This window comes from Nonomuraea sp. NPDC049378, from assembly GCF_055586745.1.
In genome coordinates, this window is record NZ_JBVJHP010000014.1 from 228,538 (window position 1) to 284,427 (window position 55,890).

At 71.1% G+C, this 55,890-nt stretch carries 49 protein-coding genes (1 of these 49 only partly in view); 22 read left to right on the plus strand and 27 right to left on the minus strand.

The window, feature by feature from the left end; translation table 11 throughout:
• Nucleotides 1-76: 76 nt before the first annotated feature.
• From ACZ6SA_RS29760 to ACZ6SA_RS29780, 5 genes are all read left to right on the plus strand, one after another.
• Nucleotides 77-931 carry a hypothetical protein gene (locus ACZ6SA_RS29760; protein WP_347645355.1) on the plus strand — a complete coding sequence of 285 codons (855 nt, stop codon included), beginning with the start codon at nt 77-79 and terminating at the stop codon, nt 929-931.
• Between the two features lie 90 nt (nt 932-1,021).
• Entirely contained in the window at nt 1,022-2,383 is a 1,362-nt protein-coding gene (locus ACZ6SA_RS29765) for an MFS transporter (protein ID WP_347645357.1), read from the plus strand.
• A gap of 130 nt (nt 2,384-2,513) precedes the next feature.
• On the plus strand, nt 2,514-3,062 hold the full coding sequence (locus ACZ6SA_RS29770; protein WP_347645359.1) for a DUF1707 and FHA domain-containing protein: 549 nt from the start codon (nt 2,514-2,516) through the stop codon (nt 3,060-3,062).
• A 114-nt stretch (nt 3,063-3,176) separates the two neighbouring features.
• Nucleotides 3,177-4,721, plus strand: a complete 1,545-nt coding sequence (gene dacB / locus ACZ6SA_RS29775) for a D-alanyl-D-alanine carboxypeptidase/D-alanyl-D-alanine endopeptidase (protein WP_465831789.1) — start codon at nt 3,177-3,179, stop codon at nt 4,719-4,721.
• A 183-nt stretch (nt 4,722-4,904) separates the two neighbouring features.
• Nucleotides 4,905-5,657 carry a CAP domain-containing protein gene (locus ACZ6SA_RS29780; RefSeq protein ID WP_347645363.1) on the plus strand — a complete coding sequence of 251 codons (753 nt, stop codon included), beginning with the start codon at nt 4,905-4,907 and terminating at the stop codon, nt 5,655-5,657.
• Nucleotides 5,658-5,816: 159 nt separating this feature from the next.
• Here the strand turns inward: ACZ6SA_RS29780 and ACZ6SA_RS29785 are convergent, their stop codons facing one another.
• The 4 genes from ACZ6SA_RS29785 to ACZ6SA_RS29800 are packed head-to-tail and all read right to left on the minus strand — an operon-like array spanning nt 5,817 to nt 9,134.
• Nucleotides 5,817-6,590, minus strand: coding sequence for an ABC transporter permease (locus ACZ6SA_RS29785; RefSeq protein WP_347645364.1), 774 nt, complete (start codon nt 6,588-6,590; stop codon nt 5,817-5,819).
• Complete coding sequence (locus ACZ6SA_RS29790; RefSeq protein ID WP_465831792.1) at nt 6,587-7,336, minus strand: ABC transporter permease; 750 nt, start codon at nt 7,334-7,336, stop codon at nt 6,587-6,589. The genes ACZ6SA_RS29785 and ACZ6SA_RS29790 overlap by 4 nt, the downstream gene beginning before the upstream one ends.
• The gene (locus ACZ6SA_RS29795; RefSeq protein WP_347645368.1) at nt 7,333-8,088 is read right to left on the minus strand and encodes an ABC transporter ATP-binding protein; all 756 of its coding nucleotides are present in this window, start codon (nt 8,086-8,088) and stop codon (nt 7,333-7,335) included. Before ACZ6SA_RS29795 ends, ACZ6SA_RS29790 begins: the two co-directional genes overlap by 4 nt.
• Entirely contained in the window at nt 8,085-9,134 is a 1,050-nt protein-coding gene (locus ACZ6SA_RS29800; protein WP_347645370.1) for an ABC transporter substrate-binding protein, read from the minus strand. The genes ACZ6SA_RS29795 and ACZ6SA_RS29800 overlap by 4 nt, the downstream gene beginning before the upstream one ends.
• Nucleotides 9,135-9,351: 217 nt before the next feature.
• Between ACZ6SA_RS29800 and ACZ6SA_RS29805 the strand changes: the two genes are divergently transcribed.
• On the plus strand, nt 9,352-10,533 hold the full coding sequence (locus ACZ6SA_RS29805; protein WP_465831795.1) for a metal-dependent hydrolase family protein: 1,182 nt from the start codon (nt 9,352-9,354) through the stop codon (nt 10,531-10,533).
• Here ACZ6SA_RS29805 and ACZ6SA_RS29810 read toward each other — a convergent pair.
• Nucleotides 10,498-11,664, minus strand: coding sequence for a PucR family transcriptional regulator (locus tag ACZ6SA_RS29810; protein WP_465831797.1), 1,167 nt, complete (start codon nt 11,662-11,664; stop codon nt 10,498-10,500). The two genes, ACZ6SA_RS29805 and ACZ6SA_RS29810, sit on opposite strands and share 36 nt — an antisense overlap.
• Before the next feature lie 165 nt (nt 11,665-11,829).
• Between ACZ6SA_RS29810 and ACZ6SA_RS29815 the strand changes: the two genes are divergently transcribed.
• Nucleotides 11,830-12,819 carry an adenosine deaminase gene (locus tag ACZ6SA_RS29815; RefSeq protein WP_465831799.1) on the plus strand — a complete coding sequence of 330 codons (990 nt, stop codon included), beginning with the start codon at nt 11,830-11,832 and terminating at the stop codon, nt 12,817-12,819.
• 1 nt (nt 12,820) lies between these two features.
• Here the strand turns inward: ACZ6SA_RS29815 and ACZ6SA_RS29820 are convergent, their stop codons facing one another.
• A complete protein-coding gene (locus ACZ6SA_RS29820; RefSeq protein WP_443154809.1) occupies nt 12,821-13,078 on the minus strand; it encodes a hypothetical protein in 258 nt (85 codons plus the stop codon).
• A gap of 313 nt (nt 13,079-13,391) precedes the next feature.
• Nucleotides 13,392-13,643 (minus strand): hypothetical protein, encoded by a 252-nt coding sequence (locus tag ACZ6SA_RS29825; protein WP_465831801.1) that lies wholly within the window; start codon nt 13,641-13,643, stop codon nt 13,392-13,394.
• A gap of 259 nt (nt 13,644-13,902) precedes the next feature.
• Here ACZ6SA_RS29825 and ACZ6SA_RS29830 point away from each other — a divergent pair, with 259 nt between their 5' ends.
• Nucleotides 13,903-15,126 carry an acyltransferase family protein gene (locus tag ACZ6SA_RS29830; RefSeq protein ID WP_465831803.1) on the plus strand — a complete coding sequence of 408 codons (1,224 nt, stop codon included), beginning with the start codon at nt 13,903-13,905 and terminating at the stop codon, nt 15,124-15,126.
• Here ACZ6SA_RS29830 and map read toward each other — a convergent pair.
• Both map and ACZ6SA_RS29840 read right to left on the minus strand, forming a co-directional pair.
• A complete protein-coding gene (gene map / locus ACZ6SA_RS29835) occupies nt 15,113-15,880 on the minus strand; it encodes a type I methionyl aminopeptidase (RefSeq protein WP_443154812.1) in 768 nt (255 codons plus the stop codon). The genes ACZ6SA_RS29830 and map overlap by 14 nt on opposite strands.
• A gap of 271 nt (nt 15,881-16,151) precedes the next feature.
• Nucleotides 16,152-16,817 carry a TetR/AcrR family transcriptional regulator gene (locus ACZ6SA_RS29840; RefSeq protein ID WP_465831806.1) on the minus strand — a complete coding sequence of 222 codons (666 nt, stop codon included), beginning with the start codon at nt 16,815-16,817 and terminating at the stop codon, nt 16,152-16,154.
• 77 nt (nt 16,818-16,894) lie between these two features.
• Between ACZ6SA_RS29840 and ACZ6SA_RS29845 the strand changes: the two genes are divergently transcribed.
• A complete protein-coding gene (locus ACZ6SA_RS29845) occupies nt 16,895-17,719 on the plus strand; it encodes an NAD(P)-dependent alcohol dehydrogenase (RefSeq protein WP_465831902.1) in 825 nt (274 codons plus the stop codon).
• An 87-nt stretch (nt 17,720-17,806) separates the two neighbouring features.
• Here the strand turns inward: ACZ6SA_RS29845 and ilvC are convergent, their stop codons facing one another.
• The 5 genes from ilvC to ACZ6SA_RS29870 form a co-directional block, all read right to left on the minus strand.
• Complete coding sequence (gene ilvC, locus ACZ6SA_RS29850; protein WP_347645544.1) at nt 17,807-18,790, minus strand: ketol-acid reductoisomerase; 984 nt, start codon at nt 18,788-18,790, stop codon at nt 17,807-17,809.
• A 23-nt stretch (nt 18,791-18,813) separates the two neighbouring features.
• Nucleotides 18,814-19,338, minus strand: a complete 525-nt coding sequence (ilvN, locus tag ACZ6SA_RS29855) for an acetolactate synthase small subunit (protein WP_347645385.1) — start codon at nt 19,336-19,338, stop codon at nt 18,814-18,816.
• Nucleotides 19,331-21,070, minus strand: a complete 1,740-nt coding sequence (locus ACZ6SA_RS29860) for an acetolactate synthase large subunit (RefSeq protein ID WP_347645386.1) — start codon at nt 21,068-21,070, stop codon at nt 19,331-19,333. The genes ilvN and ACZ6SA_RS29860 overlap by 8 nt, the downstream gene beginning before the upstream one ends.
• Nucleotides 21,071-21,275: 205 nt before the next feature.
• On the minus strand, nt 21,276-23,903 hold the full coding sequence (locus tag ACZ6SA_RS29865) for a putative bifunctional diguanylate cyclase/phosphodiesterase (protein ID WP_465831809.1): 2,628 nt from the start codon (nt 23,901-23,903) through the stop codon (nt 21,276-21,278).
• Nucleotides 23,904-24,140: 237 nt separating this feature from the next.
• Entirely contained in the window at nt 24,141-25,049 is a 909-nt protein-coding gene (locus tag ACZ6SA_RS29870) for a 2-hydroxyacid dehydrogenase (RefSeq protein ID WP_465831811.1), read from the minus strand.
• Nucleotides 25,050-25,099: 50 nt separating this feature from the next.
• On the opposite strand from ACZ6SA_RS29870, the gene ACZ6SA_RS29875 reads away from it, so the two are divergent.
• The gene (locus ACZ6SA_RS29875) at nt 25,100-26,176 is read left to right on the plus strand and encodes a PQQ-dependent sugar dehydrogenase (RefSeq protein ID WP_465831813.1); all 1,077 of its coding nucleotides are present in this window, start codon (nt 25,100-25,102) and stop codon (nt 26,174-26,176) included.
• Between the two features lie 16 nt (nt 26,177-26,192).
• On the opposite strand, the gene ACZ6SA_RS29880 is transcribed toward ACZ6SA_RS29875, so the two are convergent.
• The 3 genes from ACZ6SA_RS29880 to ACZ6SA_RS29890 form a co-directional block, all read right to left on the minus strand.
• Nucleotides 26,193-28,181: a VanW family protein gene (locus ACZ6SA_RS29880; RefSeq protein ID WP_465831815.1), complete on the minus strand. Its 1,989-nt coding sequence runs from the start codon at nt 28,179-28,181 to the stop codon at nt 26,193-26,195.
• Nucleotides 28,182-28,273: 92 nt separating this feature from the next.
• Nucleotides 28,274-28,936 (minus strand): response regulator, encoded by a 663-nt coding sequence (locus tag ACZ6SA_RS29885; protein ID WP_347645395.1) that lies wholly within the window; start codon nt 28,934-28,936, stop codon nt 28,274-28,276.
• Nucleotides 28,933-30,510, minus strand: a complete 1,578-nt coding sequence (locus ACZ6SA_RS29890; RefSeq protein WP_347645397.1) for a sensor histidine kinase — start codon at nt 30,508-30,510, stop codon at nt 28,933-28,935. The genes ACZ6SA_RS29885 and ACZ6SA_RS29890 overlap by 4 nt, the downstream gene beginning before the upstream one ends.
• 166 nt (nt 30,511-30,676) lie before the next feature.
• Between ACZ6SA_RS29890 and ACZ6SA_RS29895 the strand changes: the two genes are divergently transcribed.
• From ACZ6SA_RS29895 to ACZ6SA_RS29905, 3 genes are read left to right on the plus strand one after another with little or no spacing between them, the layout of a single operon-like run.
• On the plus strand, nt 30,677-31,645 hold the full coding sequence (locus ACZ6SA_RS29895; RefSeq protein WP_347645399.1) for a Bug family tripartite tricarboxylate transporter substrate binding protein: 969 nt from the start codon (nt 30,677-30,679) through the stop codon (nt 31,643-31,645).
• Nucleotides 31,645-32,130, plus strand: a complete 486-nt coding sequence (locus ACZ6SA_RS29900; protein WP_465831818.1) for a tripartite tricarboxylate transporter TctB family protein — start codon at nt 31,645-31,647, stop codon at nt 32,128-32,130. The genes ACZ6SA_RS29895 and ACZ6SA_RS29900 overlap by 1 nt, the downstream gene beginning before the upstream one ends.
• On the plus strand, nt 32,131-33,651 hold the full coding sequence (locus ACZ6SA_RS29905; protein ID WP_347645403.1) for a tripartite tricarboxylate transporter permease: 1,521 nt from the start codon (nt 32,131-32,133) through the stop codon (nt 33,649-33,651). It begins immediately after the preceding gene.
• Nucleotides 33,652-33,797: 146 nt separating this feature from the next.
• Here ACZ6SA_RS29905 and gatB read toward each other — a convergent pair whose 3' ends face one another.
• The 6 genes from gatB to ACZ6SA_RS29935 all read right to left on the minus strand — a co-directional run bounded on the left by gatB (nt 33,798) and on the right by ACZ6SA_RS29935 (nt 43,376).
• Complete coding sequence (gatB, locus tag ACZ6SA_RS29910) at nt 33,798-35,285, minus strand: Asp-tRNA(Asn)/Glu-tRNA(Gln) amidotransferase subunit GatB (RefSeq protein ID WP_347645545.1); 1,488 nt, start codon at nt 35,283-35,285, stop codon at nt 33,798-33,800.
• Nucleotides 35,286-35,287: 2 nt separating this feature from the next.
• Complete coding sequence (gene gatA / locus ACZ6SA_RS29915) at nt 35,288-36,778, minus strand: Asp-tRNA(Asn)/Glu-tRNA(Gln) amidotransferase subunit GatA (RefSeq protein ID WP_347774827.1); 1,491 nt, start codon at nt 36,776-36,778, stop codon at nt 35,288-35,290.
• Nucleotides 36,775-37,074: an Asp-tRNA(Asn)/Glu-tRNA(Gln) amidotransferase subunit GatC gene (gatC, locus tag ACZ6SA_RS29920; protein ID WP_132595391.1), complete on the minus strand. Its 300-nt coding sequence runs from the start codon at nt 37,072-37,074 to the stop codon at nt 36,775-36,777. Before gatC ends, gatA begins: the two co-directional genes overlap by 4 nt.
• A gap of 245 nt (nt 37,075-37,319) precedes the next feature.
• Entirely contained in the window at nt 37,320-39,392 is a 2,073-nt protein-coding gene (locus ACZ6SA_RS29925; protein ID WP_347645406.1) for a putative bifunctional diguanylate cyclase/phosphodiesterase, read from the minus strand.
• A 599-nt stretch (nt 39,393-39,991) separates the two neighbouring features.
• Nucleotides 39,992-42,181, minus strand: coding sequence for an NAD-dependent DNA ligase LigA (gene ligA, locus ACZ6SA_RS29930; RefSeq protein ID WP_465831822.1), 2,190 nt, complete (start codon nt 42,179-42,181; stop codon nt 39,992-39,994).
• A gap of 196 nt (nt 42,182-42,377) precedes the next feature.
• Entirely contained in the window at nt 42,378-43,376 is a 999-nt protein-coding gene (locus tag ACZ6SA_RS29935) for a methionine synthase (RefSeq protein WP_465831824.1), read from the minus strand.
• Nucleotides 43,377-43,400: 24 nt separating this feature from the next.
• On the opposite strand from ACZ6SA_RS29935, the gene ACZ6SA_RS29940 reads away from it, so the two are divergent.
• Nucleotides 43,401-44,033 (plus strand): MBL fold metallo-hydrolase, encoded by a 633-nt coding sequence (locus ACZ6SA_RS29940; RefSeq protein ID WP_465831826.1) that lies wholly within the window; start codon nt 43,401-43,403, stop codon nt 44,031-44,033.
• Here the strand turns inward: ACZ6SA_RS29940 and mnmA are convergent.
• The gene (mnmA, locus tag ACZ6SA_RS29945; protein WP_465831828.1) at nt 44,026-45,084 is read right to left on the minus strand and encodes a tRNA 2-thiouridine(34) synthase MnmA; all 1,059 of its coding nucleotides are present in this window, start codon (nt 45,082-45,084) and stop codon (nt 44,026-44,028) included. The two genes, ACZ6SA_RS29940 and mnmA, sit on opposite strands and share 8 nt — an antisense overlap.
• A 79-nt stretch (nt 45,085-45,163) precedes the next feature.
• Here mnmA and ACZ6SA_RS29950 point away from each other — a divergent pair, with 79 nt between their 5' ends.
• Nucleotides 45,164-46,216 carry a DUF695 domain-containing protein gene (locus tag ACZ6SA_RS29950; protein WP_465831830.1) on the plus strand — a complete coding sequence of 351 codons (1,053 nt, stop codon included), beginning with the start codon at nt 45,164-45,166 and terminating at the stop codon, nt 46,214-46,216.
• A 15-nt stretch (nt 46,217-46,231) separates the two neighbouring features.
• On the opposite strand, the gene ACZ6SA_RS29955 is transcribed toward ACZ6SA_RS29950, so the two are convergent.
• On the minus strand, nt 46,232-47,416 hold the full coding sequence (locus ACZ6SA_RS29955; RefSeq protein WP_465831905.1) for a cysteine desulfurase family protein: 1,185 nt from the start codon (nt 47,414-47,416) through the stop codon (nt 46,232-46,234).
• Nucleotides 47,417-47,515: 99 nt separating this feature from the next.
• Between ACZ6SA_RS29955 and ACZ6SA_RS29960 the strand changes: the two genes are divergently transcribed.
• The 7 genes from ACZ6SA_RS29960 to ACZ6SA_RS29990 all read left to right on the plus strand — a co-directional run bounded on the left by ACZ6SA_RS29960 (nt 47,516) and on the right by ACZ6SA_RS29990 (nt 54,112).
• Nucleotides 47,516-48,028, plus strand: coding sequence for a TetR/AcrR family transcriptional regulator (locus tag ACZ6SA_RS29960; RefSeq protein WP_347618462.1), 513 nt, complete (start codon nt 47,516-47,518; stop codon nt 48,026-48,028).
• Between the two features lie 363 nt (nt 48,029-48,391).
• On the plus strand, nt 48,392-49,579 hold the full coding sequence (locus tag ACZ6SA_RS29965) for an MFS transporter (protein WP_465831832.1): 1,188 nt from the start codon (nt 48,392-48,394) through the stop codon (nt 49,577-49,579).
• Nucleotides 49,580-49,595: 16 nt separating this feature from the next.
• Complete coding sequence (locus ACZ6SA_RS29970; protein ID WP_347645419.1) at nt 49,596-50,093, plus strand: HIT family protein; 498 nt, start codon at nt 49,596-49,598, stop codon at nt 50,091-50,093.
• A gap of 123 nt (nt 50,094-50,216) precedes the next feature.
• Nucleotides 50,217-51,116, plus strand: a complete 900-nt coding sequence (locus ACZ6SA_RS29975; RefSeq protein ID WP_465831835.1) for an ATP-binding cassette domain-containing protein — start codon at nt 50,217-50,219, stop codon at nt 51,114-51,116.
• Nucleotides 51,113-51,877, plus strand: a complete 765-nt coding sequence (locus ACZ6SA_RS29980) for a hypothetical protein (RefSeq protein WP_465831837.1) — start codon at nt 51,113-51,115, stop codon at nt 51,875-51,877. The genes ACZ6SA_RS29975 and ACZ6SA_RS29980 overlap by 4 nt, the downstream gene beginning before the upstream one ends.
• 25 nt (nt 51,878-51,902) lie before the next feature.
• Complete coding sequence (locus tag ACZ6SA_RS29985; protein WP_347645422.1) at nt 51,903-52,604, plus strand: response regulator transcription factor; 702 nt, start codon at nt 51,903-51,905, stop codon at nt 52,602-52,604.
• Complete coding sequence (locus ACZ6SA_RS29990) at nt 52,601-54,112, plus strand: sensor histidine kinase (protein WP_465831839.1); 1,512 nt, start codon at nt 52,601-52,603, stop codon at nt 54,110-54,112. The genes ACZ6SA_RS29985 and ACZ6SA_RS29990 overlap by 4 nt, the downstream gene beginning before the upstream one ends.
• Before the next feature lie 50 nt (nt 54,113-54,162).
• On the opposite strand, the gene ACZ6SA_RS29995 is transcribed toward ACZ6SA_RS29990, so the two are convergent.
• Nucleotides 54,163-55,116: an electron transfer flavoprotein subunit alpha/FixB family protein gene (locus tag ACZ6SA_RS29995; protein WP_443154832.1), complete on the minus strand. Its 954-nt coding sequence runs from the start codon at nt 55,114-55,116 to the stop codon at nt 54,163-54,165.
• Nucleotides 55,117-55,137: 21 nt separating this feature from the next.
• Nucleotides 55,138-55,890 carry the 3' portion of an electron transfer flavoprotein subunit beta/FixA family protein gene (locus tag ACZ6SA_RS30000; protein WP_347645425.1) on the minus strand. 27 nt of this gene lie beyond the right edge of the window, so the window shows 753 of its 780 coding nt (coding positions 28-780); its start codon lies beyond the right edge, outside the window; the stop codon is at nt 55,138-55,140.

Here is a 55,890-nt window from a genome sequence, read left to right on the forward strand (position 1 = left end):
GCCGTCTTTGTCTTGATCGGGAGATTTCTTCGCCATTAGCCTGATAAGCCGTGGCCGACTACCTATGGTTCGTCATATGAGCATCGGGAATCCTGCGCTTGCCGACGTGCTCGCCCAGCATGGCACCCCCCATCGCCTGCTGGGCGCTCTCGCCGACGGTGGAATCCTGGTGGCAGTGCGGACAGACCGTTCAGTCGTCCTGGGGACGACACAAGCCGGTGACCGGGTCCTGCTCGGCTACACCGGCCCTGCCACCTATGCCAGGCACCGCGGCAGCCATTCCCTGTCGGCGTGTGACGCCGACACCATCCTGGACATCCAGCGCGTCACCGGCGTGCGGGAGATCGTGATCGACGCGGCCGGACCAGCCGCCGCGGCCGTGCCCATCGACGATCTCCAGCGCTTCCTCACCTCGACGCGCAGCGGACCGACGCCCGTGCTGTCGGGGGCGGCCCCCGCCGCCTACGCCACGGGCGCCATGGCCACCGTCTCGCGCGGTGCCGCGCTGGCCCAGGTCGCACCGCCCTCCACCCAGGCGCCCGCGTTCCCGTGGGTGCCCGCGCCCCGGCCGCACCTGTCAGGGCCCATGCAACAGGTGGACCCCGGCTACCGGCGGTGCGCGCACCCGATCCTGCCCGCGCTGCGGCAGGCGATCGCGCAACTGCTCATGGATTTCCCGCTCGTGCACCACGTGTGGATCTCCGAGGCGAGCACCGCGTCCGGCGCCCCGGGGATCATGCTGCACGTGAAGGTGCACATGTCCGCCGCCGAGGACGTCGTACGCGACCTGCACCGCCTGGTGCGGGCCCGGCTGCCGCAGTTCGCGGCGTCCGGCGCGCCGATCCTCATGGCCAGGGTGGCCGACACGCACAGCGAACGCCGGATGATCGAGATCGGCGCGCACGTGGTGTGCGCCGACGTCCGCGACTGACCTCCCGCACGCGACGGGCCCGCGCGGGCCCGTCGCGCCACGCGGAACTGGGCCCTACCGAACAACGCTCTGTTCGGTTTCAATGAGGGCATGATCGCACCGGAGGCGAGCGCCTCCACGGTCCCCCGGAGCGTGCGCGTCGGCTACGGGGTGGGCTCGTTCTGCACCGCCACGGTGGGCGCCGTTCCCGGGCTGCTCCTGCTGTACTACATGACGAACTTCCTGGCCGTACCCGCATGGCTGGCCGGGGTGGTCGTGACCGCGCCCAAGGCCTGGGACCTCGTGATCAATCCGCTGGTCGGCCGCTGGTCCGACCGGACCAGATCGCGGCTCGGCCCGCGCAGGCCCTGGCTGCTCGCCGGCGCCTGCACGCTGCCGATCGCGTTCTTCCTGGTCTTCGCCGGGCCGCCGCTGACCGGCGTGCCCGCCGCGCTGTACGTCGGGGCGTGCTTCCTGGCCACGGCGACGGCGTACGCGCTGTTCGAGGTGCCGTACAAGGCGATGCCCGGCGAGATGACGCACGACTACCACGAACGCACCTCGCTGCTCCAGTGGCGGATGATCTTCATCGGCGCTGCCACCGCCATCAGCGGCGTGCTGGCCCCGGCCATCGTCACCAGCCAGGGCGGCGACGGCACGCTCGGCAGCTACCGGCTGATGGCCGCCACGATCGCGGCCGTCCTGCTGGTCTCGATGCTGGGCTCGTTCTTCGGCACCGCCCGCGCCCCGATGACCGGCGCGCCCGAGCCCGACCGGGGCGGGTGGCGGGAGCAGTTGGCGGCGGTCAGGGGCAACGCGCCGTTCCTCTGGATCACGGCGCTGGCCTGCACGCAGATGCTGGCCGTCAGCATGATGCTGGCGGCGGCGCCGTACTTCGCCACCTACACGATCGGCACGCCGGACGCCACGCAGACGCTGTTCGCGGCACTGGTCGGCCCCATGCTGCTGACGATGCCGCTGTGGGTGCGGCTGTCCAAGCGGTTCGACAAGCGCGGCGCGATGGTGCTGGCCGCGCTGATGTTCGGGGGCGGCACCGCGGCGGCCATGGCGACCCCGCTCTTCGGCTCGTTGTACGCGCACGTGACGATCCTCGTCGTCGGCGTGGGCATCGCGGGCGTGCAACTGCTGCTGTTCTCCATGCTGGCGGACGTGATCGCGGTGGACGCGGCGAAGACCGGCAAGCGCAGGGCGGGCGTGCTGACCGGGTTGTGGACGGCCATCGAGAGCGGGGTCAGCTCGTTCGGCGCGCTGATCTTCGGCGTCATCCTGTCGCTCGGCGGCTTCATCGAGTCCGAACCGAGCAGGCCGGTCGAGCAGCCGGAGAGCGCGGTGACCGCGGTGCTCGTCGGGCAGACCACGGTCCCCGCGCTGATCATCCTGGCGTCGGTGGTGATGACGCTGAGATACCGCCTCACGCCACCCGGCGCGCCGGAAGCGGACGCGTCCGTGTGACTGGCCCGGCCGCACGGCGAGGCCGGCGTGCCTGGTCAACGTGGGTGCCAGGCATGCGCGCGCAGGACGGTCATCACCACCGATCCGCGTATTCTGGACAGGGAGCGCGGTTCAGGCCGATACTCGCTACATGAGCTCCACGCTTCCGCCCTTTCGTGCCTCGGATGGGGAACGCGACCGTGCGATCGACGAGCTCAGAGATCGCGCCGTAGAGGGGCGCATCTCCCACGACACGTTCGTGGGCCGGGTCGACCAGGTGCTCAGGGCGCAGAACCGCCACGAGCTCGACGAGGTGGTGGCCGACCTGCCGCGGCGGGCGACGGTCAGGCAGCGGCTGACCGACGCGGTGGCGGCGGTGTCGGAGTTCACCACCAGGGTGCAGTCGGCGTGGCGGCGGCCGCGGCTGCCCCGGCTGGCGCTGCCCGACGACGACCGGCTGCGTTACGTGGTGGGCAGGGGGTCGGCCTGCGACCTCGTGCTGTCGGACCTGACGGTCTCCCGCGTGCACGCCGAGCTGCGGCGCGAGAGCGACGGGTGGCTGCTGGTCGACCTGGGCTCGCTCAACGGCACCCGGCTCAACGGGTGGCGGCTGGTGGGGCCCGCCCGGGTCAGGTCGGGTGACGAGATCTCGTTCGGGGACTGCGGTTTTCTGCTCACGTCGGGCCTGCCGTCGATGTGACCGCTCCCGCATTCTCCAATAAATACGGATATTTGCGGATTACAGGCTGACGGTGCTGCTCCATGCTGCAGGCGATCCCCCAGTCATGCTGGAGCAGTCTTTCTTGGAGACCCCATGCGGCGCACCTCAGCATCCCTCGTCGCGGGCACGCTCGTCGCGGCCCTCGCGTGGGCGTCCAGCCCCTCCTCACCGGCCGTCGCGCTCGACCCCTCCGTGGGCGTGGCCGACCTGACCCAGGACCTCAACCAGATCCTCAGCGACTCGCGGCTCACGATCGCCAGGGCGGGCGTCGTCGTCAAGAGCGCGGAGAGCGGCGAGGAACTGTACGCCACCGACGCCGGCAAGCTGCTGATCCCGGCGTCCAACACCAAGCTGTTCACCTCGGCCGCGGCTGCCGAGACGCTCGGGCTCGACTACCGCTTCACCACCAGCGTGCTGAGCACCGGGCGCAAGGCCGGCAAGGTGCTGACCGGCGACCTGGTGCTGCGCGGCACCGGCGACCCGACCATGCTGGCCGAGGACTACGACGCGCTGGCCGCCAAGGTGGCCGGCGCCGGCGTCAAGGTCGTCACCGGCAAGCTCGTGGCCGACGACACCTGGTTCGACGCGCGGCGGCTCGGCAACGACTGGGCCTGGGACGACGAGACCGCGTACTACGCGGCCCCGATCTCGGCCCTGACCGCCTCCCCCGACAAGGACTACGACGCCGGCTCGGTGATCGTCGCGGTGTCGGCCGAGAACGGCAAGGTCAAGGTGACCACCACGCCCGACACCGGGTACCTGAAGATCGTCAACCGGGCGACGGCAGGCTCCGAGACCGACGTGCTCATCGAGCGGCAGCACGGCACCCGCACCGTCGTGATCACCGGTACGGTCGCGGACCCGTACCAGGAGTGGGTGGCCGTCGACGACCCCACGGCCTACGCCTCCTCGCTCTTCCGTGAATCGCTGGCCAGGCACGGCGTCAAGGTGCTCGGCCGCACGGTGGCCGGCGCGGCGCCCGAGGGCGCCAAGGAGCTGGCCGCGCACGAGTCGATGACGCTGGGCGAGTTGCTGGTGCCGTTCATGAAGCTGAGCAACAACATCCACGCCGAGATCCTCACCAAGGCCATGGGCCGCAAGGCGGCGAACCAGGGCACGTGGGCGGCCGGGCTCAAGGTCACCACCGACTTCGCCAAGGCCAACGGGGCGCAGGTGATCAACATGCGTGACGGCTCGGGGCTGTCGCGCCGCGACGGCTTCTCGCCCGGCTCAATCGTGCAGTTCCTGTCGGCCGTGCGCGGCAAGCCGTGGTTCGACACCTGGTACGAGTCGCTGCCCGTCGCGGGCAACGCCGATCGTTTCGTCGGCGGCACGCTGCGCAGCCGGATGCGCGACACCGCCGCCGCGGGCAACGTGCACGCCAAGACGGGCTCGCTGACCGGGGTGACGGCGTTGTCCGGCTACGTCACCAGCGCCGACGGCGAGCCGCTGATCTTCTCGATCATGCTGAACCAGTACCTGTCGGGGTCACCGAAGGACATCGAGGACAAGATCGCCGTACGCCTCGCCCAGTTCTCCCGTACCTCTGCGGGCGGTGACCCCGTCCAGCTCCGCGCCACGGACCCGGGCCCGGCGGGCGACCTGGAGTGCTCCTGGCTGAAGCCCGCGCAGTGCTGACGCCGATCAGCCTGTAGCCGACGCGGCGGCCTCCTGACGCGCAGGGGGTCGCCGCGGTTTACCCCCATAAGGCGTGCTGCATCACGATTCAGCCACTTGGAGCGGTCTTTTCAGGACATAGCAGACCTTGGAGCGCCAGAATGCGGTTCGACCTTGTGTGCAACCGCCGACCCGGAGGAGAGAATGCGCAGACAGCTCAAGGCATGGGCCTGCCTCGGGAGTCTGGCGGCACTGACCTTCCCCGCACCGGCCGCGCAGGCGGCCACGAGCGCGCAGGCCTGCCGGGTGGCCGCTGCCAAGCCCACGCTCTCCCACGGCTTCGTCCGCGGCACGGCCACCAGGGCGGGCTGCTCCGACAAGGCCCTGCTCCGGGTACGCATCGCGATGGCCGTGTCGGGCCCCGACCGGGTCGTCAAGAGCGGCTCCAGGACCGTCGGGACCGGCTCGCTCACCGCGCAGGTGCGCTGCACCACCACCCCCCGCACCTACTACGTGATCGCGCTCGACGCCAAGGGGCGCACCGGCAAGTCGCGCACGGCGCGGCTGGCGTGCGGCAAGTTCGCCTCGGCGACCGAGGATGCGCTCGTCAAGCTCACCAACAAGGCGCGGGCAGGGAACGACTGCAAGCCCCTGGCCCACGACCCCAGGCTGCACCTCGCCGCCGAGCGCCACTCGGCGGACATGGCCGCCAAAGGGCGTCTCAAGCACACCTCCGGCGGGCGCACGTTCGCGGAGCGCATCAAGGCGGTCGGCTTCTCCTACAGCCTGATCGCCGAGAACGTCGCCATGGGCTACCCCGCCGCCGCCACGGTGCTCAAGGACTGGCTGAAGAGCCCAGGCCACCGCAAGAACATCCTCAACTGCTCGTTCACCCACATCGGCGTCGGATACAGCGCCGAGAAGCAAGCCTGGACCCAGATCTTCGCCGCCCGCTGAAGCCCTCGCTTGAACCCCGCTGAAGCCAAGGGAGCGTCGGGCTTCACCGGCCTCCGTGCCGGTTCCCACCGCACGCCCACACGCTCCCCTCCGGGCGGGCCCGGCCGCGCCTCCCCCCGCACGAAGGACCGCGGCCGGGCCCGCATCCTTCCTCCGGTGTCAGGCCCGGTCGGAGAAGCGGGCCAGCACCAGCGACTCGACCACGCCGACGACCGCGTACGCGAGGATCGACACGGCCGTGACCACCACGATGTCCGCCCACACCTCGTCGTAGCGGAATCCGCCGATCGCGCGCAGGATCTCCGCGCCGATCCCCTCGCCGGTGGCCAGCCATTCGGCGATGAGCGCGCCGATGATCGAGGCCGGCACCGAGATCCTGGCCGAGGCGAAGACCGCGGGCATCGCCGTCGGCACGGCCACCTTGCGCAGGACGGTCATGCGGGTGCCACCGTAGGCCATGACCAGGTCGGTGGCCTGCGGCGAGGCCGATCTCAGCCCGAAGACGATGTTGACCAGCGCGGGGAAGAACACCACGATGCCGCCGATGACGGCGACGCCCACCAGGTCCCTGCCGAAGATCAGCGTGATCAGCGGCGTCATCACCACGAGCGGCACCGAGCGCAGCAACATCGCGACCGGCATGAAGGTCTGCTCCACGGTCCTGAACAGCACGAACGTGACCGCGACGGCCATCGCGGCGACCATGCCCGAGGCGAACCCGACGGCGGCGTCCCTGACGGTGATGCCCAGCGCGCCGAACACGGCCTCGCGGTGGGCCGCCGACGCCGTCAGGTAGTCCCACACCTGGGGCGGGCGCTTGCCGACGAGCGGGCTGATGCCGAACGCCTCCAGCGCCAGCCACCACGCGGCCACGACGATGACCACGCACGGCGCGAGCGGCCCGACGACCCGCAGAATGGTACGGCCGATCACTGCGCCTCGCCTTTCGACCACGGGGTGACCACACGGGCGACGAGCGCGACGACGGCGTACCCGAGGCCGGCGATCAGCCCGGCCACGAGCGCCAGCCCCCAGGTCCGCGGCACCTGGAACTGCTGCTGCGAGATCATCAGGGAGACGCCGATCCCCTGGTCGTTGCTGCCGAGATATTCGCCGATGATCGCGCCGAGCAGCGCCGAGGGTGCGGAGATCCTCAGGCCGGCGAACGTGCTGGGCAGGGCCGAGATGATCTGCACGTAGCGGAGCCTGGCCAGGCGGCCGCCGCCGTAGACGGTGACGAGGTCGAGACCGGCCTGGTCGGCGGAGCGCAGCCCGAGCAGGGCGCCGATGAGTGTGGTGAAGAAGACGGAGATGGCGGCCAGGAACACCACAGTGGCGTCGCCGCCGAAGACGACCAGCACGATGGGGCCGATGGCGAGCAGCGGGACACAGTAGCTGATCACGGCGAGCTGGGTGGCGACGGCTTCGAGCCGTGGCACGAGCAGCACCAGCAGCGCCACGCCGATGGCCAGCCCGTTGCCCCACACGAAGCCCTGCGCCGCCGCGGACACGGTGGCGATGACGTTGGGGCCGTAGAAGGCCCACCCGTCGTCGCCCATTCCGGCCAGCACGGCCCACGGCGTGGGCACCGCTCCGCCGCCGGCGAACACCGTCACGGCCAGCAGCCACCACACCGCGACCAGGGCGACGACACCGGCCAGCCCCTGCGCCCGTCTCATGAGCCGTGCCCGAACAGCAGGTCGCTGAGGTGGTCGTGAAGGGCGTGGAACTCCGGCGTACGCATCATGCCGGGCGTGCGCGGGCGCGGCAGGCCGATCTCCACCAGCTCGACGATCCGGCCGGGGCGCGGGCTCATGACGGCGACCACGTCCGACAGGAAGATCGCCTCGCCGATCCCGTGGGTGACCATCAGCGTGGTGGCGGGCTTCTCCGTCCAGATGCGCAGCAGTTCCAGGTTGAGCCGCTGCCTGGTCATGTCGTCGAGCGCGCCGAACGGCTCGTCGAGCAGCAGCACGCTGGGCTTGACGACGAGCGCGCGGGCGATGGAGACGCGCTGGCGCATGCCGCCCGACAGTTCGGCGGGCCTGGCCTTCTCGAACCCCTCGAGACCGACCAGCTTGATCAGGTCGTCGATGACGCCGGGCTCGGGCCTGATCCCGGCGACCTCCAGCGGCAGCCGGATGTTGGCGGCGACGCTCCTCCAGGCCAGCAGGGCCGAGTCCTGGAAGGCGATGCCGAGGTGGTGGCTCCTGCGCAGTTCGGCGGGCGTCTCGCCGTTCACCCGGATCTCGCCGCTGGTGGGCTGCTCCAGCCCGGCGAGCATGCGCAGCACCGTCGACTTGCCGCAGCCGGACGGGCCGAGCAGCGACAGGAACGAGCCCTTCGCCGTACGGAGGTCCACGCCGTCGACGGCGGTCAGGCCCTTGCCGAACGTCTTGCTCAGCCCGGTGACGCTGATGCCGCCGCTCATGAGAGCTTCAGGCTCGGGTCGGCCTTGTAGACCTCGTCCAGGACGGTCAGGTCGAACAGTTGCTCGGCCTTGATGGTCAGGCCGGCCTTGGCCAGCGAGGCGATGTTCTGCTCGATCAGCTCGGGCGTCATCGTGAACAGGCCGTTGGCCTCGACGTCGGGGGTGACGACGAGCTCGTTCTGCATCTTGGCCTCCTCGGTCTGCTCCTTGACGTCGAGGTTCTGGTCCTTGCCGTAGACGGTCGCGGCCAGCTCGGCCGACCTGGCCGGATCGGCGACGGCGTCCTTCCAGCCCTTGATCTCGGCGGTCAGGAACGCCTTGAGCTTGTCGCGCTCGTTGTCGATGGTCTCCTGGGTGACCGTGAACGTCTCGGCGACCAGCGGCAGGCCGGCGTCGGCGAGCAGCAGGTGGGTGGCGTCGTGGCCCTCCATCTTCAGCCGTACGGGGCCGCTGGTGACGAAGCCGACGTAGCCGTCGAGCTGCCCGGAGGTCAGCATCGAGGGGTCGGACTGGAACGGCACCCGCGTCACGCTGCCCTCGTCGATGCCGTTGGCCTTGAGCAGCGCGTTCCAGACCAGCTCGTTGGAGTCCTGGACGCCGATCTTCTTGCCGGCCAGGTCTTCGGCGCTCTCGATCGGGTTCTTGCTCAGGGAGATGATGGCGAACGGGTTCTTCTGGAAGGTGGCGCCGACGATCTTCAGCGGGGCGCCCTGCAGCACGGCGGGGGCGGTGATGGTGGGGGCGGACAGGCCCGCCCAGCAGCGCCCGGTGGCCAGTCCCGACTCGACCGAGGTGCCGGAGCCGCCGCCCGACAGCAGCTCGACCTGGGAGAACCCGGCAGCCTTGTAGTAGCCCTTGCTGTCGGCGAAGTATTCGCCGGCGAACTCGACGTTCTTCTTCCAGGAGAGCTGGAGCTTGACCGAGCCGAGCCCGCCGCCGGAGGAGGAGCCGGCCGGCGAGCCGCTTTCGCCGCAGGCGGCCAGACCGAGCGCCAGACCGGCCAGGCCTGTCGTCCGCAGGAACGCGCGACGGTCGAAGGTAGCCATGATTCTCCTTGAGCGGCCGTGAAGGTGCAGGTCAGGACGTTATCTACCGATTATTACCATCAAGTGACGGTATTTTCGGACTTCTGGCCGGGCGGACGGCCGTCGCGCGAGATGGCGGAAAAACCGCTGGCGGCCCCTGTAGGTCCCTACGAGAGCGGGGGACGAGGACCGTAGATCCCTCCAGCGGCCCCGGGGCTCCGGTAGCGTCGAGCGTGAAATGAGACTCGACGGAATCCCCCTTTGGGACGGTACCGAACTTCGCGGCCCTGTCGATCTGAGCTGGGAGCCCGACCGGATCATCGACGTGAGCCCCGCCGCGCCGCGCCACGACGACCTGTGCGTCATCCCCGGCCTGGTGGACACGCACGTCCACCTGATCGGCCACGCAGGTCCCGGCGACCCGCCCGACTTCGCGACCTGGCCGCTGGTCACCACGCGCGACGAGCAGGTGCTGCACGGCGTCGCCCACGCCCAGCGGGCCATGCGGCACGGCGTCACGACGCTGCGCGACCTGGCAGGCGACGGGGCCCAGGTCGCGCTGCGCCGGGCCTTCGACGCCGGGGTGCTGCAGGGGCCGCGCGTCCAGGTGCACGGCGTGGTGGGGATGACCGCCGGGCACAACGACCTGTTCGTGCCGCCCGCCTCGCCGCAGCGCAAGCCCACGGCCGACGGGCCCGACGAGTGCCGCAAGCTCGTACGCACCTGGGCCAGGGCGGGCATGGACGGCATCAAGCTCACCACCAGCGGCGGCGTGCTGTCGATCGGCGACAGGAACGCCTGGCGCAACTACACCCGCGACGAGATCAGAGCCGTCGTGGACGAGGCGCACGCGCTCGGCATGCCGGTGGCCTCCCACGCCCATTCCGAGGAGGGCATCCGGGTGGCCGTCGAGGAGGGCGTCGACTCGATCGAGCACGGCACCCTCATGAGCACCGACCTGGCCGAGGTCCTGGCCGCCCGCCGCACCCCCGTGGCTCCGACGCTGCTCATCAACGAGGCCATCGCAGAAGGCCGCGTCCCGGTCACCCCCGAGGCCAGGGCCAAGGCCGCCGAGCTCGTCGCAACCCGTGACGTGCTGCTCGCCCAGGCGGCCGCTCTCGGCGTGCGGTTCGTGCTGGGCACCGACGCGAACGGCCACCACGTGCAGTTCGGCGACCAGCTCGCCGAGGTCCGCCACATGGCCGGGATCCTCGGCATGGACGCGGCGTCGGCGCTGCGCGCGGCCACCTCGGACGCGGCCGACTCGATCGGCATGCCCGTGGGCAGGATCGCGCCCGGGCTGGGCGCCGACCTCATCGTGCTGCGCGGCCGGCCGTGGGAGCGCATCGGCGACCTGGCCGCCGGCAACATCGTGGCCGTGGTGTCACGGGGCGCCGTCGTCGCGGGCGGGCTGCCCTGACCGGAGCGCCAGGTAGAGGTCCGTACGGTCGCGCATCGACGCCATGCGGCGGCCGGTGAGCTCCTCGATCCGCTGCATCCGGTAACGCAGCGTGTTGACGTGGACGTACAGCTCGTCGGCCGTGCGCTGCCACGATCCGCAGGTCTCCAGGAACAGGTCGAGCGTGCGCAGCAGCTCGGAGCCGTGCCGCGCGTCGTAGTCCTCGACGGGGGCCAGCAGGCGGTCGCGGAACGACCGGCGCACGCCGGCCGGCAGCGAGGCCAGCAGCAGGTCGAAGCTGTCGATGTCGGCCACCGACATGATCGACACCGGCCCGGGCCCGCCCCTGGCCGACTCCATGCCGCGCCTGGCCGTCTCCAGCGCCTCGCCGAGCTGCGACACGCTGGCCGCCATCTCGCTGATGCCGGCCGCGATGCTCACTCCCGGGCTCGTCCCCCGGCTCACGCCCGACCGCCCGGCGACCAGCCCGCGCAGCTCGTCGGCCAGGCTCTTGCGCGATGCCCGGCCGTTGACCAGCACGATCGCCTCGCGCGGCGTGCCACCGACGATCAGGTGCCGCCCTTTCCTCGCCAGGCCCTCGTGCAGCAACTCCGGCAGGTCGAGCTCGGGGCCGCCGGTCCGGGTGACCGCCATGGCCGCGGTCGGCAGGCCGGGGTCGGCGCCCAGCAGCCGCATATGCGCCGAGACCTCGCCGGGCGGGATCTGGCCGAGGACGTCCAGCAACGTCTGCGCCCTGACCCGCTCGGCCCTGCGCTGCTCGGCGGCGAACCCCTCGACGGTCACCACCTCGGTGATCGCGCCGAACGACTGGTCGGGAGCGGCCAGCAGCAGCGGCAGCCGGCGCAGCTCGCACGCCTTGACCAGCTCCCGCGGCAGCTCGCCGAGCACGATCAGGCCCACGACCAGGCCGGCGGCGTCGCTGGCCCACAGCGCGTCGGCGAAGCGCTCGCAGTCGGGCGGCTCGGTGTACCAGACGCCGCTGGTCAGCACCAGGTCGCCGGACCGCAGGTAGCGGCGGGGGTCGGGCAGGTCGGTCGGGTAGGCGCGCCGGATCTCGCGGTCGAGTGCGGCATCACCTGTCACCAGCGTCAGCCGCAGGTCGTCGCGTGCGAGCAGATCCGCCAGCCTCATGAAATCCGATGGTATGCCAGGCCGCGCGGACGGCCGCCGGAGTGCCTACCACGGACGGGAGCGGAGCGGCTCGCTGAGAGGGAGGTTTCCGCACGGAAATCGCCCTGAGAGTTCGGAGGTTCGCACGATATCTGCCGGGCCGGGCGGTCCGGTTTACTCGGTGCCATGCGTCCCAAGGCGGAACTCCACCTGCACATCGAGGGCACCCTTGAGCCCGAGCTCGTCGTCGAGCTGGCCAGGCGTAACCGGATCGAGCTGCCGGACTTCGACGTGGAGGCCGTCCGCGCCCGCAACGACTTCGCCGGCCTGCGCTCGTTCCTGGACGTCTACTACGACAACCTGGCGGTCCTGCGTACCGAGGAGGACTTCCACGACCTGGCCGCCGCCTACCTGCGGCGGGCCGCCGGGCAGGGCGTGCGGCACGCGGAGATCTTCTTCGACCCGCAGGCGCACACGAGCCGGGGCGTGCCGCTGGAGGCGGTGTTCGGCGGGTTGTCGGCGGCCCTGCACGGCAGCGACGTTTCGGCCGCGCTGATCCTCTGCTTCCTTCGTGACCGGGGCGCGGAGGAGGCGGAGCAGGCGCTGCGGGCGGCGCTGCCGTTCCGCGAGCACTTCATCGGGGTGGGTCTGGACTCGGCGGAGGTGGGATATCCGCCGTCGTTGTTCCGGCGGGTCTTCGACATGGCCGCCGCCGAAGGCCTGCACCGGGTGGCGCACGCGGGCGAGGAAGGCGGGCCCGACTACGTGTGGGAGGCGCTCGACGTGCTGGGGGTGGAGCGGGTGGACCACGGCATCAGGGCGATGGAGGATCCGCAGCTCGTGGCCAGGCTGAGGGAGGAGCGGATCCCGCTGACCGTGTGCCCGCTGTCGAACGTGCGGCTGCGGGTGGTGCCGTCCCTGCGCGACCACATCCTGCCCGCGATGCTGGACGAAGGGCTGGTCGTGACGGTCAACTCCGACGATCCCGCCTACTTCGGCGGCTACGTCGAGGACAACTACGAAGCCTTGCGCCGGGAGCTGGGAATGACCGGCGAGCAGCTCGACCAGATCGCCGGCAACTCCTTCGCCGCGGCCTTCGCGTACGAGCCCCGGCACGGTGAAGGGGCCCACCCCGCAGGATGGGCCCCTCGTCATCACTCACCAGCTGAGATATGACCTAGCCGATGTTGCACTCCCTGTGCTCGTGGCTGAGCACGTGGTTCAGGACGTTGTCGAGGCCGATGCCTGCCAGGAGGCCGTGGGCGCTCTGGTGGTTGTCGACCTCCTTGCCGATGGTGCCGTCACCACACACGAGGATGATCCTCACGTCCTTGCCGCGGTGGTCGTGGTCGTCGTACGTCGCCGCGAGCGCGGAGCCGCCGGACATGAGCAGCCCTCCGACGAGCCCGGCCAGGATGAGCCCCGATTTGTACATGTCGTATCCCCTTTGGTACGTAATGACTACTCTCTGTAGCTACCGGGAGGTGTTTGCCCTGCCCCGCTCGCCGACAAACTCCCCGATCTTGTTCTTGACCTGCGCGAAAGCAGCACCTGGCAAAGCCGTGCCGGAGATCGTTTCACTTGACGATCACGTGTGCTCCACGGGGACGGCCTTGCCATTCGAGGCCGGGCACGCCGAGGGGCCCATCCCGCAGGACGGGCCCCCGGTTGCGCACCCGCGGCCGGGCACGACGCAGGGGTCCGCCCCTCGGGCGGACCCCTGGTGTTCATCGGCCGCTGAAGTGACTTCAGCCGATGTTGCACTCCCTGTGCTCGTGGCTGAGAATGTGGTTCAGCGAGTTGCCGACGGCGATACCGAGCAGGCCGTTGGCGCTCTGGTGGTTGTCGACACGCTGACCGACGTTTCCGTCGCCGCAGACGAGGATGATCCGCACGTCGCCGTCGCGGCCGTCGTTGTTGAACGTCGCAGCGGACGCGGCGCCGCCGGACATGAGCAGCCCTCCGACGAGCCCGGCCAGGATGAGGCCTGATTTGTACATTTTATCTCCTCTGGTACCTATTGACTACTCTCCGTAGCTACCGGGGTGAGAAATGCCCTGCCCCTCGCTTCGACAAACTCCGGCGTTTCGGTCTTGACCTGCGCGAAAGCAGCGCCTGGCATAGCCGTGCCGATGAACGTCCGGCTTGACCGTCAGGTGTGCTCCCGGGAGGAGCGGGCGAAGATCACATGACCGTTCCGCGACCATGGCGCGCGCCCCTCCTGTGGCCCCAGACTGGTGCCTGTCACGGGAGGCAATCATGACCGCAAGCACCGGATCGTCCGGAACCGCGACCGGCGGACGGCGCACCGAACTCGACGCCATGCGCGCTCTCGTGGTCGTCGGGCTGGTGTTCTTCCACGCGTCGCTGGTCTTCGACTCGCGCGACGACTTCTACGTCAAGAACGCCGAGACGACCGACATCACGTTCATCATCGCGGCGCTCTGCGTGATCTGGGCGATGCCGCTGCTCTTCCTCATCGCCGGACTGGGAGCGTGGCACTCCCTGCGCCGCCGGGGGCCCGGCGCGTTCGCCGTGGAACGATTAGCGCGGCTGGGCGTGCCGCTGCTGTTCGCCCTGGTCACGATGTTGCCGGTGCCTCAGTGGTTGCGGCTGCGGGCCGATCCGGGCTATCACGAGTCCTATCTGGAGTTCCTGCCGAAGTTCTTCGCCGTGCGGCCGGATCCGGGCGACTTCCCGTTCGTCGTGGAGGGGGCGTACTTCGAGACCGGGCACCTGTGGTTCGTGGTGCTGCTGCTGACCTTCTCGCTCGTGCTCGCGCCGCTGGTGCGGTGGGTGCCGCGTGGCTGGGCGCTGCGCTCGCGCGACCGCCTGGTCGCGCTCTCCCAGCCGCGGGGCGCGATCCTGCTGCCCGCCCTGCCGATCGCGGCGATCTGCGCGGTCGCCGGTCTCGAGGAGGCGTTCGGCGGCTGGGACCGCTGGGCGTACCTGGTGTTCTTCCTGTACGGCTTCCTCCTCGTGACCGATCCCGCCTTCCGCGCGGCGATGCGGCGCAACCGGCGGATCGCGGCCGTCGCGGGCGCCGTGCTGATGCTGGTGGGGGTGCCGGGCTTCGTCGTCGCGGGCGACGCCCCCGGCGCGGACGCGTTCACGGACCTGACCCCGCTCGCGGTCGCGATGCGCACGTTGTACGGGCTGGCCGGATGGTGCTGGCTGGTCGCGATCCTCGGCGCCCTCGACCGCCCGCGCCCCGCCTCGGCGCCGGCCGGGCCGCCGAACCGGCTCGCGGCCTCCGTGTCCGCCTACCTGGCGCCCGCCGTGCTGCCGCTCTACATCCTGCACCAGCCGGTCGTCGTGGCCGTGGCCTTCTTCGTGGCCGGCTGGCAGGCGCCGATCCTGGTCGAGTACGCGGTGATCGTGGCACTGTCGCTGGTGCTGACGGTGGCCGTCTACGACGTGCTGGTGCGCAGGACGCGGGTGACGAGGTTCCTGTTCGGGATGCGGGAGCCTACGGGACGGTGAGCACGACCGGGCCGTCGCCGGTGATGGCGACCGTGTGCTCGACGTGCACGCTCCTGCTGCCGTCGGCCGAGCACAACGACCACCCGTCGTCGGCCACGTAGTAGCCGTCGCCGCCGCCGGCCATCAGGCTCGGCTCGATCGCGATGACCAGGCCGGGCCGCAGGCGCAGGCCGCGGCCCCTGCGTGCCTCGTTGGGCACGAACGGCGACTCGTGCATGGCCCGCCCGATGCCGTGGCCGCCGAAGTCGTTCTGCATGCCGTAGCCGGCGCCGCGCCCGACCGTGGACATGGCGTGCCCGATGTCGCCCATCCTGCCGCCGGGCAGGGCCGCCTCGATGCCCGCGGCCAGCGTCTCCTCGGCGACCTTGATCAGTTTGAGGTCTTCCTCGCGGGCGTGGCCGACGGTGAAGCTGACGGTGCCGTCGGCGTGCCAGCCGTCGACGTACGCACCGCAGTCGACGCTGATCAGGTCGCCGTCCCGCAGTTTGTACGCTGTCGGCAGGCCGTGCAGCATCACCCCGTTGACCGAGGTGCAGATCACACCCGGATAGGGCATCGCGCCGAAGGACGGGTGATAGCCGAGGAACGACGCCCCCGCGCGGGCCTCCTCGATGACGGTCCTGGCCACCTCGTCGAGCTGCTTCAGCGTCACCCCGATGCCGGCCCGCTCCCGCACCGCCGCCTGGACGGCGGCGACGACCTTTCCCGCCTCCCGCATCGCGGCTATCTCTCCGGCCGACTTGAGCTCGATCACGGCGCCTCCTCGCTCGATAACTATACCGGTATTGTTATCACAGCCGCGCGCGGCGTGAAGGGCGCTCAGCCGGTGATCTCCGGCGTGCCCTCGTTCGAGGCGGCCGGGGGTCATTGTCAGGGGCTGACCGAGCCTCAGCCGTGCACGAAGGTGCCGCGCGGGGCAAGCACGCGCCGACAGGCAGATAACGAACGGTTCGCAATATTGCCGGGGATAAGGTGCTATTTCTGCGCGCTGCGGGTGAAATCTTCTTTTACGCCGACGCAGGCGATCAGCACATCGGGTACAGGCCGACAGGGGCGGGTGGCGGCAGCGGATCGGCGGGATCGGGCCGGTCGGCGCGGAAGGCCTGCAACAGGTACGCGACATGCCGCCGGGACGCGGCCAGCCTTCCCTCCGGGGAGCCGGTCGCCAGGCCACCGTTGGCCATGAGCAGCAGCGTCAGATCCGACCGGTCGAAGTCGGCACGCAACCGCCCGGCCGCCTTGGCGCGGCGTACCAGCTCGGCGAAGCCCCGTTCGGCGTGCGCACGCACGTCCTCGACGCCCTCCTCGGAGGAGAACCGCGCCAGCAGCGCCACGGTGAAACCGCGTTCGACCACCTGCATGGCGGTCAGCTTCTCGATGAGCGTGCGGAATCCCCGCCACGGATCGGGATCGGCCAGCGCGTCGTCGATGATCGAGGCGCACACGCTCAGCTCGTCGGCGAACACCTCCGCGATCAGCGACTCGCGCGTCGGGAAGCGGCGGTAGAGGGTGGCGACGCCGACTCCGGCACGGCGGGCGATCGCGGCCATCGGCACGTCGAGACCGCGGGCGGCTAACGCCTCGCGCGCGGCTTCGAGGATGCGGTTGCGGTTGTGCAGCGCGTCGGCGCGGAGCCCGGCCGTGGTCGTGCCCGCCGCGGCAGGCCGCATCCGAGAGGAGGCAGCAGGCATGTCTCTCACATTAGCCCAGAGCGGACCGGCTGCTCCGTTTCCCGCCTAGCCTCACGGGCATGCGGACAGCGACAGAGATGCGTGCGGCCCTCTTCGACCGGTACGGCCCGCCGGAGGTGCTCCACGAGGGCGCGGTGCCCGCCCCCGCGCCCGGCCCCGGCGAGGTGGCCGCCCTGGGCTCCCCCATGTCCGGGCTGAAGGTCGGCGACCGGGTCTGGGGCGGTCTGCCCAGAACGTTCGGCGCCGCCGCCGAGTTCGTCGTCGTACGCCCCCGGCACCTGGCCTTCGCCCCGGACGGGCTGGACCTCGTACGGGCGGCCGCCCTGCCGGGCGTGGGCACGACCGCGATCACCGCGCTGCGGGACAAGGCCCGGCTCACGCCGGGCGAGCGGCTGCTGGTGCGCGGCGGGAGCGGCGGTGTCGGCCACGTCGCCGTCCAGCTCGGACGCGCGTACGGCGCGCACGTCACCGCGCTCGCCGGGAGCCGGAATCTCGGCTTCGTCCGGGACCTCGGCGCCGACGAGGCCTTCGACTACGCCACCACCGCGCCGGGCGACCTCGGCAGGTTCGACGTCGTGCTGGACACGGTCGGCACCGGCATGGGCGCCTACCGGCGGCTGCTCGCTCCGGGAGGGCGCATGGTGGGGATCGCGTTCGACCTGGGCAACCCGGCGGCGTCGATCTCGTACGTGCTCGCCTCGGCGGTGTTCGGTCCGCGGCGGGTGCGGTTCTTCAGCGGCGAGCCCGTCCATGACCTGCTGGCCGAACTGGCCAGGCTGGTCGAGGACGGGGCGATCCAGCCCGTCGTCGACACGGTCTATCCGCTCGCCCGCATCGCCGAGGCGCAGCGCGCTCTGGAGGCGGGAGGCGTACGCGGAAAGCTGGTCGTGGAGATCGGGTAGCCGCGCCGGACCGCCCAGGACGGTGCTCACGACGCGCCGGGACCGGCGGGCGGGCCTGTGCACCCGCCCGCCGGTCCCGGTGGAATCTCAGGCCTTCAGCCAGCTCATCATCGGGCGGAGCTTGGCGCCGGTCTTCTCGATCGGGTTGTCGGCCAGCTCCTCGCGCTTGCGGTGGAACTCCTTCTGGCCGCCGTCGAACTCCTCGACGAGCTGCCGGGTGAAGGTGCCGTCCTGGACCTCGGCCAGAATCTGGCGCATCGCCTGGCGGGACTCCTCGCCGATGACGCGCGGGCCGCGGGTGTAGCCGCCGTACTCGGCGGTGTCGGACACCGACCAGTACATCTTCGACAGGCCGCCTTCGTACATGAGGTCGACGATCAGCTTCATCTCGTGCAGGCACTCGAAGTAGGCGACCTCGGGCTGGTAGCCGGCCTCGATGAGCGTCTCGAAGCCCGCCTTGATCAGCTCGGAGACGCCGCCGCACAACACGACCTGCTCGCCGAACAGGTCGGTCTCGGTCTCCTCCTTGAACGTCGTGCGCAGCGCGCCGGCGCGCGTGCCGCCGATGCCCTTCGCGTACGACAGCGCCAGGTCGAGCGCCTTGCCCGAGGCGTCCTTCTCCACGGCCACGAGGACCGGCACGCCGCGGCCGGCCTCGAACTGGCGGCGCACGAGGTGGCCAGGGCCCTTGGGCGCGACCATGCACACGTCGACGCCCTCTGGGGCCTCGATGAGGCCGTAGCGGATGTTCAGGCCGTGCCCGAAGAACAGCGCGTCGCCCTCGACGAGGTTGGGCGCCACGTGGTCGGCGTAGAGACTGCGCTGGATGTGGTCGGGAGCCAGGATCATGGTGAGGTTGGCCTCTTCGACCGCCTCGGACGGCGTGACGACGCGAAGGCCGTCGTTCTCCGCCTTCTCGCGGCTCTTGGAGCCCTCCGGCAGGCCGACGCGCACGTCGACGCCGGAGTCACGCAGGGAGAGCGCGTGGGCGTGGCCCTGGCTGCCGTACCCCAGCACGGCCACGTGGCGCCCCTGGATGATCGACAGGTCGGCCTGGTCGTCGTAGTAGATCTCGGTCACTTGCTCAAAACCTTTCAGGCGGTACGGTCCAGTGCCCTGAGGGACCGGTCGGTGATGGAACGGGCGCCGCGGCCGATGGCCACCATGCCCGACTGTACGAGTTCTTTGATGCCGAACGGCTCGAGGACCTTCACGAACGCCTCGAGCTTGTCGGTGGTGCCGGTGACCTCGATGGTCACGGCGTCGGCCGCCACGTCGATGCAGCGGGCCCGGAAGAGCTGGACGAGCTCCAGCACGTGGGAGCGGCTGTCGGCGTCGGCCCGCACCTTGATCAGCATCAGCTCGCGCTGCACGGACTGCGACGTGTCGAGCTCGACGATCTTGAGCACGTTCACCAGCTTGTTGAGCTGCTTGGTGACCTGCTCGAGAGGCAGCTCCTCGACGCTGACCACGATCGTCATCCGCGAGATGTCGTCGTGCTCGGTCGGGCCGACCGCCAGCGAGTCGATGTTGAACCCCCGGCGGCTGAACAGCGCCGACACCCGCGCGAGCACGCCCGGCTTGTTCTCGACAAGCACGGAGAGCGTGTGTCTAGTCATCCTCGTTCTCCCACTTCGGCGCCATGTCACGGGCGATCTTGATGTCGTCGTTGCTGGTGCCCGCCGCGACCATGGGCCAGACCATGGCGTCCTGGTGGACGACGAAGTCGACCACGACGGGAACGTCGTTGATCTCCATGGCCTTCTCGATCGTCGCGTCGACGTCTTCTGGACGCTCGCAACGCAGGCCCACACAACCATAGGCCTCGGCCAGCTTGACGAAATCCGGGATGCGGCGCGTCGTCTGCAGGTTGGTGTTGGAGTAACGCTCGTCGTAGAAGAGCGTCTGCCACTGGCGGACCATGCCGAGGTTACCGTTGTTGATGACGGCGATCTTGACCGGCACGCCCTCGATGGCGCAGGTGGCGAGTTCCTGGTTGGTCATCTGGAAGCAACCGTCGCCGTCGATGGCCCACACCGTGGCGTCGGGGCGGCCCATCTTCGCGCCCATCGCGGCCGGCACGGCGAAGCCCATGGTGCCCAGCCCGCCGGAGTTGATGAACGTGCCGGGCTTCTCGTAGCCGATGAACTGCGAGGCCCACATCTGGTGCTGCCCCACGCCTGCCACGTAGTAAGCCTCGGGGCCGGCGATGGCGCCCAGCCGCTCCATCACGTACTGGGGCGCCAGCGAGCCGTCCTCCCACGTGTCGTAGCCCAGCGGGTAGGTCGCTTTGTAGCCGTTGAGCGCCGTCCACCAGTCGGTGTAGTCGCCGCGCTCGCCCGAGGCCTGGATCGTGCTGACGAGGTCGCTGATGACCTCCTTGCAGTCGCCCACGATCGGGACGTCGGCGTGGCGGTTCTTCGAGATCTCCGCCGGGTCGATGTCGGCGTGCACGATCTTCGCGCGCGGCGCGAACGACGACAGCTGGCCGGTCACCCGGTCGTCGAAGCGCACGCCCAGGCCGACGATCAGGTCGGACTGCTGCAGCGCGCCGACGGCCGAGACGCTGCCGTGCATCCCCGGCATCCCCATGTGCTGGGGGTGGCTGTCGGGGAAGGTGCCCCTGGCCATCAGGGTGGTGACGACCGGGATGCCGGTCAGCTCGGCCAGCTCCAGCAGCTCGGCGGACGCGCCCGCCTTGTGCACGCCGCCGCCGACGTACAGGACCGGGCGCCTGGCCTCGGCGATCAGCTTGGCGGCCTCGCGGATCTGCTTGGAGTGGGGCCTGGTCACGGGGCGGTAGCCGGGCAGTTGCATGACCGGCGGCCAGGAGAAGGTGGTCTCCGCCTGCAGCGCGTCCTTCGAGATGTCGACGAGCACGGGCCCCGGACGGCCGGTCGAGGCGATGTGGAAGGCCTCCATGATCGTACGCGGGATGTCCGCGGGATCGGTGATCAGGAAGTTGTGCTTCGTGATCGGCATGGTAATGCCAGAAATGTCGGCTTCCTGGAAGGCGTCGGTGCCGATGGATCCGCTCGCCACCTGACCGGTGATCGCCACGATCGGCACGGAGTCCATGTACGCGTCGGCGATCGGGGTCACCAGGTTGGTGGCGCCGGGGCCGCTGGTCGCCATGCACACCCCGACCCGGCCCGTCGCCTGCGCGTAGCCCTCGGCGGCGTGGCCCGCGCCCTGCTCGTGGCGTACGAGGACGTGCCGGACCTTGGTCGAGTCGTAGAGAGGATCGTAGGCCGGCAGAATGGCGCCGCCTGGGATCCCGAACACTGTGTCGACGTCCATGTGCTCCAGCGCCCTCACCAGGGACTGCGCACCTGTCATGCGTTCGGTCATCGGCTCGTTCCTTGCGTGGCTACTCGCTTAAGGACATAAAAAAGGCCCCGTCCCACCATGGAGGTGGGCCTGGGGCGGCGCGCAGGTCGTCGTGCTTCGCTATCGGCCTGCGCGCCGGCGAAGTACTACGAGAATCTCACTGCGAAGCATGGCTTACACGATAGCCGCTCCGAACGCCCCAGTGTCAACTTGGTGGACACATGTCTCAAACGGTGAGACTCGTCCGCATCAGGGAGTCGACCCCGCGGGCCGCCATGGGCCTGGCCACCAGGAAGCCCTGCCCCCGCGTGCAACCCATCTGCTTGAGCAGCTCCAGCTGCTCGGGACGCTCGATGCCCTCGGCCACCACGATGAGCCCGAGGTCGTGGCCGAGCCGCACGATCGTGCGCGTGAGCAGCGACAGCGTGTCGTCCTTGCCGAGGCCCGACACGAACGACGGGTCGATCTTGATCATGTCGACCGGGAGTTGCCGCAGGAACGCCAGCGAGGCGTAGCCGGTGCCGAAGTCGTCGATGGCCAGGCGCACGCCGAGCGCGCGCAGCTCGGACAGCCGCTTGATGGTCTCCTCGGCGTCTTCGACCAGCATCTCCTCGATCACCTCGAGGGTGAGCGCGGAGGCGGGCAGCCCGCTCTCGGCCAGCGCCTCCTCCACGGTCTCGACGAACCGGGGCGCGGTGATCTGGCGGGCCGACAGGTTGAGCGACAGGCCGATGTCCCAGGACTCGGCCCGCCAGGCGGCCACCTCGCGGCACGCCTCGCGCAGGATCCACTCGCCCAGCGGCACGATCAGCCCGGTGTCCTCGGCCGGGCCGAGGAACTGCTCGGGGGGCACGAACACCGACCCGCGCCACCACCGCACCAGTGCCTCGACCGCGGTCACCCGCGACGTGGCGAGGTCGACCACCGGCTGGTACTCGATCGCGAACTGCTGGTCGATCAGGGCCCGCTGCAGGTCGGCGGCCAGCTCCAGGCGGCGCACGACGTCGGCGTGCATCTGCGCGGCGAACACCTCGACCCGCCGCCCGCCGAGCTCCTTGGCGCGTGCCATGGCGACGTCGGCGTTGCGGATGAGGTCGCCCGCGGGCATGTCGTCCTCGGTGAAGGCCACGCCCACGCTGGCGGTCAGGGCCACGTCGCGGTCGGCGACGCGGAACGGCTCCTGCGAGACCGCGCGGACGAGCCGCTCGGCCAGGTCGACCGCGAGCTGCGCCTCACCGCCCGTCTCCACCAGCACCGCGAACTCGTCTCCGCCCCACCTGGCCAGCGTGTCGTCGGCCCGGACGGCGCCGCGCAGCCGCCTGGCCGCCTGGCCGAGGAGGTAGTCGCCGCTGGCGTGGCCGACGGAGTCGTTGACCGAGGTGAACCCGTCGAGGTCGAGGAAGATGACCGCGGTGTTGGCCCCTCCGGTGCCCGGCGTGCGGCCGGAGAGCACCTCACGGGTGCGCTCCTCGAAGTAGGCGCGGTTGGGCAGCCCGGTGATGCCGTCGTGGAAGGTCAGGTGGGCGACCTGGTTGCGCAGGGCCTCCTCGTCGCTGACGTCTCTGGTGGTCACCAGCATCAGCTCGTCGCCGCGGACGTGGCGGGTGGCCACCGACTCGGTGGGGCGCCAGGTGCCGTCGGCGGCCCGCACCCGGCACGCGATCAGGCAGGCGCCCGGCGAGGCGCCCTCCTCGTCGAGGTGCATGGCCCGCATCGCGACCTGGATGCCGGGCACGTCCTCCGGGTGGATGTAGTCGAAGATCGACCCGCCCACCAGCTGGTCGGGGCGGTAGCCGTAGGTGGCCTCGACCCCGGCGCCGATCTCGCGCACCACGCCCTCGTAGTCGCACAGGAACACCACGTCGCCGGTGCTCTCCGCCAGCTCCCTGAGCTGCCGCTCGCCGAGCTTGACCAGACCGCGCAGGCGCAGGTTGGTCGCCGACACCACGAACAGGCGCACGAGCAGGAGCAGCACGACGGAGACCGCGACCACCACGACGCCGGTGACCACCGGCCCTTTCGGCCCTCCCGCCAGGTGCGCGAGCAGCGTGCAGGCCGCGATCGCGACCATCGCCAGCGGCACCACGCCGATCACGCCGGCCACGGCGGGCCCGCCCGCCTGCCTGCCGGGCGGACCCCACGGGACGGCGGCCAGGAGCAGGAACGCGACCGGCGCGAGCATGACGCTCCAGAGCGGCGCGTCGCCTCCGTCGAGCCGCGCCACCGCGACCGCCAGGCCCGCCACGGTCATGGTGGCGAGCACGCCGACGCCGGCCAGCCCGAGCAGCCATGAGGTGGCCTTGCTGGTGAGCACGGACGGGATGACGGCGAACGTGACCAGCAGCGCGATCATCGGTGGCAACATCACGAACGTGAAGGCGGCGGGGTCGGCCGCGTTGGCGTAGACGTGGCGCAGCGCCACCACCCAGCCGATCAGGAAGAGCGAGGCGGCGCACAGGTAAGCATCGGTGACCTGCCGTAAAACGGCTCGCGCCGGGAACTTGCGGTCGGCGGCGATCAGCGCGCCACCGGCCGTGACACCGGCGCCGAGCAGCACGAACATGTCGGCGAAGCTGACCACGAAGCTCTCGGCGAAGGGACGCAGCGCCACACCGGCGGCCCAGATGACGGCGCCGCCGCCCATCCAGCGCGCGCCCATCGCCATGGGGCGATGCGCGGCCGACTTCACCGAGGCGATCAGCAGGGTGGTGGCGGCGGCCAGCGCCGCGAGCCCTCCCGCGACCGCGCCGGTGAGCAAGGGCTGACCGCCCGCGAGTAGCGCGGCGGCGAACGCCACCGCGCCGACCGCCGCCGCCGCGGTCAGCGGCACCCGTGGATCACGCCAGCGGATCACAGTCGTTGCCCATCCCGTCTCGTCCTCTGTGCCCATGACCCGCCGAAGCCCGGCGGACCACTTCGCCAGTGTGTGCGGTTGTGGGTGCGCGGGTGGTGACAACGCCGATGTCGTCACCGATCTGATAACCACACGGACCGATTGCTGCCAATAGCACCTTGACAGTGAGTCAGGAACTCCCTGCAAACGTAACGCTACGCACCGAAGGTCACGGACCAGCCACGTTCCGGGATCCTCTCAGTACGTGTCGGTTATGACATTGATCAGCTGCTCACCTGCGAGATAACGCTCCAACTGGGCCCGGATGAGGCGGAGCACGCGCCGCTCGGACGCGGGGGTGCTGCCCGCGACGTGCGGGGTGATCAGCACGCCCGGAGCGCTCCAGAGGGGATGTCCCTCCGGCAGCGGCTCCGGCGCCGTCACGTCCAGCGCGGCACGCAGCCTGCCGGTCTTCAGCTCGGCGACCAGGGCGTCGGTGTCGACGATCCCGCCCCGGGCGGCGTTGACGAGCACGGCGCCGTCCTTCATGCGGGCCAGGAACGCGGCGTCCACCATGCCGGCCGTGTCGGGCGTGGCGGGCACGAGGAGCACGACGACGTCCGCCGCCGGCAGCAGCGCGGGCAGGTCGGCCATGCCGTGCACGCCGTCGCGGGCGGTCCTGGCCACGCGTACGACCTCGACCTCGAACCCGGCGAGCCGCCGCTCCAGCGCCGCACCGATGGAGCCGTAGCCGACGATCAACACGGTGGAGTCGGCGAGGACGCCGGTGTGGTGGTAGGTCCACTCTCCCCTGCGCTGCGCGTCCACGAACCCGGGAAACTCACGCACCACCGCCACCATCGCCCCGACCGCCCACTCCGCGGTGCCCGCGTCGTGCACGCCGCGCGCGTTGCACAGCGTCACGCCCTCGGGGATGTGCGGGCGGTACGGCTCCACCCCCGCGGTCACGGTCTGCACGAGCCGCAACGAGCTCATCCGCGCGATCGTCCCCCGCACGTCGGGCACGGTGACCAGCGGCGGGATCCAGACCTCCACCTCCTCGACGCCTTCCGGCATCGAGAAGGTGCTGTTGTACACGGCGAATTCGACCCCGGACAGGTCGGAAAGAGCATCAGCCGCCGAATCGGAGGGAACCCAGGTCTTCATGCGGAGAACCTTACGACTCCGGGGGAAGTATGGAACACATGAGGAAGCCCATGAGGAGACACCGCGCGCTCCTGTCGCTGACCGTGCCGCTGACCGTCCTCCTGAGCGGGCTCGCCGGCTGCTCCGGCGCCGGCGGCGATGTGCTCCCGACGGCCGCCGTGACGGCCACGGGTCCGGCCGCCGGCACCCCTGCGGACGTGGCGACCGGGCTGGCCGTGCCGTGGGCGATCGCGTTCCTGCCCGACGGCGACGCCCTGGTCACCGAGCGCGACACCGCCCGGCTGCTGCGGGTCACCGAGGACGGCAAGGTGAGCGAACTCGGCACGATCGAGGGCGTGACGCCGGACGGCGAGGGCGGCCTGATGGGGGTCGCGGTCAAGGACCAGCACGTCTTCCTCTACTACACCGCCGCGGAGGACAACCGGATCGTCCGCTACCGGCTGACCGGCGACGCGCTCAGCGACCGCCGGGTGATCGTCCAGGGCATCCCCAAGGGCGGCATCCACAACGGCGGCAGGCTGGCGTTCGGCCCCGACGGCCACCTGTACGCCTCCACCGGCGAGACCGGCGACCGCGACCTCGCCCAGCAGCGCGACTCCCTCGCGGGCAAGATCCTGCGCATGACCGTGGACGGCGCACCCGCGCCCGGCAACCCGTTCGGCACGCTCGTCTACAGCTACGGCCACCGCAACGTCCAGGGCCTGGCCTGGGACGACTCGGACCGCCTGTACGCCTCCGAGTTCGGCGCCAACGCCTACGACGAGGTCAACCTGATCGAGCCGGGCGCCAACTACGGCTGGCCCGAGGTCGAGGGCCGGGGCGATGACCAGCGGTTCGTGAACCCGATCCTCACCTGGTCGACGGACGAGGCCTCGCCGTCCGGCATGGCGTACGCCGGCGGTTCGTTGTGGGTGGGGGCCCTGCGCGGGGAGCGCCTGTGGCAGGTGCCGCTCGGCGCCGACGGCGCCGCCGGCCGGCCGGTCGCCCACTTCGCCGACCGCTACGGCCGCCTCCGCGCGGTCACCACCGCCCCTGACGGCACCGTGTGGGTGGGCACCAGCAACAAGGACGGCAGGGGTTCGCCGCGGGAGGGCGACGACCGCATCCTGTCGGTCCCCACCTCGTGATCAGGCCCGTTCGGCGTCAGGACGCGGTGCAGGTGATCTGGGGCTGAGCACGGTATTTGGTGGTCAGCTTGTCGTCCTTCTTGACCACCCGGCCGTCCTTGTGGAAGACCCGCATGACGTCGATGGTGAACCCCTGGGCGCCCGTCGTCGCCAGGCAGCCGGGCTCGTTGCTGGTCTCCCGCCGGAACTGGGTGAAGTCCCGCCGTTCCGACTCGATCGCCTCGATCTTGTCGTACCGCTTCGTGCCCCAGAGCGCCACCGTCACCGACGTCTGCGTGAACGTGGTCTTGATCAGCACGCCGTTGTCCGAGTCGTTGCGCCACTTCAGGTCCGACTCCGGATAGGTCAGCACGACGTCACGCCCGGGCGGGAACTGGTCGGTGTAGTAGTCCATCGGCTTGTGCTCGACGTCCTCGAGCCCGCTGAAGTACGCAGCGTTGTACATCGTCGTGGCGAACTGCGAGACTCCGCCGCCGACGATGTTGACCAGGCGCCCGCCGACGGTCTCCGCCGCTTCGACGTATCCGTCCTCGAGGGTCCGCTCGCCCACGACGTCGTTGACCGAGAACGTCTCGCCCGGCTTGACGATGTGGCCGTCGAGCTCCTCCGCCATGCGCTGGATGTTCTTCGCGCGCGGCTGGCAGCAGGCGAAGTTCGTGGTGAAGGTGGCGAGGGTCTCCTTGATGCCGAGCTTGTTGATCTCCGAGGTCGCGACCGCGGGGGCGACGGTGCCCAGCCGCACGGGGATCGTCCGGTCTCCGCCCCCGGCGAACACCCTCTCGGCGTCCCTGGCCAGCAGTTTGTCGTTCACGCCCCGGCCGGTGCGGGCGGGCACCAGCACCGGCTTGCCGTTCACGATGTCGTACGTGGCGTCGCGCGGCTGCTGGGCGGCGGAGACCAGGGTGCTCTCCACGTCGGTGAGCACCGCCTTGGCGTCGAACTGCGGCGCGAGCCCGCCGCTGCCGTCGGAGGCGAAGGACAGGTTGGCCGCGATCGCGGCGGGCGGGACCTGCGCCTGCTTGCCGTCGAGGGTCAGCGTGATGGGGGCGGCGACGGCCTGCCTCGCCTTGGCCAGGGCCGCCCTGACGGCTTCCGGGGTGGTGGTGGGCTTGGACGGTCTCAGGGTGAGCACGACGGAGCCGCCGCCCCTCAGGAAGGCGTCGCCGATCCTCTTCACGGCGTCCTCCCTGTCGAGCAGCACGCCGTCCTGGGGCTGGCGCGCCTTCGGCGTCAGCCCGGAGAAGGCCACCCGGCCCTCCTGCGCGCGCTTGTCCACGGACTCGGCCAGGCCCTCGACGGTCCTGGTGAGCTGGGAGGTGTCGATGTTGATCTTCGGTTCGAGCTCGGTGGTGCCGGTCAGGCCGCGCCACACCTCCTGCGGGCTGGGAAAGCCGCTGGGCGCCTGGCCGATCGTGCCGACCACGTCGAGCTCAAGCCCGGCCTCGTCGGCCTGGATGGTGTCCTTCTTGCCGCCGATGTCGGCCACGACCGGCTTGCTCAGCTGGGCGGCGAGGTCGGTGCGCAGCTTGTCGGCCGCCTGGGTGACGGTCAGCCCGCCGATGTCGACCCCCGACACGCGGGTGCCGCGCAGCACGCTGCCGGACATGAGCACGGCGGGCACGACGTACGACAGCACGGCGAGCAGCAGGACGACCGTGAGGAGGCCGGGCAGCAGGCGCCGTTTGCGCGGCTCGGGCTCGAAGGAGTGCGGGTGCTCGCGCGGGCTCTCCTGGCCGAACACGGGGGCGGACCCCGAGTCCTTGCCCGCCATCGGCCACGGCTGCGCCGGTGGCGGTGCTGGGGGCAGCGCTCCGCCCGAGGGACCGCCCGCGGCGCTCGGGGCTTGGGCCTGCCGGGGCTCCTGTCGTTCCGGCGGTCCGAAGATGTCCCGGGAGACCCCCGGGGGCAGGCCTTCGATCCGCGGTTTCTTGGAGACGCTCGACGTGGGCAGTGGCACCGAGGCGAACGGGTCGGTCGGTGACTCGATCGGTCCGGCGTTTCGCACGCCTCAATCTCCTCCCGGTCCGCAGCCAAGTCTCAGGCAACAGTAAGGCACGCGGATCCGCATATGTCACGGGAAATGACTACGGAAGTGTGTCAACCTAGCCACCGGTAGCGATGTTCCGGACGACCGGCCGTGCCGTAACGCGGCCGGAGTTCGGCCTGCCCTGCCGCGCAGAGGTGTTCGAGATAGCGGCGGGCGCTCACCCGCGACAGGCCCGTGAGCTGGGCGGCCTCGGTCGCCGACAGGTCGCGGCCAGCCTCCCGCAGGCTGTCGGCGACCAGCGCGCACGTGGCCGGCGACAGGCCTTTCGGCATGGGAGCCGCGGTCATGGGCGTGCCGAAGAGCCGGTCGACGTCGTCCTGGCGGGCCTCGGGGCCGATGGCGGTGATGCGCCTGCGGGTGTCGGCGTACTGCTGGAGCCGCTCGGTCAGGGCGGTGGCGGTGAAGGGCTTGATCAGATAGTTGACCGCGCCGCCGCGCATGGCCTCCTTGACCGTCGGCACGTCGCGGGCCGCGCTGATCATGATGACGTCCACGTCGTTGAGCGCCTTGAGCACCTCAAGCCCTGACATGTCGGGCAGGTAGATGTCGAGCAGCACGAGGTCGGGCCGCTGCTCCGCCGCCGCGGCCAGCGCGCCGGCCCCGTTGTGGGCGACGGAGACGACGCTGAACCCCGGCACGCGGGACACGTAGCCGCTGTGGATCCGCGCGACCATGAAGTCGTCGTCGACGACGAGCACCCTGATGTCGTTCACGACACCGTCCCCGCCCGCTCCCTGGCCGGAAGGAGGGCGGTGAAGACGGCGCCGCCCGCGTCCGTCACCCGCACCCAGCCTCCTCTGCGCAGGCACGCCTGCCGGGTCAGGGCCAGGCCGAGACCGCGCGGCCCCGACTGGGCGGCCTTGGTCGTGAAGCCCTCCCTGAAGACCTCCTCCACCAGGCCGGGAGCGATGCCGGGGCCCGAGTCGCCGACGCGCACCCGCAGGCCGTCGTGATCGGCCCGAACCGACACCTCGATCGTGCCCTCGGCGCCGTCGAGCGCGTCGATGGCGTTCGCGACCAGGTTGCCCACCACCAGCACCGCGTCCTGCGGGTCGCCGAGCAGGCCGACCGGCACGGTGGAGTCGTCCGACAACACGAGCGTGGCGCCCCGCTCGGCCGCCTCCGCGGACTTGGCCAGCAGCAGCGCGGCCAGGGTCGGGTCCTGGACCCGCTCGCGCAGCCCCGCCGCGTACGAGCCGCCGGTGGTGCGGGTGATGAAGCCGATCGCGGCCTCGTGCTCGCCCAGCTCCAGCAGCCCGACGACGGTGTGCATACGGTTGGCGAACTCGTGTGCCTGCGCCCGCAGCGCCTCGGTCGCGCTGCTGGCGTCGTCGAGCTCGCGGGCCAGGTGGATGAGCTGGGTGCGGTCGCGCAGGGTCACCACCCAGCCGCGGTGGTGGCCGCGTACGGAAACCGGGGTGCGGTTGAGCACCAGCACCCGGTCGCCGTGCAGCACGACGCGGTCCTCGCCGGGGTCGGCGCCCCCGAGCACGTCGCGCATGCGCTCGGACACCGGCATCTCGGTCAGGTCGGCGCCCACGTCGCCCAGCAGCTCGCGGGCGGCGTCGTTGACCAGGGTGACACGCCCGCCGAGGTCGAGCGCCAGCACGCCCTCCTTGACGCCGTGCAGCACCCCCTCGCGCTGCTCCAGCAGGGCGGCGATCTCGCGCGGCTCCAGGCCGAACGTCTGCCGGCGCACCCGTGCGGTGATCAGCGCGGCCAGCGCGAGGCCGGCCAGCAGCACGGCGAGCGCCGTCCAGATCAGCGGCGGGAGCGCGTCGACGACCTGGCTGATGACCGTGGTCTCCAGCACGCCGACCGAGACCAGGCCGATGACGTCGCCATATTCGTCGCGGATGGGCGTCTTGCCCCTGACCGTGGTGCCGATCGTGCCGGTCTCCTTGCCGACCCAGCTCCGGCCCGTCCTGAGCACCGTGCTGCCGTCGGTGGACAGCTGCTTGCCGATCAGCGAGGCGTTGGGATGGGCGTAACGTTTCTGGTCGGTGTTGGCGATCACGACGTAGTCGGCGCCGGTCTCCTGCTGGACGCTCATGGCCAGCGGCTGCAACACCGTCTCCGGCTCGCTCAGCTTGAACGCCTCCCGGACCTGCGGAAGCGCGGCCACCGACTGCGCGATCGCCAGTGCCCGTTGCTGGTGGAGCGAGGCCAGCTGATCACGCGTGTGCTCGGCCCACACGCCACCGGTGCCCCCCACGGCGAGCAGCACGATCACCATCTGAAGCGCGAACAGCTGGGTCCCGAGTGAGGCCTCACGAACCCGTCTCACGGGCACATGGAAACAAATCGAGGTCACGGCCAGGTCGCGGGGGGTGCCGCAGGAACCCGCGACCAATACGACCACTATGACGGCAACCGCGCAAAGGGTCGACTCCGGAGAGCAGGGGCATCACGATCCGGGTCTTGTCACCGTGAAAACCCTTCTTGGAGTGATCATGCGCTTGCGCGTATTCGCCGCCCTCGCGGCCATCTCCCTTGGCGCACTGACCGGCTGTGGCGAGACGGCGGGCACCTCCGCGAGCTCGCCGTTGCGGATCATGGCCCCGGCCGCGCCCGGGGGCGGCTGGGACCAGACCTCCCGCATCGCCGAGCAGGCCATCAAAGCGGCCGACCCGCAGCGCAAGGTCGAGGTGTACAACGTGCCCGGCGCCGGAGGCACGATCGGCCTGGCCCAGCTCGCCGGCGAGAAGGGCAACGGCAACCTGCTGATGACCATGGGCCTGGTCATGGTCGGCGCCATCGAGCAGAACAAGTCGAAGGTCACGCTGGCGGAGACCACGCCCATCGCCAAGCTGACCGAGGAGTACGAGATCGTCGTCGTGCCGGCCGCGTCGCCGTACAAGACGCTGGACGACATGGTGGCGGCCTGGAAGGCGGACCCGTCGAAGGTGTCCATCTCCGGCGGCTCCGCGGGCGGCACCGACCACATCGTGGCCGGTCTGATGGCCAAGGCCGCGGGCATCGACCCCAAGCAGGTCAACTACATCGCCCACTCGGGCGGCGGCGAGGCGCTCAACGAGCTGCTCGGCAACAAGGTGAGCGCGGGCATCTCCGGCGTGGCCGAGTTCGCCGAGCACGTGAAGTCGGGCAAGCTGCGCGCGCTGGGCGTCACCTCCGGCGAGCGGCTGCCGGACCTCGACGCTCCCACGCTGAAGGAGGCCGGGCTCGACGTCGAGCTGGCCAACTGGCGCGGCTTCGTCGCCCCTGCCGAGCTCTCCGACGCCGACAAGAAGGCGCTGACCGACCTGGTCACCAAGATGCACGACGCGCAGCCGTGGAAGGACGCGGTGGCCAAGAACGGCTGGATCGACTCGTTCCAGACGGGACAGCAGTTCGCCGACTACCTGGCCGCCGAGCAGACCAGGGTCAAGGCGATCATCGCCGAAATGGGGCTCGTCTCCTGATGGCCCGCTGGTGGCGGCCCGAGCTCGGGCTGGCGCTCGTCGTGCTGGCGCTGGGCGTGCTCGTCGTGGTCGGGACGCTCGACGTCTCCGCCGCGGCCTCCCAGCTCGGCCTCGGGCCGCGCTTCTTCCCCATGCTGGTGGGCGGCGCCATGGTGCTCATCGGCCTGTTCTACGTGGCCGACGTCGTACGCGGCGGGCGGGGCGACCCCGAGGAGAGCGAGGACGTCGACGCCGACGCGCCCGCAGACTGGCGCAGCGTCGGGCTGGTCAGCGGGATCTTCCTGGCGTTCAGCGCGCTGCTGAACGTGCTCGGCTGGATCATCGGGGCGAGCCTGCTCTTCTTCGGCCTCGCCGTGGTGCTCGGCGCCGAGCACAGAACGCGCGCCGCCGTGATCGCGGTGGTCGTGGCGATCAGCACGTACCTGCTGTTCGTCAAAGGGCTCGGCGTGTCGCTGCCCGGCGGGCCGCTGACGGGGGTGATCTAGGTGGAGTCGCTGCAGCTCCTCCTCGACGGCTTCGCCGCCGCGCTCACCCCGGTCAACCTCATGTACGCGCTCATCGGCGTCACGCTCGGCACGCTCGTCGGCGTGCTGCCCGGCATCGGGCCCGCGATGACCGTGGCGCTGCTGCTGCCGATCACGTTCACGGTGCCGCCGGCCAGCGCGTTCATCATGTTCGCCGGCATCTACTACGGCGGCATGTACGGCGGCTCCACCACCTCCATCCTGCTCAACACGCCGGGCGAGTCCGCCTCCATGATCACGGCCCTGGAGGGCAACAAGATGGCCAGGCGGGGCCGGGCCGCCCAGGCGCTGGCCACGGCGGCCATCGGCTCGTTCGTGGCCGGGACCATCGCGACCGCGCTGCTGGTCGTGGCGGCACCCGCCGTGGTGAGCTTCGCGATCTCGTTCGGCCCCGAGGACTACTTCGCGCTGGCCGTCCTCGCGTTCACCGCCGTCTCATCCGTGTTGTCCCGTTCGGTCGTACGCGGCCTGGCGTCCCTGGGGCTCGGCCTGGTGATCGGGCTGATCGGCATCGACCAGCAGACCGGCCAGGCACGGCTCACGCTGGGCATCCCGCAGCTGCTCGACGGCATCGACGTGGTGATCGTGGCGGTCGGGTTGTTCGCGCTCGGCGAGTCCCTCTACGTGGCCTCGCGGCTGCGCCACGCCATGCCCGAGGTGGTGCCCGTGGGCCGGGCGTGGATGGGCCGCTCCGACTGGGGACGCTCCTGGCTGCCCTGGCTGCGCGGCACCGCGCTGGGCTTCCCGTTCGGCGCGCTGCCCGGCGGAGGCGCGGAGATCCCCACCTTCCTGTCGTACGCGGCCGAGAAGCGCCTGGCGCGCGGCGTGGCCCGCGAGGAGTACGGCAAGGGCGCGATCGAGGGCGTCGCCGGCCCCGAGGCGGCCAACAACGCCTCCGCCGCCGGCACCCTGGTCCCGCTGCTCACGCTGGGCCTGCCGACGTCGGCCACGGCCGCGATCCTGCTGGCCGCCTTCCAGCAGTACGGGCTCCAGCCCGGCCCGCAGCTGTTCGACCACAACCCCGCGCTGGTGTGGGGCATGATCGCCTCGCTGTTCATCGGCAACGCGATGCTGCTGGTGCTCAATCTGCCCATGGCGCCCTTGTGGGCGCGCGTGCTGCGGATCCCCCGCCCGTACCTGTACGCCGGGATCATCCTCTTCGCCGCGCTCGGGGTCTACGCCGTCAACGGCACCGTGGTGGACCTGTTCGTGCTCTATGTGCTCGGCCTGCTCGGCTACGCCATGCGGCGCTTCGGCCTGCCGGTCGCCCCCGCGGTGATCGGCATGATTCTGGGCCCGATGGCGGAGATCCAGCTCCGCAGGGCGCTGGCCATCGGCGCGGGGGACGCGAGCGTGCTGGTGGGCAGCCCGATCGCGGTCGTGCTGCTGGTGCTGGCGCTCCTCGCCCTGCTCACGCCGCTGCTGAGGAAGGCGCTGGCCCGGCGTAGCGTCGAGACGGCCCCGCCGTCCCGCGACGAGTGACCGTACGCCACCCGCCGTGCACCGGTGACCGGGCCGACCGGGAAGACCGGCACCCACCGGCCGCACCGGGCCGTCCCGGTCACCCCCGCACGCGCCGGGGCCCCGCCGGTGGAACGGCGGGGCCCCGGCGGCCGTGAGAGGCCCGGTTATTCGGAGACGCCGAGTTTCTCCAGGATCAGCTGGCGGGCGCGGGCCGCGTCGGCCTTGCCCTTGCTGGCCCGCATCACGCCGCCCACCAGCGCACCGGCCGCGGCGATCTTGCCGGAGCGCACCTTGTCGGCCGCGTCGGCGTTGTCGGCCAGCACCTGGTCGATGATCGCGGACAGCTCGCCCTCGTCGTTGACGATCTGCAGCCCGCGCTTCTCCACCACCTCGTCGGGCGTGCCCTCGCCGGCCAGCACGCCTTCGAGCACCTCGCGCGCCAGCTTGTCGTTGAGCGCGCCCGAGGCGACCAGCTCGGTCACGCGGGCGATGTCGGCCGGCGTGATGGGCAGGTCGGCCAGCGGGGTGGCGGTCTCGTTGGCGCGCCGCGCCAGCTCGCCCATCCACCACTTGCGCGCGTCGGCGGGCGGGGCCCCCGCCGCGACCGTGGCCTCGACCAGGTCGATCGCGTCGGCGTTGTGCATGGCCTGCATGTCGAAGTCGGACAGACCCCAGTCGGACTGCAGCCGCTTGCGCCTGACCGACGGCAGCTCGGGCAGCGCCGCCTTCAGCTCGGCCACCCAGGCCGGGTCGGGCGCGATCGGCACCAGGTCGGGCTCGGGGAAGTAGCGGTAGTCCTGCGCCTCCTCCTTGGACCTGCCGGACGTGGTGGTGCCGGTGTCCTCGTGGAAGTGGCGGGTCTCCTGGACGATCTTCCCGCCGTCGGTGAGGACGCCCGCCTGCCGCTCGATCTCGCTGCGGACGGCCCGCTCGACGCTGCGCAGCGAGTTGACGTTCTTCGTCTCGGTGCGGGTGCCCCACTCGGACGCGCCACGCGGCATGAGCGAGACGTTGACGTCGCAGCGCAGCGAGCCCTCCTCCATGCGCACGTCGGAGACGCCGAGCGAGCGCATGATCTCGCGCAGCTCGGTGACGTAGGCCCTGGCCACCTCCGGCGCGAGCCGGTCGGTGCCCGGGATGGGCTTGGTCACGATCTCGACGAGCGGGATGCCGGCCCGGTTGTAGTCGACGATCGAGTAGTCGGCCCCGTGAATGCGGCCGGTGGCGCCGCCCACGTGGGTGGACTTGCCGGTGTCCTCCTCCAGGTGCACGCGCTCGATCTCGATCCGCACGGTGTTGCCGTCGACCTCGACGTCGACGTAGCCGTCGAAGCAGAGCGGCTCGTCGTACTGTGAGATCTGGTAGTTCTTCGGCATGTCCGGATAAAAGTAGTTTTTCCGGGCGAAGCGGCACCACTCGGCGATCGAGCAGTTCAGTGCCAGGCCGATGCGGATCGTCGACTCGATGGCCATGGTGTTGGCCGTCGGCAGCGCGCCGGGCAGCGCCAGGCAGGTCGGGCAGACCTGCGTGTTGGGCGGAGCGCCGAACGTCGTCTTGCAGCCGCAGAACATCTTCGACCTGGTGCCCAGCTCGACGTGCGTCTCCAGGCCGAGCACCGGCTCGAACTTGTCGAGCGCTTCGTCATAGACCATGGTCATAGCGACGGAGCCTCCTTCAGCAACGGGCCGCCCCAGCGGCTCTCCAGGGCCTGCTCCACGGCGGCGCCGACGCGGTAGCAGCGGTCGTCGGCCAGCACGGGCGCCATGATCTGCAGGCCCACCGGCAGACCGTCTTCCTCGGCCAGCCCGCACGGCACCGAGATGGCCGCGTTGCCGGCCAGGTTGGACGGGATGGTGCACAGGTCGGCGAGGTACATCGCCATCGGGTCGTCGACGCGCTCGCCGATCGCGAACGCCGTGGTCGGCGTGGTCGGCGACACCAGCACGTCGACCTGCTGGTAGGCGGCCTCGAACTCGCGGGAGATGACCGTGCGCACCTTCTGTGCCTGGCCGTAGTAGGCGTCGTAGTAGCCGCTCGACAGCGCGTACGTGCCGAGCATGATGCGCCGCTTGACCTCGGGTCCGAACCCGGCGGCCCTGGTCAGCGCCATGACCTCCTCGGCGCTGCGGGTGCCGTCGTCACCGACGCGCAGGCCGTAACGCATCGCGTCGAAGCGCGCCAGGTTGGACGAGCACTCCGACGGCGCGATCAGGTAGTACGCGTAGAGGGCGGTGGTGAACGACGGGCACGAGACCTCGACGACCTTGGCCCCGAGCGACTCGAGGAGTTGCACGGCCTCGTTGTAGCGGGCCAGCACGCCCGGCTGGTAGCCGTCACCGCCGAGCTCCTTGACCACGCCGATCCGCATGCCGGCGACGTCGGCGTGCCGGGCCGCCTCGACCACCGAAGGCACGGGCGCGTCGATGGAGGTGGAGTCCATCGGGTCGTGCCCGGAGAACGCCTCCTGCAACAGCGCCGCGTCGAGCACGGTGCGGGCGAACGGCCCCGGCGTGTCGAGCGAGCTCGCGAACGCGATCAGCCCGTAACGGGACGAGCCACCATAAGTCGGCTTCATCCCCACGATGCCGGTCACCGAGGCCGGCTGCCGGATCGAACCGCCCGTGTCGGTGCCCGTCGACAGCGGCGCCTCGTAGGCCGCCACGGCCGCGCTCGAACCACCGGAGGAACCGCCCGGCACCTTCGCCAGATCCCACGGGTTGCGCGTCGTGTGGAAGGCGGAGTTTTCCGTCGAGGAGCCCATGGCGAACTCGTCGAGGTTGGTCTTGCCGAGAATCACCAGCCCCGCCTCGCGCAGCCGCTTGGTGACGGTCGCGTCGTAGGGCGGACGCCAGCCTTCGAGGATCTTGGACGCGGCCGTCGTCGGCATGTCGCGCGTGGTGAAGATGTCTTTGTGCGCGATCGGCACCCCGGCCAGCGGCCCGAGCTTCTCACCGGCCCTGAGCCTGGTGTCGACGGCCCGCGCCTGCTCGATCGTCGTCTCGCGGTCGACGTGGAGGAAAGCCTTGACCTTGGGCTCCACCTCGGCCATGCGGTCGAGGTGCGCCTCGGCCACCTCGACCGACGACACCTCCCCCGCGGCGATCATCGAGCCCAGCTCGGCAGCGGTCTTGCGGATCAGGCTCATGCCTCCTCCCCGAGGATGCGCGGCACCCGGAATCGGTCGTCCTCGACGGCGGGAGCACCGGCCAGCGCCAGCTCGGGCGTCAGGGACTGTCGCACCTCGTCGGCACGGAAGACATTGGTCAGCGGAAGCGCGTGCGACGATGGCGGCACATCCTCGGCGGCGACCTCGGCCACCTTCGCGACCGCTTCGATGATGGCATCGAGTTGGGTGGCGTAGTGGTCGAGTTCGTCACCGGTGAGCGCCAGCCTGGACAACCGGGCCAGGTGTGCGACCTCGTCGCGGGTTATGGCGGACATGAGTCGTTGAACCCGTTTCGTGGATGGAGTCTTTGGACACTGCCATCCTAGAGGGCTTGACGAAGCACGCCCGAACGGTTAACACCCTGGCAACACCGCTCCCGGCTGCGCGAGCGCGGCTTCACCCGTACAACTCCCGCGGCCCCACCCCGCGCACCTCGCCCTCCCCCGCCGGGGCCGCATCGAACGCGGCGCCGCCGTAGCAGGTCGGCACGGGAGCCGGACCGGGTCTGCGTTCCGCCAGGTCACGCGGTCCTGGTCACCTCGGGCGCGTAGCCGAAATCGACCTTCGGCACCGCCTCCGCGTGGTCGCGCAGCCAGGTCGCGGCGTCGGCGGCCGGCATGGGCTCGCAGAACAACCACCCCTGCCCCACGTCGCACCCCATGTCCGCCAGGCGGATGGCCACCTCGTCGGACTCGACCCCCTCGGCCACCGAACGCAGGCCGAGCGAGCGCACCAGGTCGACGATCGAGCGCACGATCCTTTCGTCGTCCTCCGACTCGGCGATCCTGCGGACGAACGAGGCGTCGATCTTGACCTCCGACACCGCCAGGCGCTGGAGCCTGATCAGCGAGGAGTAGCCGGTGCCGAAGTCGTCGATGGCCAGCGGGACGCCGAGCGTGGCCAGCGCCTTGATGGTCTCCTGGGTGTAGGCCTGGTCGCCGGTCAGGATGCGCTCGGTCACCTCCAGCTGGATGGCCGCGGGCGGCAGGCCGTATTTCGCCAGCCCCACCTCCAGCCGCTCGGGCAGCGCGGAGTCGAGCAGGTCACGGGCGGAGATGTTGACCGAGATCTGCACCCGCAGATCCGTGTGCCACCAGTGGGCGGCCTGCTCCAGCGCCTCGTCGATGACGTACGCGGTCAGCTGGCGCATCAGGTAGGACTGCTCGGCCAGCGGGACGAAATCGGACGGCGGGATCGGCCCGTGCGCCGGGTGGCGCCAGCGCAGCAGCGCCTCGACGCCCAGGACCGCGCCGGTGCCGAGACTGACCTTGGGCTGGTAGTGCAGGCGCAGCTCGCGGTTGTCGATGGCGCGGCGCAGGTCGCCGAGGAGGCTCAGGCGCTCCGGCGAGTTCCTGTCCTTGTCGGGCTGGTAGAGCTCCACTCCCGTACGGCCCTCCTTGGCGAGGTACATCGCCACGTCGGCGCGCTGGAGCAGCAGCTCGAAGTCGGGGGCGTGATCGGGGTAGAGCGCGATGCCGACGGAGCCGTCCACGTCGAAGGTCATGCCCTCCAGGCGCACCGGCTCGGTCAGCGCCGCACGCAGCCTGGCCGCGACCTCCCTGGCCGCGTGGGTGTCCCTGATCGAGGGCAGCAGCACGGCGAACTCGTCGCCGCCCAGCCTCGCGACCACGTCTCCCGGGCGTACGGAGTGGGTGAGGCGGTGCGCGACCATCTGCAACAGGCGGTCGCCCACCGGGTGGCCCATCGTGTCGTTGACCTCCTTGAACCGGTCGAGGTCGAGCAGGAACAGGCCGACCCGGTCGTCCTGCCTGGCCTCGGCGAGCGCCTCCTCCGTGCTGACGATGAGCAGCTTGCGGTTGGGCAGGCCGGTCAGCTCGTCGTGCATGGCCTGGTGGTCGCGGCGCATGGAGAGCGTGGCGGTGAAGTAGACGGCGGCCAGGGGCGCCACGAAGAGCGGCACCAGCCCCGGCGAATGGTTCATGACCACGACGACCAGAGGCGCCAGGCCGAGCAGGCCGGCGTAGACGAGGCTCTGCGGGCCGACGGTGGCCTTCAGCACCCGGGTGAGCGAGCGCCGTTCGTGCAGCGCGACCGCACTGCACACGAGAGTCGCCCTGGTCGCGAAGTAGGCGATCCCCGCCAGCCCGATCGCCAGCAGGTTACCGCCGCCCGGCACCCACGGCAGGGCCGGGCTCGGCACGATGCCGAACGTGCCCAGCACCACACCCGCGGCGGTGAGCGCGAGGGTCGACTGCGCGATGTTGAACATGACCCGATGCCACGACTTGCGCGTCACCACGCCGTTCATGGCCACCGCGACCCCCTGCATCAGCACCGCGGCGGGCAGCCCGAAGTGCAGGAGCACGGCGAACGTGAACATGGTGGAGGGGTAGGTGCCGCCCACGGCCGCCGCCGAGGAGACCATGACGGGCCGCAGCTCGCCCAGGACCACCAGCACGGCCAGCACCCAGAACAGCGGTGTGCGGGCGACCTCCACCAGCTCGGACATGTCGAGCCTGAGCATGGCCACCACGAGTGCGGTGAACCCGATCACGGTGATGCCCGCGAGAAACGCCCACAGCGGCGTGCCGGCGCGTGGGCCGGTGTCGCGGGTGTCGGTTGGGTCAGTCATCGGTAACAGAACCCCCATTAGGTCACTATGGGAGGGTACGACCTTTACCCCACTTCGCGAAACCAAGCGCGTACGTTCCGTCACTTCTCCTTTCCGACATATACCCAGAAAACACCCTGGGTAGCACACCATGCACGCTGCGGTCTCCCCGCGCCACCCCCAGGACCGCATGCGAGACCCCATCACGGAACACGGTCATCCGCCGGAGCGCGGTCGCCCTACAGCAGCCGGTGCGAAACGACCCTCACCCATGCCGGAACCGCGGTCGCCACCCGCGCACGAGCCCTCGCGAACCGACCGCTCTCACACGAGCCAACCACTCCCGCACAAACCGGACCCACCCGCATGAACCCCATCCCTACGAACGGACCACCCGCACGAACGAACCACCCGTACGAACCGGGTCCCACCCGTACGAACTGACCGCCCGTGCGAACGATCCTCGACGGGTCCAGAACCGACCGGGTTCGCATGAATTACCCGAGCCCATGCGAACCGACCCCGCCCGTATGGACCAACCGTGCCCGGAAGAACCGGCCTCGCCCGTGCCGGCCAACCGTGCCCGTGCGAGCCCATGGACCCGCGTCAACGCGTGAGGGTCAGGGCTCGGGGGTGATCGCGGCCCCGGTGGCCGCCTCCGGGCCTTCGTTCAGGAGGATCTCGAAGCCCGCGCTGTCGAGGATCGGCACGCCCAGGCTGACCGCCTTGTCATATTTCGACCCAGCGTTGTCACCCGCGATCAGGAACGACGTCTTCTTCGACACCGACGACGCGACCTTCCCGCCCCTGCCGGTCAGCTCGGCGGCGGCCGAGTCGCGGGTGTGGCCCTCCAGCGTGCCCGTGACCACGAACGTCATCCCCTGCAGCGTCTGCGGGCCCTTCTCGGGGGCCGGCTCGTCCTCCATGCGGACCCCGGCCGCGCGCCACCGGTCGATGATCGCGCGGTGCCAGTCGACCGCGAACCACTCCCGGATCGTGGCCGCCACCCGGGGCCCGATGCCCTCGACCGCGGCCAGCTCTTCCTCCGAGGCGTTCATGATCGCGTCGATCGACCTCATGGCGTCGGCCAGGGCACGCGCCGTGGGCGGGCCGATGTGCCTGATCGACAGGGCGACCAGCACCTGCGCGAGCGGCACCTGCTTGGCCCGCTCGAGCTCCTCGATGAGCTGCAGCGCGTTCTGGCTGGGCTCGCCGTTGATGTTGGAGAAGAAGGAGACGACCTTCTGCTCCCCCGTCTTCGGGTCGATCTTGGGCAGGCCGGTGTCGGGATCGCGGACCACCGACCTGATCGGGATCAGCTGGTCGAGCGTCAGGTCGAACAGGTCGGCCTCGGTGCGCACCACCGGCTGCTGCGGCGGGAGCGGCTGGGTGAGCGCCGTGGCCGCGACATAGCCGAGGCCGTCGATGTCGAGCGCGCGCCGCCCGGCCGCGAAATAAATGCGCTCGCGCATCTGGGCGGGGCAACCGCGCGCGTTGGGGCAGCGCAGGTCGGCGTCGCCCTCCTTCTCGTAAGCCAGCGCGGTGCCGCACTCCGGGCAGTGCGTGGGCATGACGAACTCCCGCTCGGACCCGTCGCGCAGCGCCGCCACCGGCCCGACGATCTCGGGGATGACGTCGCCCGCCTTGCGCAACACCACGGTGTCGCCGATGAGCACGCCCTTCTTGGCCACGACGGCGGCGTTGTGGAGCGTGGCGCGCTCGACGGTCGAGCCCGACACCACGACCGGCTCCATCACGCCATAGGGGGTGACGCGGCCGGTGCGCCCGACGCCCACCTGGATGTCGAGCAGCTTGGTGTTGACCTCCTGCGGCGGATATTTGAAGGCGATCGCCCAGCGCGGAGCGCGCGAGGTGGAGCCGAGCTCACGCTGCGTGCGGAAGTCGTCGACCTTGACGACCACCCCGTCGATCTCATAGGGCGGATCGTGGCGGTGCGCGCGGTAGTGCTCGATGAACTCGTTGATCTCGGTGAGGCCCGGCAGCACCTGGTAGAGGTCGCTGACCGGCAGCCCGAACTCGCGCAGCCGGTCGTAGACCTCCGACTGCGCCCGCGGCTCCGTCGCTCCCTCCCAGACGCCGACGCCGTGCACCAGCATGCGCAGCGGGCGCTGCGCCGTGATGCGCGGGTCCTTCTGCCGCAGCGTGCCGGCCGCGGAGTTGCGCGGGTTGGCGAACGGCGGCTTGCCCTGCTCGACGAGCTGCTCGTTGAGCTTCTTGAAGTCTTCGACCGGGATGTAGACCTCGCCGCGCACCTCGACCAGGCTCGGCACGTCGTCGCCCTTGAGCCGGTGGGGGACGCCCTTGATGGTGCGCACGTTGGCCGTCACGTCGTCACCCGTGCGCCCGTCACCCCTGGTGGCGGCGCGCTCCAGCCTGCCGTCGCGGTAGACCAGGGCGATCGCGAGCCCGTCGATCTTCAGCTCGCACAGGAAGGGGCCCGGATCTCCTTCGGCCAGCCGCTCGGCGCGCACCTGCCAGGCCGCCATGTCGGCGTCGTTGAAGGCGTTGTCGAGGCTCTCCATCCTGGCCAGGTGGCGAACCTTGGCGAAGTCGCCGCTGACCGGCGCCCCCACCTGCTGGGTGGGCGAGCCTGGCGTCTGGAGCGAGGGATGCTCCTCCTCCAGCGCCAGCAGCTCTCTGAACCACTCGTCGAACTGGGCGTCGCTGACCGTGGGCTGGTCGAGCACGTAGTAGCGCCAGCGAGCCTCGTCGACCAGCTCGCTCAGCTCGGCATGCCGCTTCAGCGCGGGCACCGGCACCCCGGCGACCTCAGTGGATGGCTCGCCCACGGCCTCTCCTTCCGTCCAGCATTCTGAGCAAACGCTACCGCTCAGCACTGACAGAAAAGGCCGCCGGCGCACGTGCTCCCGGCGGCCATGAGATCGGACGCTCTCGCAGGTGGAGAGCTTTGTGGGGCCTTCGCGTGAAACTTCCGCGGCGCACCTCGCCCTCCGTCCAGGAACGCCACGTGAGCCAAAAGGCCGGTCAGCCGGCTTGCCCGTTCGCGGGATCGTCCCTGAGCACCTGGGCGGCTTTCGCGCACGCGGCCAGGGCGGCCCTGGCGTACCTCGGCGTCGCACCCGCGAGCCCGCACGCCGGCGTCAGCACGACCTGCGCCGCCAGCCTGTCGGGCGCGAACCCCAGCCGCCGCCACAACCCCACCGCGGGTTCGGCGACCACGCCAGGGTCGGGCAGCCGGGCATCCCTGCCCGGCACCACGCCCATGAACAGCACCATCCCGGCCTCGAAAAGCTCGCCCAGCGCATCGTCGTCCCTGCGCCGCAGCAGGGCGGCGTCGACGGAGACCCCCCGCACCCCCGCCGACCGCAGCAGGCCGAGAGGCACCGAGGGCGCGCAGCAGTGCACCACGGGGGCGTCGAAGAGCCGCAGCGACTCCTCCACCCGCCATCCCTCCACCGCGGCCAGCCGCCCGAACCCCGAGGCGGTCGGCACCGTGCCGGCCAGCACCCCCGGCAGCCCGGGCTCGTCGAGCTGCAACACGATCTCCGTCACCCCTGGCAGCCGCCGCCGCACCTCCGCGCAGTGGTCGGCGACCCCCTGCGCGAGGGACGCCGTCAGATCGCGTACGGCCCCCGCGTCGGAGAGCATCTTGTCGCCGTGCTTCAGCTCGATCGCGCCGGCCAGCGTCCACGGACCGCACGCCTGCAGCTTGAGCGGACCGGAGTAGTCGTGGGCGATCTCCTCCAGCCCGTCGAGATCGCGGCGCATATGGTCGAGGGACCGCTGGTGGTCGCGCCCCGGCCGGTCGCTCAGCCGCCAGCCGGACGGCTGCACCTCGACCGGCAGGTCGACGAGCAGCCCCGCCGTGCGCCCGACCATGTCGGCGCCGACGCCTCGGGCGGGCAGCTCTGGCAGGTAGGGCAGCCCGGGCACCTCGCCGAGGACGACCCTGATCGCCTCGAGATGGTCCTCGCCGGGATGTGAGCCGATCCCGGTGGCTTGCCACGTGGGCACAGTAGACATGGGGACAAGCGTAGGCTCTGCCGTATGAAGATCAGTAAATTCGAGCACGCGTGCGTACGCGTGGAGAAGGACGGCAAGGTCCTGGTCATCGACCCGGGCACGTTCAGCGAGGGCCCCGTTCTGGAGGGCGCGGACGCCGTCCTCATCACCCACGAGCACTTCGACCACGTCGACGTCGGCAAGCTGAGGGCGGCCTCGCCCGACCTGGAGATCTGGACGTGCGAGGCTGTCGCCGCCGAGCTGGCGGACGTGCCGGCCAAGGTGCAGGTCGTACGACATGGCGACGCCTTCGAGACGGCCGGTTTCGGGGTGAAGGTGTTCGGCGAGTGGCACGCGCTGAACCATCCGGACATTCCGATCGTGCAGAACGTCGGCTTCATGCTCGACGACGCGCTCTTCTACCCCGGTGACGCCCTGACCGTGCCCGGGGTGGACGTGCCGACGCTGCTGGTGCCCACCAACGCACCCTGGCTGAAGCTCGTGGAGATGGTCGGATATCTGCGCGAGGTGCGCCCGGGACGGGCGTTCTCCACCCATGACGGCCTGATCAACGACAGGGGTCTCGCGGTGGTGGACAACTGGCTCAAGGTGGAGGCCGACAAGCAGGGCGCCGAGATCCGTCGTATGGGGGTCGGCGAGTCGGTCACCCTCAGCTAGCGGAGAGGATCGTCGCCGAGCCGATCACCGTGGCGCCGGAATAGAGGACGGCGGCCTGCCCCGCCGCAACTCCCGTGGCCGGGCGGTCGAGGTCGACGCGGAGCCCGCCGCCGGTCTCCTCGAACCGGCAGCCGTAGACCTCTCCGTGGGCCCGCAGCTGCACGGTCAGGTCGTCGAAGCGGGACGGGCCGTTCCAGACCGGGTCGCCGCAGGTGATCGAGGTGACCTCGAGCGCCGCGCGCGGCCCCACCGTGACGGTGTTGGAGACCGGCTCGATCGACAGGACGTAGCGTGGCCTGCCGTCGGAGGCCGGGCGGTCGATGCGCAGGCCCTTGCGTTGGCCGATCGTGAAACCGTGAGCGCCCTGGTGGCTGCCGACGACGGCGCCGCTCTGGTCGACGATGGGCCCCTCCTCCGCGCCGAGCCGCTTCGACAGGAAGCCGCGGGTGTCGCCGTCGGCGATGAAGCAGATGTCGTGGCTGTCGGGCTTGTCGGCGACCATCAGCCCGCGCCGCGCGGCCTCCTCGCGCACCTCGGCCTTGGTCGAGTCGCCCAGGGGGAAGATGGCGTGGCCGAGCTGCTCGCGGGTGAGCACCCCGAGCACGTAGGACTGGTCTTTGCCCTGGTCGGCGCTCCTGGACAGGACACCGTCGGCCAGCCTGGCGTGGTGGCCGGTGGCGACCGCGTCGAAGCCCAGGGCCAGCGCCCGGTCGAGCACCGCGGAGAACTTGATCTTCTCGTTGCAGCGCAGGCACGGGTTGGGCGTGCGGCCAGCGGCGTATTCGGACACGAAGTCCTCGATCACGTCGCGCTGGAACCGCTCTGCCATGTCCCAGATGTAGAAGGGGATGCCGATCACGTCGGCGGCACGCCGCGCGTCGCGAGAGTCCTCGATCGTGCAGCAGCCCCGGGCACCCGTGCGGTGGGATTGGGGGTTGGCCGACAGAGCGAGGTGCACACCAGTGACGTCGTGACCGGCCTCGGCGATCCGAGCGGCGGCCACGGCGGAGTCGACGCCGCCCGACATGGCGGCAAGCACACGCAGTCCCATGACCTTCTCAGCGTACTGTCCGTACGGGAGTGCGCGGCCATGTGCACGATCGGGGCCGGGGTCTGCGAGGATTCAGCGCATGCGACTGTTCGGGCGCAAGGACGATGAGGAAGAGGCCGGCGGGCAGGACGAGGCCATCGCCGGGTTCTGGACGTGGTGGCAGGAGACCAGGCCGCGGCTCGACTCGCTGGTGGCCGAGGGCGAGGCCGCGGGGCTGGAGGAGTGGCTGGCGCCGGCGGTCGCCGCCGTCCATCCCGAGCTGGTCTGGGAGGTGGCGCCCGGCAAGGAGGCGGCGCACGCCCTCGTGGTGACCGCGGCGGGCGACGCCGAGCTGCGCCCGCTCGCCCACCGCTGGGCCAGGGCCGCGCCGGCCGCCGATCTGCTGTGGGAGTTTCATCCGTCGCGGCAGGCCAATCCGCAGGCGGCGGAGCTCGCCATCGAGGTGGGCGGTTACGCGTTCGCGCTCGACAAGCTGATGCTCGGGCTGCGGGTGCCGCGCAACCAGCCGAGGGTCGACGTGGCCGCCTACCACCCGATCTTCGCCGAGCTCGACGAGGACACCCGGATGGAGGCCACGCTGCTGGCCCTCGACTGGCTGCTCGGCGAGGACGACGTCGCCAGGTGGGTGGGCGAGATCACGCCGGCCACGTTCCAGCCGATCGACGCCGTGGCCGCCATGCACCTGCCGGCCGTGGTCGCCGACGTGGCCTCCGGCTACGCGGAGGAGGAGTGGGTGCTGCTGCAGGGGCAGACCGCGACCGGCGCGCCGCTCGTCGCCACGGTCCGCCACCCGCTGCGCCCCGTCGACCATCCGCTCTGCGACCAGCACATCGCGATCACGCTGCCGTACGCGCATCGCGACGAGAACGGCCTGCCGGTCGACGGCTCGCTGGAGGCGCTGCGAGACTTCGAGGAGCGCCTGGTGGCCCGCCTGCTCAAGCTGGGCGACGACGCGGTGCTGGCCGCCCACCTGAGCACGGAGGGGCACCGGATCATCCACGTGTACGCCGACCCGACCGGCGACGCCGCGATCCACGCCAAGGAGCTGATCGTGGGCTGGGAGGAGGGCGAGCCCCGCGTCGACGTGACCGCCGACCCGGGTTGGACCGCCGCGGCGCCGTTCCTCACCTGACGCCACGGCGGCCGGTCAGCCGAGGCCGGCGCGGCGGGCGCGTTCGACCGCGGCGGGCAGCACTTCGATCAGGCGGTCGACGTCGTCGCGGGTCGAGGTGTGCCCCAGGGTGAACCTGAGCGAGCCGCGCGCCGCCGCCGCGTCGGCCCCCATCGCCAGCAGCACGTGCGACGGCTGGGAGACGCCGGCCGAGCAGGCCGAGCCGGTCGAGCACTCCACGCCCTTGGCGTCGAGCAGCATGAGCAACGCGTCGCCCTCGCAGCCGGGGAAGGAGAAATGCGCGTTGCCCGGCAGCCGCCCCGGTGAAGCCGGAGGGGTCCCTCGCCGTTCGGTCTGGGGGGTTTGCGCGGAGGTCGTCTCGCGTACGTCGGGATCGCCGTTGAGCACGACGTCGGGGACGGCCGCGTGTACGCGCTCGATCAGCTCGTCGCGCAGCGACGCCAGGCGGCGCCCCAGAGCCTCCTGCTCCTTGACGGCAGTGCTGACGGCGGCGGCGAGCCCCGCGATGGCGGGGGCGTCGAGCGTGCCGGAGCGCACGTCGCGTTCCTGCCCTCCGCCGTGCTGCACGGAGACCGGCGTCAGCCCTCTGGCCAGCAGCAGCGCGCCGACGCCCATCGGGCCGCCGATCTTGTGGCCGGTCAGCGTGAGCGCGTCGACGCCCGACGCGGCGAACGACACGGGCAGCTGCCCCACCGCCTGGACGGCGTCGGTGTGGAACGGGATGCCGTGCTCGCGGGCGACGGCGGCCAGGGCGTGCACCGGCTGGACGGTGCCGACCTCGTTGTTGGCCCACATGACGCTGACCATGGCCACGCTGTCGGGGTCGCGTTCGATGGTGGCGCGCAGGGTCTCGGGATGGACGCGGCCGTACGCGTCGGCCTCCAGCAGCTCGATCTCCGCGCCCTGGCTGTCGGCCAGCCACTGGGCCGGGTCGAGCACGGCGTGGTGCTCCACGGAGCTGATCAGCACGCGCCTGCGGGGGCGGCGCGCCCAGTAGAGGCCCTTGATGGCGAGGTTGTCGGCCTCGGTGCCGCCCGAGGTGAACACGACCTCGCTGGGCCGCGCCCCGAGCGCGTCGGCGATCGCCTCGCGTGACTCCTCGACCACCCTGCGCATCCGGCGCCCGGCGCCGTGCAGCGAGGAAGCGTTTCCGACCTGTTGGAGTTGAACCGTCATGGCCTCGATCGCTTCGGGCAGCATCGGGGCGGTCGCCGCATGATCGAGATAGGCCGACGGTCTGGTCACGAGTCCAGGGTATCTCGTTTGCTACTGTACCGTCCGGACGGTACAGTAAGCGGCATGCGAAAGGACGAGCTTTTGGACGCGGCGGAGGAGCTCCTCTGCGACCAGGGTTCGACCGCGCTCACCCTGGCCGCGGTGGCGGACCGGGCGGGCGTCAGCAAGGGCGGCCTGCTCTATCACTACGCCTCCAAGGAAGCCCTGATCAAGGGCATGGTGGAGCGCCTGATCGACGACTTCGACGAGCTCATGGCCGCCCAGCCCGACCAGACCTACACCGGTCGCTACCTGGGCGCGACCCTGGCCTCCGTACGGTCGGGCAGGTTGCGACGATGGGCGGTCGTCACCGGAGCGTCGGGCAACCTGTTCCTGCTCGCGCCGCTGCGCGAGGCGATGACCCGATGGCATCGCGAGGAGCTGGGCGAGGAGCCCGACCCGGTGGCGGCGCAGATCGTGCGACTGGCGTGTGAGGGGCTCTGGGACGTGGCGAGCCACGATCCGGAGCTCAACACGGAAGACGATCTCCAGGCTCTGGAGGGCCGCCTCAGGGCGCTGCTCAAACCTCCCGCCTGAGCCGTCCTCGGCCGCCCGGCTCCCCGGACGGCCGGCCCTCGCCCGGATCTCCACGCGAAGTCCGAGCCCGGATCTCCCGCGCGAAGCCCCGAACCCGGCCCGCCCGGAACCCCGAGCCGGCCCTCCGCCCGGATCATCCGCCCTGATCATCCGCCCTGTTCATCCGGGCGGGCTCCCCGATCCGGCCCTCGCGCGGATCCTTCCGAGCCGCGCCGAACCCCGGCCCCTGCTCACGGCCCTCTCCCGGGCCGATCGAGCCGGGGTCTTCCCCCTGCGGTGAGCGAGCCCGCTCACCCTCCCCTGCCCGGACGCCCGCGCGTCCGGACCGCTGAAGACAACGAACTTTGTGAGAGGTGTGGCCCTATGACCCGCGAGCTGAGGGGCGCCCGTTACGGGGCGGTCCTCACCTTTGTCCTTGCCGGCCTGATGGTGGGCACGATGACCGTGCGCATCCCTGCCCTGACCGACAAGCTGGCCCTGTCCGAGGCCATGGTCGGGACGATCCTGCTGGTGTGGGGCCTGGGCGCCCTGGTGACCATGCAGTCCATGCGGCGCGTCATGGCGCGCGCGGGCAGCAGGGCGGTTCTGCGGATCAGCGGCCCGCTGACGGCACTCAGCCTGGTGGCCGTGGCCCTCGCCCCCGACCTGCCGCTGCTGCTGGCGGCCGTGGCGCTCTTCGGCATGGCCTTCGGCGTCATGGACGTCGCCATGAACGCCCAGGGCTCCACCGTCGAACGGGCCCACGGCCGGCCGCTGATGAACGGCATGCACGCCGGCTGGTGCGTCGGCGCCATCTCCGCCGGGGCCCTGGGCAGCCTGGCCATCGCCGCCGGTCTGCCGTTCACCGCCAACGTGGCGCTGGTCGGCCTGGTCGCGCTGCCCGTGGCCGTGCTGATCGGCCGTACACACCTGCCCGAGCCCCCGTCCACCGGCACGGAGCCGGCGGGCCGGCGCCGCATGCCGCCGGTCGTCTACCTGCTCGGCGCGATCATGTTCTTCGCGTTCATGGTCGAGGGCACGGTCGCTGACTGGAACGGCCTCTACATGCGTAACGAGCTCGGCGCCCCCGAGGCCCTGGCGGCGCTCGGCTACCCCGTCTTCGAGACCGGCATGCTGGCCGCCCGGCTGACCGGCGACCGCCTGCGGGCCAGGTTCGGGGTGCGCGGCATGCTGACCGTCTCCGGGGTGGCGACGGCCGGGTTCTTCGCGGTCGTGCTGGTCGCGCCCGCGGCGCTGGTGGCGGTGGCGGCGATGTTCTTCGTCGGCCTGGGCGTGGCGACGATCTCGCCTCTGACTCTGTCGCTGGCCGGCACCGCGACGCGCACCCCGGGGCCGGCGATCGCCCAGGCCGGGGCCATGGGGTACGCGGGCCTGCTGCTCGGGCCCGTGGTGATCGGATTCCTGTCGGACGCCACCTCCCTGCGCACCGCGCTCGGCGTCGCGGTCGTCCTGGGCGTGCTGATCGCGCTGGCCTCCCGCCTGCTCCCGCGCGAGGAGCCCGCTCCGGCCACCCCGCTGCCCGTCAGGGAACCCGCCGAAGCCGCCGCCTGAGTGGCAGGCTCGTACGGTGAGCCTTGATCGCAGCGTGCCCTTCGACGTCGAGGCGTACGTGGCCCGGGTGAAGTCGAGCCCCTGCTTCATCTGCGCCATCGTCGCCGGAGACCCCGCCTACACCACCGAGCAGATCGTCTACGAGGACGACCACCACCTGGCCTTCCTGGCCCGCTACCCCACCATGCCCGGCTACCTGCTGGTGAGCCCCAAACGGCACATCGAGCACGTCGTGCGCGACCTCGGCGAGGACGCCTACCTCGAGCTCATGCGGGTGGTCAGGAAGGTGGCGCTGGCCGTGGAGTCGGTGGTGCCGTCGGAGCGGACGTACGTGCTGTCGCTGGGCAGCCAGCAGGGCAACGCCCACCTGCACTGGCACGTGGCCCCGCTCCCGCCCGGCACGCCTTACGACGAGCAGCAGTATCACGCGCTCATGTCGGAGAACGGCACGATCCCGTGGACGCGGGAGCAGGCCGAGGAGCTGGCCGCCCGCCTCAGGAGGGCGCTGGAGTGACTGGGAGTTCTCTGTGGATCCCGGCGGGGGCGCCGCACGCCCGCACGTGGCGGCGCCCCCGCTCACAGAGAACTCACAGATTCGCTCAGAACGCCTCCAACCAGGCACCGCAGGCTGGGTGGCATGATTCAGCTCAACGCACTGACCAAACGCTACGGTGACGTGGCCGCCGTGGACGATCTCACCGTCACCGTACGGCCCGGCCTCGTCACCGGTTTCCTCGGTCCGAACGGCGCGGGCAAGACCACGACCCTGCGCATGATCCTCGGCCTCGACCTGCCCACGTCGGGCTCGGCCACGGTCGACGGCCGCCCGCACCACGAGCTGCCGAGCCCGTTGCGCGTGATCGGGTCGCTGCTGGAGGCGCAGGCCGTGCATCCGCAGCGCACCCCGTACAAGCACCTGCTCTATCTGGCGCAGAGCAACTCCATCCCGGCCGGCCGGGTCACCGAGGTGCTCGACCTGGTCGGGCTCGCCGACGTGGCGGGCAGGAAGGCGGGCGGGTTCTCGCTGGGCATGAGCCAGCGGCTGGGCCTGGCCGCCGCGCTGCTCGGCGACCCGCCGGTGGTGGTGCTCGACGAGCCGGTCAACGGCCTCGATCCCGAAGGGGTCCGGTGGATCCGCGCGCTGATCCGCGCTCTGGCCGCGGAGGGGCGTACGGTGCTGGTCTCCAGCCACCTGATGAGCGAGATGGCGGTGACCGCCGACCGGCTGGTGATCATCGGGAAGGGCCGGCTCATCGCCGAGGGGGAGATCGGCGAGTTCACCCAGACCGGCTCGACCGTGCTCCTGCGTACGCCGGAGACCGCCGCCTTCTCCCGGCGGCTGGAGTTGTCGGGGGCGCACGTGCAGCCGGGTGACGACGACGAGCTGCTGGTCACCGGCATGACCGCGCCCGACGTGGGCCGTCTCGCGGCTGCGGAGGGCGTGGCGTTGTTCGAGCTCACCCAGCGGCGGGTGTCTCTCGAGGACACGTTCATGGAGCTCACCCGCGACAGCGTCGAGTACGGTGCGGCCCGATGATCGATGCCGGGATCCTCAGGGCGGAGTGGACGAAGTTCAGCAGCATCAGGGCCACGATGGTGCTGGCGGCGGCGAGCGTCGCCGTCGCGGCGGCGCTCGGGTGGTTGTTCGGCAACGCCACCGCCGCGGACTACGCGGCGGCCACGGCGCAGGAGCGGCTCGACTTCGAGCCGCTGGAGCAGAGCATGCGCGGGCTGTACATCGTGCAGCTGCTGATCGCGGCGCTGGGCGTGCTGGTCGCCTCGTCGGAGTACGGAGCGGGCACCATGCGGGCCAGCCTGGCCGCCGTGGGCAGGCGCGGCCACCTGCTCGCCGCCAAGGCGGGGCTGACGGTGCTGACTACGTTGCCGGTGAGCGTGGCGGCGGTGTGGCTGATGTACGTGACCAGCCAGAGCACGCTGGCTGCGGGCGGGGCGCCGTACCTGACGCCGGGGCAGCCGGCGGTGCTGCGGATGTTGCTGACCGGGCCGCTCGTGCTGACGGCGCTGGCGTTGTTCGGGCTGGCGCTGGGTTTCCTGCTGCGCGGCACGGCCCCCGCCGTCAACGTCAGCACCACCTTCCTGCTGCTCCCCATGCTCGCCTCGGTCGCGCCCGACTTCGTGAGCGGCTTCCTCAGCGTCTACTGGCCCAACGCGGCCGCCTTCGGGGCTGCCCTGGGGACGGCGCCGTTGCCGGCGTGGGCGGGGTTCGGGCTGCCGGCCGGGTTCGTGGCGGCCATGCTGGCCGCGGCGTTCGTACACTTCAGGAGCCACGATGCCTGACCGGCGACGGTAGGAGGTGCGTCACGTGGGCGAACGGCTGCTCGTGGTCGACGACGAGCCGACGGTCAAGGAGTTGTTGTCGGCGACGCTGCGCTTCGCCGGTTTCACCGTGACCTCGGCGGAGACGGGCGCGCAGGCGCTGGAGGCGGCCAGGCGCGATCCGCCCGACCTGGTGCTGCTCGACGTGATGCTGCCCGACCTGGACGGCTTCGAGGTCATCCGCAGGTTACGCGGCCTGCCCAGAGCCGGCGGCCGGCCCGGCCCCGTGCCGGTGTTGTTCCTGACGGCCCGCGACACCGCGGCCGACAAGATCAACGGGCTCCGGCTGGGCGGCGACGACTACGTGACCAAGCCGTTCGACCTGGAGGAGTTGCTGGCCCGCATCAGAGCCATCCTCCGGCGTACGGGCGTGATCGCCGACGACCGCACCCTCGTCGTCGGCGATCTCGAAGTGGATCCCGACGGCCACCAGGTGACCAGGGCGGGGCGGCCCGTACGCCTGTCGCCGACGGAGTTCAGGCTGCTGCACCACCTGGTGCTCAACACGGGGCGGGTGCTGCCGAAACCGGAGATCCTGCAGCAGGTGTGGCGCTACGACTTCGCCGGCGACACCAGCATCGTCGACACCTATGTCAGCTACCTGCGCCGCAAGCTCGACACCGGCGGACCGAAGCTGATCCACACCGTGCACGGCGTCGGCTACGTGCTGCGCGAGCCGAAACGATGATCGGGCGGCTGTCGTTACGCGCCCGGCTGCTGGCCATCGTGGTCGCGCTGCTCGTCGCCGGCCTGGTGGCGATGAGCTCGATCGTGGTGGGGCAGCTGAGACGGCAACTTGTGGGCCGCGTCGACGCGCAGCTCGTCCCGATCAGTCTGGTGATCTCCGCCATCCCGCCCGGCCACGTCGACACGATCCAGCGGGAGCTCGCCGGATCGCCGCTCGGCTTCTTGCGGTCCGACCTGGCTGAGCAGGGCATCGAGCGGCTCGATCTGATGTTGAAGGGTCTCGGGCAGCTCGACCTGACCGAGACGGGTTACGCGGTCTACCTGTCGGCCGACGGCGCCGTGACCCGCAAGCTGGGCCAGGCGGAGGGTCCCGGGCCGGCCCGGCTGAACGCCGCCGTCGCGACGGCCCGCGCGGGCGAGCCGTTCACGGTGGCCGGCGTGGACGGCGCGGAGTGGCGGGTGGTGGTGCGGCCGTACGCCGCCGCGGGTGGGGACGGCTCCTCCACCGTCGTGATGGCCGCGTCGCTCGACGAGACGAACGCGACGGTCGGCAGGGTCAGGCTCGCCTGCCTGGTCGGGGGGTCGATGTTGCTGGCCGTGCTGGCGCTGGCGGGCGGCTTCGCGACCAGGGCGGGGCTCGCCCCGCTGCGCCGCGTGGAGGAGACCGCGGCGGCCATCGCCGGCGGCGACCTGACCAGGCGCGTTCCCGAGCCCGCCGCCCCGAACACGGAGCTCGGGCGGCTGGCGCGCTCGCTCAACACGATGCTCGCCCAGATCGAGCAGGGGGTCGCGGCGAAGGTGGACTCCGAGGCCCGCATGCGCCGGTTCGTCGCGGACGTCAGTCACGAGTTGCGCACTCCGCTGTTCGGCATCAAGGGCTTCTCGGAGTTGTACCGCATGGGCGGCACGGAGGCCGGGCCGGCGCTGGCCCGCATCGAGGCCGAGTCGGGACGGCTGGCCCGGCTGGTGGAGGACCTGCTGCTGCTCGCCGGGCTCGACGAGGCCGACGGCCCCGCGCTCGACCTCACCCCGATGGACCTGCGCACCCTTGCCGCCGACGCCCGGCACGACTTCGCCGCGCTCGACCCGTCCAGGCCCATCGCCTTCACCGGGCCGGACGGAGGGGCGGCGGCGAGCGCTCCCGTGCTGGGCGACGAGGCGCGGCTGCGGCAGGTGGTCAGCAACCTCGTCGGCAACGCCGTCACCCACACGCCTCCGGGCACGCCGGTCAGGATCGGCGTCGGCACAGAGGCGGGCGCACACGGGGTCGAGGCGGTGCTGGTCATCTCGGACGAGGGTCCCGGGCTGGCGGCCGAGGAGGTGGAGCGGGTGTTCGACCGCTTCTACCGGGCGGACGGCTCGCGGGCGCGGGCGACCGGCGGGGCGGGGCTCGGGCTGGCCATCGTCCGCTCCATCGTCACCGCCCACGGGGGCCGCGTGGAGGTGCGTTCCGCGCCCGGCGAGGGAGCGGCCTTCCACGTACGTCTCCCCGCCCTTCGCGGGCGGTGATCCCGCGAAAGGGGGCGGCGCCGCGTCGCGCGGCGCCGCCCCCTTGAGCCCTACTTGCGCTTGGTGACCTCTTCGGTGAGCTGCGGGACGACCTGGTGCAGGTCGCCGACGACGCCGTAGTCGGCCAGCTCGAAGATCGGCGCCTCCGGGTCCTTGTTGATCGCGACGATGGTCTTCGCGGTCTGCATGCCCGCCCGGTGCTGGATCGCGCCCGAGATGCCGGCCGCGATGTAGAGCTGCGGCGACACCGTCTTGCCCGTCTGCCCCACCTGGAACTGGTGCGGGTACCAGCCGGCGTCGGTGGCTGCGCGGGAGGCGCCGACGGCGGCGCCGAGCGCGTCGGCCAGGCCCTCGATGACCGAGAAGTTCTCGGCCGAGCCCACGCCGCGCCCGCCGGAGACGACGATCGCGGCCTCCGTCAGCTCGGGCCTGGCGCCCTTCTCCTGCTTGACCCGCTCGACGACGCGGGCCGATCTGGCGGCGTCGGTCAGCGCGACCGCCACCTCCTCCTCGGCTCCGGCGCCCTGGGCGGCCTCGGGAGCGGTGGAGTTGGGGCGTACGGCGACGATGGGCGTGCCCCTGCGCACCCGGGAGTGCACGTTGACGCCGCCGCCGAAGATGGACTGGTCGGCCACGAAGCCCTCGCCCAGGCCCACGGCGTCGGTGATGACGCCGGAGTCGGTCTTGACGGCCAGCCGGCCGGCGACCTCCTTGCCTTCGGCCGTGGCGGCCACGAGCACGGCGGCGGGCGACTTGGCGGACACGAGCTGGGCCAGCAGTTCGGCCTTGGGCGCCACCACGTGGTCGACGATGTCGCTCGAACCTGCGACGTAGATCGTCTCCGCGCCGTATTCGGCGAGCCTGGCCTTGGCCTCGGGCGTGATGCCCGGGCCCGCCCAGACGGCCGCGGGGGTGCCCAGCGAGCGGGCCAGGGTCAGCAGCTCCAGCGTGACCTTCTTGACCTCGCCTTCGACCTGCTCGACGAGAACGAGAATTTCCGACATATCAGGTGTTCTCTCCCGTGCTCAGATGAACTTCTTGGAGGCCAGGAACTCGGCGGCCTTCGCGCCGCCGTCGCCCTCGTCCTTGACGATCGTGCCGGCGGCGCGCGGCGGCGCGGCGGCGAAGTCGACGACCTCGGACCAGGCGGCGGCCAGGCCGACCTGGGAGGGATCGATGGAGGCGTCGGCGATGGCCAGCGTCTCGACCGGCTTCTTCTTGGCCGCCATGATGCCCTTGAACGACGGGTAGCGCGGCTCGTTGATCTTCTCGACCACGGACACGACGGCCGGCAGCGTGGCCTCGACCCGGTCGTAGCCGTAGTCGGTGAGGCGCTGGATCGTGATCGACGTGCCGTCGACGTCGACCTTGTTGGCCAGCGTCAGCTGCGCCACGCCGAGGCGCTCCGCCAGCATGGCGGCGAGCACGCCGGTGCGCGCGTCGGTGGACTCGGAGCCCAGGACGACGACATCGAAACCGATCTTGTTGAGCGCCTGCGCCATCGCGTACGACGTGGACAGCGCGTCGGAGCCGTGGAGCGCGTCGTCGCTGAGGTGGACGGCCTTGTCGGCTCCCATGGCCAGCGCCTTGCGGATGGTCTCGGTGGCCTTGCCGGGGCCCATGGTGAGCACGGTCACCTCGCCACCGTGGGCTTCCTTGAGCTTCAGTGCCTCCTCGACCGCGTATTCGTCGAGCTCGTTGACCACGCCGTCGGCGGCGTCGCGGTCGAGCGTGTTGTCATCGGACCGCAGCTTGCGCTCGGTCGCCGTGTCGGGGAC

What these genes read in the sequence shown, in the direction of transcription:
- ACZ6SA_RS29760 (WP_347645355.1), top strand. Translation starts at nt 77, where the DNA reads ATGAGCATCGGGAATCCTGCGCTTGCCGACGTGCTCGCCCAGCATGGC.
- ACZ6SA_RS29765 (WP_347645357.1), top strand. Translation starts at nt 1,022, where the DNA reads ATGATCGCACCGGAGGCGAGCGCCTCCACGGTCCCCCGGAGCGTGCGC.
- ACZ6SA_RS29770 (WP_347645359.1), top strand. Translation starts at nt 2,514, where the DNA reads ATGAGCTCCACGCTTCCGCCCTTTCGTGCCTCGGATGGGGAACGCGAC.
- dacB (WP_465831789.1), top strand. Translation starts at nt 3,177, where the DNA reads ATGCGGCGCACCTCAGCATCCCTCGTCGCGGGCACGCTCGTCGCGGCC.
- ACZ6SA_RS29780 (WP_347645363.1), top strand. Translation starts at nt 4,905, where the DNA reads ATGCGCAGACAGCTCAAGGCATGGGCCTGCCTCGGGAGTCTGGCGGCA.
- ACZ6SA_RS29790 (WP_465831792.1), bottom strand. Translation starts at nt 7,336, where the DNA reads ATGAGACGGGCGCAGGGGCTGGCCGGTGTCGTCGCCCTGGTCGCGGTG.
- ACZ6SA_RS29795 (WP_347645368.1), bottom strand. Translation starts at nt 8,088, where the DNA reads ATGAGCGGCGGCATCAGCGTCACCGGGCTGAGCAAGACGTTCGGCAAG.
- ACZ6SA_RS29800 (WP_347645370.1), bottom strand. Translation starts at nt 9,134, where the DNA reads ATGGCTACCTTCGACCGTCGCGCGTTCCTGCGGACGACAGGCCTGGCC.
- ACZ6SA_RS29805 (WP_465831795.1), top strand. Translation starts at nt 9,352, where the DNA reads ATGAGACTCGACGGAATCCCCCTTTGGGACGGTACCGAACTTCGCGGC.
- ACZ6SA_RS29810 (WP_465831797.1), bottom strand. Translation starts at nt 11,664, where the DNA reads ATGAGGCTGGCGGATCTGCTCGCACGCGACGACCTGCGGCTGACGCTG.
- ACZ6SA_RS29815 (WP_465831799.1), top strand. Translation starts at nt 11,830, where the DNA reads ATGCGTCCCAAGGCGGAACTCCACCTGCACATCGAGGGCACCCTTGAG.
- ACZ6SA_RS29820 (WP_443154809.1), bottom strand. Translation starts at nt 13,078, where the DNA reads ATGTACAAATCGGGGCTCATCCTGGCCGGGCTCGTCGGAGGGCTGCTC.
- ACZ6SA_RS29825 (WP_465831801.1), bottom strand. Translation starts at nt 13,643, where the DNA reads ATGTACAAATCAGGCCTCATCCTGGCCGGGCTCGTCGGAGGGCTGCTC.
- ACZ6SA_RS29830 (WP_465831803.1), top strand. Translation starts at nt 13,903, where the DNA reads ATGACCGCAAGCACCGGATCGTCCGGAACCGCGACCGGCGGACGGCGC.
- ACZ6SA_RS29840 (WP_465831806.1), bottom strand. Translation starts at nt 16,817, where the DNA reads ATGCCTGCTGCCTCCTCTCGGATGCGGCCTGCCGCGGCGGGCACGACC.
- ACZ6SA_RS29845 (WP_465831902.1), top strand. Translation starts at nt 16,895, where the DNA reads ATGCGTGCGGCCCTCTTCGACCGGTACGGCCCGCCGGAGGTGCTCCAC.
- ilvN (WP_347645385.1), bottom strand. Translation starts at nt 19,338, where the DNA reads ATGACTAGACACACGCTCTCCGTGCTTGTCGAGAACAAGCCGGGCGTG.
- ACZ6SA_RS29860 (WP_347645386.1), bottom strand. Translation starts at nt 21,070, where the DNA reads ATGACCGAACGCATGACAGGTGCGCAGTCCCTGGTGAGGGCGCTGGAG.
- ACZ6SA_RS29870 (WP_465831811.1), bottom strand. Translation starts at nt 25,049, where the DNA reads ATGAAGACCTGGGTTCCCTCCGATTCGGCGGCTGATGCTCTTTCCGAC.
- ACZ6SA_RS29875 (WP_465831813.1), top strand. Translation starts at nt 25,100, where the DNA reads ATGAGGAGACACCGCGCGCTCCTGTCGCTGACCGTGCCGCTGACCGTC.
- ACZ6SA_RS29895 (WP_347645399.1), top strand. Translation starts at nt 30,677, where the DNA reads ATGCGCTTGCGCGTATTCGCCGCCCTCGCGGCCATCTCCCTTGGCGCA.
- ACZ6SA_RS29900 (WP_465831818.1), top strand. Translation starts at nt 31,645, where the DNA reads ATGGCCCGCTGGTGGCGGCCCGAGCTCGGGCTGGCGCTCGTCGTGCTG.
- gatB (WP_347645545.1), bottom strand. Translation starts at nt 35,285, where the DNA reads ATGGTCTATGACGAAGCGCTCGACAAGTTCGAGCCGGTGCTCGGCCTG.
- gatA (WP_347774827.1), bottom strand. Translation starts at nt 36,778, where the DNA reads ATGAGCCTGATCCGCAAGACCGCTGCCGAGCTGGGCTCGATGATCGCC.
- gatC (WP_132595391.1), bottom strand. Translation starts at nt 37,074, where the DNA reads ATGTCCGCCATAACCCGCGACGAGGTCGCACACCTGGCCCGGTTGTCC.
- ACZ6SA_RS29925 (WP_347645406.1), bottom strand. Translation starts at nt 39,392, where the DNA reads ATGACTGACCCAACCGACACCCGCGACACCGGCCCACGCGCCGGCACG.
- ACZ6SA_RS29935 (WP_465831824.1), bottom strand. Translation starts at nt 43,376, where the DNA reads ATGTCTACTGTGCCCACGTGGCAAGCCACCGGGATCGGCTCACATCCC.
- ACZ6SA_RS29940 (WP_465831826.1), top strand. Translation starts at nt 43,401, where the DNA reads ATGAAGATCAGTAAATTCGAGCACGCGTGCGTACGCGTGGAGAAGGAC.
- mnmA (WP_465831828.1), bottom strand. Translation starts at nt 45,084, where the DNA reads ATGGGACTGCGTGTGCTTGCCGCCATGTCGGGCGGCGTCGACTCCGCC.
- ACZ6SA_RS29950 (WP_465831830.1), top strand. Translation starts at nt 45,164, where the DNA reads ATGCGACTGTTCGGGCGCAAGGACGATGAGGAAGAGGCCGGCGGGCAG.
- ACZ6SA_RS29955 (WP_465831905.1), bottom strand. Translation starts at nt 47,416, where the DNA reads ATGCTGCCCGAAGCGATCGAGGCCATGACGGTTCAACTCCAACAGGTC.
- ACZ6SA_RS29960 (WP_347618462.1), top strand. Translation starts at nt 47,516, where the DNA reads ATGCGAAAGGACGAGCTTTTGGACGCGGCGGAGGAGCTCCTCTGCGAC.
- ACZ6SA_RS29965 (WP_465831832.1), top strand. Translation starts at nt 48,392, where the DNA reads ATGACCCGCGAGCTGAGGGGCGCCCGTTACGGGGCGGTCCTCACCTTT.
- ACZ6SA_RS29975 (WP_465831835.1), top strand. Translation starts at nt 50,217, where the DNA reads ATGATTCAGCTCAACGCACTGACCAAACGCTACGGTGACGTGGCCGCC.
- ACZ6SA_RS29980 (WP_465831837.1), top strand. Translation starts at nt 51,113, where the DNA reads ATGATCGATGCCGGGATCCTCAGGGCGGAGTGGACGAAGTTCAGCAGC.
- ACZ6SA_RS29990 (WP_465831839.1), top strand. Translation starts at nt 52,601, where the DNA reads ATGATCGGGCGGCTGTCGTTACGCGCCCGGCTGCTGGCCATCGTGGTC.
- ACZ6SA_RS29995 (WP_443154832.1), bottom strand. Translation starts at nt 55,116, where the DNA reads ATGTCGGAAATTCTCGTTCTCGTCGAGCAGGTCGAAGGCGAGGTCAAG.